This window comes from Geodermatophilus sp. SYSU D00815 (genome assembly GCF_054050035.1).
On the sequence record NZ_JBJGYO010000003.1, the window covers coordinates 224,606 to 280,220 of the forward strand.

At 74.9% G+C, this 55,615-nt stretch carries 59 protein-coding genes (2 of these 59 cut by a window edge); 29 read left to right on the forward strand and 30 right to left on the reverse strand.

Going from position 1 to position 55,615, the window contains the following annotated elements:
* From ACI78S_RS05625 to ACI78S_RS05685, 13 genes are all read left to right on the forward strand, one after another.
* Nucleotides 1-119, forward strand: partial view of an ABC transporter permease gene (locus tag ACI78S_RS05625; RefSeq protein ID WP_456971241.1) — the final stretch only. The gene continues 769 nt to the left of window position 1, outside the view; only the last 119 of its 888 coding nucleotides appear in the window; the start codon falls outside the window, past its left edge; the stop codon is at nt 117-119.
* Nucleotides 116-955, forward strand: coding sequence for an ABC transporter permease (locus ACI78S_RS05630; RefSeq protein ID WP_456971242.1), 840 nt, complete (start codon nt 116-118; stop codon nt 953-955). The genes ACI78S_RS05625 and ACI78S_RS05630 overlap by 4 nt, the downstream gene beginning before the upstream one ends.
* A gap of 18 nt (nt 956-973) precedes the next feature.
* Nucleotides 974-2,062 carry an ABC transporter substrate-binding protein gene (locus ACI78S_RS05635; RefSeq protein ID WP_456971243.1) on the forward strand — a complete coding sequence of 363 codons (1,089 nt, stop codon included), beginning with the start codon at nt 974-976 and terminating at the stop codon, nt 2,060-2,062.
* Nucleotides 2,062-2,841: an ABC transporter ATP-binding protein gene (locus tag ACI78S_RS05640; RefSeq protein WP_456971244.1), complete on the forward strand. Its 780-nt coding sequence runs from the start codon at nt 2,062-2,064 to the stop codon at nt 2,839-2,841. The genes ACI78S_RS05635 and ACI78S_RS05640 overlap by 1 nt, the downstream gene beginning before the upstream one ends.
* Before the next feature lie 19 nt (nt 2,842-2,860).
* Nucleotides 2,861-3,856, forward strand: a complete 996-nt coding sequence (locus ACI78S_RS05645; RefSeq protein ID WP_456971245.1) for an isopenicillin N synthase family dioxygenase — start codon at nt 2,861-2,863, stop codon at nt 3,854-3,856.
* A 15-nt stretch (nt 3,857-3,871) separates the two neighbouring features.
* Nucleotides 3,872-4,963: an adenosine deaminase family protein gene (locus ACI78S_RS05650; protein WP_456971246.1), complete on the forward strand. Its 1,092-nt coding sequence runs from the start codon at nt 3,872-3,874 to the stop codon at nt 4,961-4,963.
* Between the two features lie 61 nt (nt 4,964-5,024).
* Nucleotides 5,025-6,002 (forward strand): Lrp/AsnC family transcriptional regulator, encoded by a 978-nt coding sequence (locus ACI78S_RS05655; protein WP_456971247.1) that lies wholly within the window; start codon nt 5,025-5,027, stop codon nt 6,000-6,002.
* Complete coding sequence (locus ACI78S_RS05660; protein ID WP_456971248.1) at nt 5,999-6,514, forward strand: hypothetical protein; 516 nt, start codon at nt 5,999-6,001, stop codon at nt 6,512-6,514. Before ACI78S_RS05655 ends, ACI78S_RS05660 begins: the two co-directional genes overlap by 4 nt.
* A gap of 133 nt (nt 6,515-6,647) precedes the next feature.
* Nucleotides 6,648-7,622, forward strand: coding sequence for an ABC transporter permease (locus ACI78S_RS05665; protein WP_456971249.1), 975 nt, complete (start codon nt 6,648-6,650; stop codon nt 7,620-7,622).
* Entirely contained in the window at nt 7,619-8,185 is a 567-nt protein-coding gene (locus ACI78S_RS05670; protein WP_456971250.1) for an FtsX-like permease family protein, read from the forward strand. The genes ACI78S_RS05665 and ACI78S_RS05670 overlap by 4 nt, the downstream gene beginning before the upstream one ends.
* Before the next feature lie 2 nt (nt 8,186-8,187).
* Nucleotides 8,188-8,889: an ABC transporter ATP-binding protein gene (locus ACI78S_RS05675; RefSeq protein WP_456971251.1), complete on the forward strand. Its 702-nt coding sequence runs from the start codon at nt 8,188-8,190 to the stop codon at nt 8,887-8,889.
* 86 nt (nt 8,890-8,975) lie between these two features.
* Complete coding sequence (locus ACI78S_RS05680) at nt 8,976-10,439, forward strand: APC family permease (protein ID WP_456971252.1); 1,464 nt, start codon at nt 8,976-8,978, stop codon at nt 10,437-10,439.
* A 26-nt stretch (nt 10,440-10,465) separates the two neighbouring features.
* Entirely contained in the window at nt 10,466-12,493 is a 2,028-nt protein-coding gene (locus ACI78S_RS05685) for a primary-amine oxidase (protein ID WP_456971253.1), read from the forward strand.
* Nucleotides 12,494-12,605: 112 nt separating this feature from the next.
* On the opposite strand, the gene ACI78S_RS05690 is transcribed toward ACI78S_RS05685, so the two are convergent.
* Entirely contained in the window at nt 12,606-12,860 is a 255-nt protein-coding gene (locus ACI78S_RS05690; RefSeq protein WP_456971254.1) for a hypothetical protein, read from the reverse strand.
* Nucleotides 12,861-12,993: 133 nt separating this feature from the next.
* Here ACI78S_RS05690 and ACI78S_RS05695 point away from each other — a divergent pair, with 133 nt between their 5' ends.
* On the forward strand, nt 12,994-13,746 hold the full coding sequence (locus tag ACI78S_RS05695; RefSeq protein WP_456971255.1) for a hypothetical protein: 753 nt from the start codon (nt 12,994-12,996) through the stop codon (nt 13,744-13,746).
* Here ACI78S_RS05695 and ACI78S_RS05700 read toward each other — a convergent pair.
* Together ACI78S_RS05700 and ACI78S_RS05705 are read right to left on the reverse strand one after the other, a co-directional pair.
* Nucleotides 13,739-14,002 (reverse strand): hypothetical protein, encoded by a 264-nt coding sequence (locus tag ACI78S_RS05700; RefSeq protein ID WP_456971256.1) that lies wholly within the window; start codon nt 14,000-14,002, stop codon nt 13,739-13,741. The two genes, ACI78S_RS05695 and ACI78S_RS05700, sit on opposite strands and share 8 nt — an antisense overlap.
* Nucleotides 14,003-14,011: 9 nt before the next feature.
* Nucleotides 14,012-14,212 (reverse strand): hypothetical protein, encoded by a 201-nt coding sequence (locus ACI78S_RS05705; protein WP_456971257.1) that lies wholly within the window; start codon nt 14,210-14,212, stop codon nt 14,012-14,014.
* 55 nt (nt 14,213-14,267) lie between these two features.
* Between ACI78S_RS05705 and ACI78S_RS05710 the strand changes: the two genes are divergently transcribed.
* Nucleotides 14,268-14,537 carry a hypothetical protein gene (locus ACI78S_RS05710; protein ID WP_456971258.1) on the forward strand — a complete coding sequence of 90 codons (270 nt, stop codon included), beginning with the start codon at nt 14,268-14,270 and terminating at the stop codon, nt 14,535-14,537.
* On the opposite strand, the gene ACI78S_RS05715 is transcribed toward ACI78S_RS05710, so the two are convergent.
* A complete protein-coding gene (locus ACI78S_RS05715; protein WP_456971259.1) occupies nt 14,530-14,772 on the reverse strand; it encodes a hypothetical protein in 243 nt (80 codons plus the stop codon). The two genes, ACI78S_RS05710 and ACI78S_RS05715, sit on opposite strands and share 8 nt — an antisense overlap.
* A 72-nt stretch (nt 14,773-14,844) precedes the next feature.
* Here ACI78S_RS05715 and ACI78S_RS05720 point away from each other — a divergent pair, with 72 nt between their 5' ends.
* Nucleotides 14,845-16,155, forward strand: a complete 1,311-nt coding sequence (locus ACI78S_RS05720) for an amidase family protein (protein ID WP_456971260.1) — start codon at nt 14,845-14,847, stop codon at nt 16,153-16,155.
* 7 nt (nt 16,156-16,162) lie between these two features.
* Here the strand turns inward: ACI78S_RS05720 and ACI78S_RS05725 are convergent, their stop codons facing one another.
* The gene (locus ACI78S_RS05725) at nt 16,163-17,374 is read right to left on the reverse strand and encodes an RNA polymerase sigma factor (protein WP_456971261.1); all 1,212 of its coding nucleotides are present in this window, start codon (nt 17,372-17,374) and stop codon (nt 16,163-16,165) included.
* The gene (locus ACI78S_RS05730; protein WP_456971262.1) at nt 17,371-17,724 is read right to left on the reverse strand and encodes a YciI family protein; all 354 of its coding nucleotides are present in this window, start codon (nt 17,722-17,724) and stop codon (nt 17,371-17,373) included. Before ACI78S_RS05730 ends, ACI78S_RS05725 begins: the two co-directional genes overlap by 4 nt.
* A 75-nt stretch (nt 17,725-17,799) precedes the next feature.
* Between ACI78S_RS05730 and ACI78S_RS05735 the strand changes: the two genes are divergently transcribed.
* Nucleotides 17,800-18,216, forward strand: a complete 417-nt coding sequence (locus ACI78S_RS05735; protein ID WP_456971263.1) for a DUF1810 domain-containing protein — start codon at nt 17,800-17,802, stop codon at nt 18,214-18,216.
* A 70-nt stretch (nt 18,217-18,286) separates the two neighbouring features.
* Here ACI78S_RS05735 and ACI78S_RS05740 read toward each other — a convergent pair whose 3' ends face one another.
* Nucleotides 18,287-19,165, reverse strand: a complete 879-nt coding sequence (locus ACI78S_RS05740; RefSeq protein WP_456971264.1) for a DUF559 domain-containing protein — start codon at nt 19,163-19,165, stop codon at nt 18,287-18,289.
* Between the two features lie 160 nt (nt 19,166-19,325).
* Between ACI78S_RS05740 and ACI78S_RS05745 the strand changes: the two genes are divergently transcribed.
* From ACI78S_RS05745 to ACI78S_RS05760, 4 genes are all read left to right on the forward strand, one after another.
* Complete coding sequence (locus tag ACI78S_RS05745) at nt 19,326-19,964, forward strand: TetR family transcriptional regulator (protein ID WP_456971265.1); 639 nt, start codon at nt 19,326-19,328, stop codon at nt 19,962-19,964.
* The gene (locus ACI78S_RS05750) at nt 19,961-20,887 is read left to right on the forward strand and encodes an ATP-binding cassette domain-containing protein (protein WP_456971266.1); all 927 of its coding nucleotides are present in this window, start codon (nt 19,961-19,963) and stop codon (nt 20,885-20,887) included. Before ACI78S_RS05745 ends, ACI78S_RS05750 begins: the two co-directional genes overlap by 4 nt.
* Nucleotides 20,884-22,485: an ABC transporter permease gene (locus tag ACI78S_RS05755; RefSeq protein ID WP_456971267.1), complete on the forward strand. Its 1,602-nt coding sequence runs from the start codon at nt 20,884-20,886 to the stop codon at nt 22,483-22,485. Before ACI78S_RS05750 ends, ACI78S_RS05755 begins: the two co-directional genes overlap by 4 nt.
* A gap of 69 nt (nt 22,486-22,554) precedes the next feature.
* Nucleotides 22,555-23,598 (forward strand): glutathione S-transferase family protein, encoded by a 1,044-nt coding sequence (locus tag ACI78S_RS05760; RefSeq protein ID WP_456971268.1) that lies wholly within the window; start codon nt 22,555-22,557, stop codon nt 23,596-23,598.
* 25 nt (nt 23,599-23,623) lie between these two features.
* Here ACI78S_RS05760 and ACI78S_RS05765 read toward each other — a convergent pair whose 3' ends face one another.
* Both ACI78S_RS05765 and ACI78S_RS05770 read right to left on the reverse strand, forming a co-directional pair.
* On the reverse strand, nt 23,624-24,706 hold the full coding sequence (locus ACI78S_RS05765; RefSeq protein ID WP_456971269.1) for an NADP-dependent oxidoreductase: 1,083 nt from the start codon (nt 24,704-24,706) through the stop codon (nt 23,624-23,626).
* A gap of 160 nt (nt 24,707-24,866) precedes the next feature.
* Entirely contained in the window at nt 24,867-25,595 is a 729-nt protein-coding gene (locus ACI78S_RS05770; protein WP_456971270.1) for an alanyl-tRNA editing protein, read from the reverse strand.
* A 92-nt stretch (nt 25,596-25,687) separates the two neighbouring features.
* Here ACI78S_RS05770 and ACI78S_RS05775 point away from each other — a divergent pair, with 92 nt between their 5' ends.
* Together ACI78S_RS05775 and ACI78S_RS05780 are read left to right on the forward strand one after the other, a co-directional pair.
* Nucleotides 25,688-26,311, forward strand: coding sequence for a hypothetical protein (locus ACI78S_RS05775; protein WP_456971271.1), 624 nt, complete (start codon nt 25,688-25,690; stop codon nt 26,309-26,311).
* A gap of 133 nt (nt 26,312-26,444) precedes the next feature.
* Entirely contained in the window at nt 26,445-27,023 is a 579-nt protein-coding gene (locus tag ACI78S_RS05780) for a hypothetical protein (protein WP_456971272.1), read from the forward strand.
* A gap of 48 nt (nt 27,024-27,071) precedes the next feature.
* Here the strand turns inward: ACI78S_RS05780 and ACI78S_RS05785 are convergent, their stop codons facing one another.
* The 5 genes from ACI78S_RS05785 to ACI78S_RS05805 form a co-directional block, all read right to left on the reverse strand.
* Nucleotides 27,072-28,142: an acyl-CoA dehydrogenase family protein gene (locus tag ACI78S_RS05785; RefSeq protein ID WP_456971273.1), complete on the reverse strand. Its 1,071-nt coding sequence runs from the start codon at nt 28,140-28,142 to the stop codon at nt 27,072-27,074.
* 76 nt (nt 28,143-28,218) lie between these two features.
* A complete protein-coding gene (locus ACI78S_RS05790) occupies nt 28,219-29,379 on the reverse strand; it encodes an acyl-CoA dehydrogenase family protein (RefSeq protein ID WP_456971274.1) in 1,161 nt (386 codons plus the stop codon).
* A gap of 43 nt (nt 29,380-29,422) precedes the next feature.
* Nucleotides 29,423-29,728, reverse strand: a complete 306-nt coding sequence (locus ACI78S_RS05795) for a hypothetical protein (RefSeq protein ID WP_456971275.1) — start codon at nt 29,726-29,728, stop codon at nt 29,423-29,425.
* A gap of 55 nt (nt 29,729-29,783) precedes the next feature.
* Nucleotides 29,784-32,051 carry a SpoIIE family protein phosphatase gene (locus ACI78S_RS05800; protein ID WP_456971276.1) on the reverse strand — a complete coding sequence of 756 codons (2,268 nt, stop codon included), beginning with the start codon at nt 32,049-32,051 and terminating at the stop codon, nt 29,784-29,786.
* Nucleotides 32,048-32,845, reverse strand: a complete 798-nt coding sequence (locus ACI78S_RS05805) for an alpha/beta fold hydrolase (RefSeq protein ID WP_456971277.1) — start codon at nt 32,843-32,845, stop codon at nt 32,048-32,050. The genes ACI78S_RS05800 and ACI78S_RS05805 overlap by 4 nt, the downstream gene beginning before the upstream one ends.
* Nucleotides 32,846-33,091: 246 nt before the next feature.
* Here ACI78S_RS05805 and ACI78S_RS05810 point away from each other — a divergent pair, with 246 nt between their 5' ends.
* Entirely contained in the window at nt 33,092-33,817 is a 726-nt protein-coding gene (locus ACI78S_RS05810; RefSeq protein ID WP_456971278.1) for a hemerythrin domain-containing protein, read from the forward strand.
* Nucleotides 33,818-34,128: 311 nt separating this feature from the next.
* On the opposite strand, the gene ACI78S_RS05815 is transcribed toward ACI78S_RS05810, so the two are convergent.
* On the reverse strand, nt 34,129-34,419 hold the full coding sequence (locus ACI78S_RS05815) for a DUF6191 domain-containing protein (RefSeq protein WP_456971279.1): 291 nt from the start codon (nt 34,417-34,419) through the stop codon (nt 34,129-34,131).
* Between the two features lie 209 nt (nt 34,420-34,628).
* On the opposite strand from ACI78S_RS05815, the gene ACI78S_RS05820 reads away from it, so the two are divergent.
* Nucleotides 34,629-36,896 carry a HelD family protein gene (locus ACI78S_RS05820; protein ID WP_456971280.1) on the forward strand — a complete coding sequence of 756 codons (2,268 nt, stop codon included), beginning with the start codon at nt 34,629-34,631 and terminating at the stop codon, nt 36,894-36,896.
* A gap of 68 nt (nt 36,897-36,964) precedes the next feature.
* On the opposite strand, the gene ACI78S_RS05825 is transcribed toward ACI78S_RS05820, so the two are convergent.
* The gene (locus ACI78S_RS05825) at nt 36,965-37,660 is read right to left on the reverse strand and encodes a hypothetical protein (protein ID WP_456971281.1); all 696 of its coding nucleotides are present in this window, start codon (nt 37,658-37,660) and stop codon (nt 36,965-36,967) included.
* Nucleotides 37,661-37,892: 232 nt separating this feature from the next.
* Here ACI78S_RS05825 and ACI78S_RS05830 point away from each other — a divergent pair, with 232 nt between their 5' ends.
* Nucleotides 37,893-40,001 carry a sensor histidine kinase gene (locus tag ACI78S_RS05830; RefSeq protein WP_456971282.1) on the forward strand — a complete coding sequence of 703 codons (2,109 nt, stop codon included), beginning with the start codon at nt 37,893-37,895 and terminating at the stop codon, nt 39,999-40,001.
* 26 nt (nt 40,002-40,027) lie between these two features.
* Nucleotides 40,028-40,672, forward strand: a complete 645-nt coding sequence (locus tag ACI78S_RS05835) for a response regulator (protein WP_456971283.1) — start codon at nt 40,028-40,030, stop codon at nt 40,670-40,672.
* On the opposite strand, the gene ACI78S_RS05840 is transcribed toward ACI78S_RS05835, so the two are convergent.
* From ACI78S_RS05840 to ACI78S_RS05855, 4 genes are all read right to left on the reverse strand, one after another.
* Nucleotides 40,669-40,911, reverse strand: coding sequence for a hypothetical protein (locus ACI78S_RS05840; RefSeq protein ID WP_456971284.1), 243 nt, complete (start codon nt 40,909-40,911; stop codon nt 40,669-40,671). The two genes, ACI78S_RS05835 and ACI78S_RS05840, sit on opposite strands and share 4 nt — an antisense overlap.
* Before the next feature lie 98 nt (nt 40,912-41,009).
* Nucleotides 41,010-42,248: a cytochrome P450 gene (locus ACI78S_RS05845; protein ID WP_456971285.1), complete on the reverse strand. Its 1,239-nt coding sequence runs from the start codon at nt 42,246-42,248 to the stop codon at nt 41,010-41,012.
* Between the two features lie 42 nt (nt 42,249-42,290).
* Nucleotides 42,291-42,809, reverse strand: a complete 519-nt coding sequence (locus tag ACI78S_RS05850) for a hypothetical protein (protein ID WP_456971286.1) — start codon at nt 42,807-42,809, stop codon at nt 42,291-42,293.
* Nucleotides 42,806-44,419, reverse strand: coding sequence for an SIR2 family protein (locus ACI78S_RS05855; protein ID WP_456971287.1), 1,614 nt, complete (start codon nt 44,417-44,419; stop codon nt 42,806-42,808). Before ACI78S_RS05855 ends, ACI78S_RS05850 begins: the two co-directional genes overlap by 4 nt.
* A gap of 160 nt (nt 44,420-44,579) precedes the next feature.
* Here ACI78S_RS05855 and ACI78S_RS05860 point away from each other — a divergent pair, with 160 nt between their 5' ends.
* Nucleotides 44,580-45,752: a hypothetical protein gene (locus tag ACI78S_RS05860; protein ID WP_456971288.1), complete on the forward strand. Its 1,173-nt coding sequence runs from the start codon at nt 44,580-44,582 to the stop codon at nt 45,750-45,752.
* Between the two features lie 4 nt (nt 45,753-45,756).
* Here ACI78S_RS05860 and ACI78S_RS05865 read toward each other — a convergent pair whose 3' ends face one another.
* Entirely contained in the window at nt 45,757-46,404 is a 648-nt protein-coding gene (locus tag ACI78S_RS05865) for a hypothetical protein (protein ID WP_456971289.1), read from the reverse strand.
* 123 nt (nt 46,405-46,527) lie between these two features.
* Between ACI78S_RS05865 and ACI78S_RS05870 the strand changes: the two genes are divergently transcribed.
* Nucleotides 46,528-47,367, forward strand: coding sequence for a DUF1206 domain-containing protein (locus ACI78S_RS05870; RefSeq protein WP_456971290.1), 840 nt, complete (start codon nt 46,528-46,530; stop codon nt 47,365-47,367).
* On the opposite strand, the gene ACI78S_RS05875 is transcribed toward ACI78S_RS05870, so the two are convergent.
* The 9 genes from ACI78S_RS05875 to ACI78S_RS05915 form a co-directional block, all read right to left on the reverse strand.
* Entirely contained in the window at nt 47,349-49,187 is a 1,839-nt protein-coding gene (locus ACI78S_RS05875) for a potassium channel family protein (protein WP_456971291.1), read from the reverse strand. The genes ACI78S_RS05870 and ACI78S_RS05875 overlap by 19 nt on opposite strands.
* A gap of 12 nt (nt 49,188-49,199) precedes the next feature.
* Nucleotides 49,200-49,586 (reverse strand): DUF6394 family protein, encoded by a 387-nt coding sequence (locus ACI78S_RS05880; protein WP_456971292.1) that lies wholly within the window; start codon nt 49,584-49,586, stop codon nt 49,200-49,202.
* A gap of 57 nt (nt 49,587-49,643) precedes the next feature.
* A complete protein-coding gene (fabG, locus tag ACI78S_RS05885) occupies nt 49,644-50,405 on the reverse strand; it encodes a 3-oxoacyl-ACP reductase FabG (RefSeq protein ID WP_456971293.1) in 762 nt (253 codons plus the stop codon).
* A gap of 100 nt (nt 50,406-50,505) precedes the next feature.
* On the reverse strand, nt 50,506-51,717 hold the full coding sequence (locus ACI78S_RS05890) for an acetyl-CoA C-acetyltransferase (protein ID WP_456971294.1): 1,212 nt from the start codon (nt 51,715-51,717) through the stop codon (nt 50,506-50,508).
* Nucleotides 51,718-51,891: 174 nt separating this feature from the next.
* On the reverse strand, nt 51,892-52,155 hold the full coding sequence (locus ACI78S_RS05895) for a hypothetical protein (protein WP_456971295.1): 264 nt from the start codon (nt 52,153-52,155) through the stop codon (nt 51,892-51,894).
* A gap of 5 nt (nt 52,156-52,160) precedes the next feature.
* Nucleotides 52,161-52,562 carry an alpha/beta fold hydrolase gene (locus ACI78S_RS05900; RefSeq protein ID WP_456971320.1) on the reverse strand — a complete coding sequence of 134 codons (402 nt, stop codon included), beginning with the start codon at nt 52,560-52,562 and terminating at the stop codon, nt 52,161-52,163.
* A gap of 313 nt (nt 52,563-52,875) precedes the next feature.
* Nucleotides 52,876-54,204 (reverse strand): ABC transporter substrate-binding protein, encoded by a 1,329-nt coding sequence (locus ACI78S_RS05905; protein ID WP_456971296.1) that lies wholly within the window; start codon nt 54,202-54,204, stop codon nt 52,876-52,878.
* 60 nt (nt 54,205-54,264) lie between these two features.
* A complete protein-coding gene (locus tag ACI78S_RS05910; RefSeq protein ID WP_456971297.1) occupies nt 54,265-55,440 on the reverse strand; it encodes a branched-chain amino acid ABC transporter permease in 1,176 nt (391 codons plus the stop codon).
* Nucleotides 55,437-55,615: the 3' portion of a branched-chain amino acid ABC transporter permease gene (locus tag ACI78S_RS05915; protein WP_456971298.1), read on the reverse strand. Its footprint extends 709 nt past the window's final position; the window shows 179 of its 888 coding nt (coding positions 710-888); its start codon lies beyond the right edge, outside the window — the gene reads right to left on this strand; its stop codon occupies nt 55,437-55,439. Before ACI78S_RS05915 ends, ACI78S_RS05910 begins: the two co-directional genes overlap by 4 nt.

Below are 55,615 nucleotides of genomic sequence, written 5' to 3' on the forward strand. Positions count from 1 at the left end.
ACCTCAACACGGCGCGGGTCTACGCCTGCGTCGTCGTCCTGGTGCTGCTCACCGTGCTCGGCTACGCGCTCGTCGGCCTCGGCAACCGGCTGGTCAACGGCTGGCAGGTGCAGCGGTGACCGCCACCGTCCGCCGCGCCCCCATCCGGACGACGGTCACCCGGCGGGTGCTGACCGACTTCGGCTGGCTGGTCGCCTCGCTGGCCGCGATGGGTCTGCTGTGGCAGCTCGCCGTCACCACCTTCGGGCTGGACTCCTTCGGCACCAAGAGCGTCGCCGACGTCTGGGCCTTCCTCTTCTCCGAGGACGACGCCGCGCTCAACCGGTCGGCGATCGGCACGGCGCTCGGCGAGACCGCGGTGCACGCCGTCACCGGCTTCGTCGTCGGCATGCTGGTCGGCGCCGCGCTGGCGATCGCCTTCGTGCTGCTGCCCGCGCTGGAACGGCCGCTGATGCCGGTGCTGCTCCTCACCCAGGCGCTGCCGGTGCTCGCCGTGCTGCCGCTGTTCGTGCTGCTCTTCGGCCGCGGCATGGTGGTCACGCTGGTCATCACCACGCTGGCGGTCTTCTTCCCGACCTTCGTCATGGCCAGCCAGGGCCTGCGCGCCGTTCCGGCGGACCAGCTCACCTGGTTCCGCAGCCTCGACGCCGGCCGGGTGGCCACGCTGGTGCGGCTGCGGCTGCCCTCGGCGGTGCCGAACCTCTTCGCCGCCGCCCGGGTCGCCGTCCCCTCGGCGATGTTCGGCGCGATCGTCGCCGAGTGGCTCGCCACCGGCGACGGGCTGGGCTACCTGATGATCACCGCCTCGACCGGCGCCGGCGGCTACTCCGAGCTGTGGGCCGCCGTCGCCGTCACCACCGTCTTCACGATGGCCTGGTACGCCGCCGTCGGCGTCCTCGAGGCCGTCTGCCTGGGTCACTTCGCACCGGACCGGCTCCGGCGCTCCCCCCACTGAGAACCAGAAGGAGTCCCCGTGGACCTCGACACCCTCGCCGCCCGCCAGCTGAGCCGGCGCAGCCTGCTGGCGGGCGGCCTGCGCCTGGGCGCGGGCGCCGTGCTGCTCGGCGGCGGCGCCACCCTGCTCAGCGCGTGCGGCTCCGACGGCGGCGGGGCGTCCGGCGGCGCCTCCGGCACCGTCGACTACCAGCTCTCGTGGACCAAGGACTACGAGTGGGGCGGCAGCTACCTCGCCGACGCCCGCGGCTACTGGGAGAGCCGCGACGTCACGGTCAACCTGCAGGCCGGTGGCGGCAACTCCAGCCCGGTGCAGGCGGTGGCCTCCGGCCAGTCGCTGGTGGGCAGCGCGTCGCTCGACGAGGCCGCCCAGCTCGTCGCCGACGGCGGCGCCGACCTGGCGATCATCGGCGCGACGTTCCAGAAGAACGGCCTGAACATCCTCTCCCGCGGCGACGCCCCGATCAGCACCCCGGAGGACCTGCGCGGCAAGCGGATCGGCGTCTTCGCCGCCAACGACCCGCAGTGGTCGCTGTTCCTCAAGCTCAACGGCATCGACAAGTCCGAGCTCACCGAGGTGCCGGTGCAGTACGACGTCACCCCGCTGGTCACCGGGGACGTCGACGGCTTCCAGGGCTACGCCGGCGGCGAGCTGACCACGCTGCAGTCGCAGGGCATCGAGCCGACGGTGATGCTCTTCGCCGACTACGGCTACAACCCGGTGTCGGCCGGTTACATCGTCCGCCGGGAGTCGATCGAGGACGCCGACGTCCGCCGGACCCTCGTCGGGTTCCTCTGGGGCGAGATCCGGGGCTGGGAGGACGTCGTCTACAACGACGGGGTCGCCGAGGCCGCCCGGCTGACCGTCGAGGAGTACGGCCGCGACCTGGGCCTGGACCTGGAGACCCAGCGGGCCTCGCTCGAGGCGCTGATCGGGTACGTCTCCACCGAGTACACCCAGCAGAACGGGCTGCTGCGGATCTCCCCCGACTCGCTCACCTCCTCGCAGGTCGTGCTCGACGACTCCGGCATCGACGTGGCCATCGAGGACCTGGTCACCGCCGAGCTGCTCGACGAGGCCTACGACGGCAAGAGCCGGCTGTCCTGATGACCGGCCTGCTGCTCGACGACGTCGTCAAGACCTTCCCGCTCCGCGGGGAGACGGTGACCGCCCTCGACCACGTCGACCTCGAGGTCGCCGAGGGCTCGCTGGTCGCGCTGGTCGGGCCGTCCGGCTGCGGCAAGTCGACGGCGCTGCGCATCCTCGGCGGGCTGGAGGGCTGCACCTCCGGCCGGGCGCTGGTCGCCGGCGAGCACCCCGACGTCGCCCGCAGGAAGCACGCCATCTCCATCGCCTTCCAGGACTCCGCGCTGCTGCCGTGGCGCACGGTGGAGGAGAACCTGCGCCTGCCGCTGCAGATCACCGGGCTGCGCCGGTCGGCCGCCGAGCTGCGCGACCTGCTCGCGCTGGTGGGCCTGTCGGGGTTCGAGTCGGCCAGGCCGTTCCAGCTCTCGGGCGGGATGCGCCAGCGGGCGGCGATCGCCCGCGCGCTGGTCACCGAGCCGCGCACCCTGCTGCTCGACGAGCCCTTCGGCGCGCTCGACGACCTCACCCGCCGGCGGCTGAACCTGGAGCTGATGCGCATCTGGAGCGAGCGGTCGATCACCTCGCTGCTCGTCACCCACGGCATCGGCGAGGCCGTCTTCCTCGCCGACCGCGTCGTCGTCATGTCCCCCCGCCCCGGCCGGGTGGTCGCCGACGTGCCGATCGACCTGCCCCGCCCGCGCACCCCCGAGCTGCTGCGCAGCCCCGAGTTCCACGCCTACGAGGACACGATCGCCGGCCTGCTCTTCGGTGACCGCGCCCCCGCCACCGCCACCCACTGAACCGAGGAGCGATCCCCCCATGGCCACCGTCAAGAGAGGGACCACCGTCCCGGTCATCGACCTCTCCGACTTCCTCGCCGGCGGCGACCCGGGCCCGGCGGCCGCCGCGGTCCGCGACGCGTGCGAGAACGTCGGCTTCTTCCAGGTGACCGGCCACCGCGTCCCGCAGGAGCTGCTCGACGGCGTCGTCGCGTCGATGAACGAGCTCGTCGCGCTGCCGCAGGAGGTGCGCGACGGCATGTCCTCCCCCACCGGGCACCCGTTCCGCGGCGTGCGCACCGAGCGCGACGACGTCGGCGACATCCGGGTCAGCCGGCTGCAGGTCAACGTCTTCGACGACGGCGACGCCGCGGTGGCCGCCGGGGTGCCCGTCGACTACAGCGACTACTTCCACCCCAACGTCTGGCCGACGCAGGTGCCGGGCCTGCCCGAGACCTGGCGCGCCTGCTTCGCCGCCACCCGCGACCTCGGGCGCTCGATCATGCAGCTGTTCGCGCTCGCCCTGGCCCTGCCCCAGGACCACTTCGACGAGGCGCTCAAGGTCGACGTCTCCACCTTCTCGGCCAACCACTACCCGGCCCAGGAGCAGCTGTCGACGCCGGACGACCCGCGGGTGATCTTCCCGGCGCACACCGACTCCGGCGTGCTCACCGTGCTCTACCAGACCGGCGACTACACCGGCCTGCAGGTCTTCGCCGACGACAGGAGCTGGATCGACATCCCCGTCGTCCCCGACTCCTTCGTCATCAACATCGGCGACCTCATGGCCCGCTGGACCAACGGGCGGTGGAAGTCGACCACCCACCGGGTGATCGCCGCGTACGAGCCGGGCCGCTCGCGCGTCTCGATCCCCACCTTCTACCTGCCGGCGATCGACACGGTCGTCGAGCCGCTGCCCTCCTGCGTGGACGACGGCGGCCCCCGGTACGAGCCCGTCACGCCGTACGAGTGGGAGGCGATCTTCCTCGAGCGCTCCCGCAAGCGGCTGGCCCGGTCCGGCTTCGCCACCTACTGACCAGGAGAGACCACCGTGCCCTCGAGCAAGGACCCGAACGTCACCTACGACCTCCTGCCCATGGAGCCCGACGAGGAGGTCGCGCTGCTGGCCCGCCGGGTGCCGAAGGCGGAGATGCACATGCACCACATGGGCTCGCAGTCGCCGTCGGAGTACGCCCGGCTGGTCAAGGCCACCCGCGGCACCGCCCTCTCCCGGGACGAGGCCAACGCCGCCTACGACAACCGGGGAGTCGGCAAGTTCTTCGACGACCTCGACCGCGCCGTGAAGCTGTGGGGCGACTCGGCCACGGTCACCACGGGCGCGCTGCGCATGATCTGCGACGCCTACGACCGCGGCGTGCGGCACCTGGAGCTGTTCTGCACCCCCGACCTGCACCGCGCCGAGATCGGCATGCCGCCGGCGGTGCTGCTGCCCGCCGTGGCCGACGCCTTCGCCGTCGCCCGCGACGAGCTCGGCCTGACCGGCGGGATCATCGTCGCGATGCACCGCTTCGACGGCCCGGACGCCGCGCTGGCGCTGGTCGAGGAGGTCCTGCCGCTGCGAGACCAGGGCCTGACGATCCTCGGCGTCGGCAACGACGGGGACCACCGCACCGTGCCGTTCGAGGCGCTGGCCCCGGCCTACGAGCGCGCCCGGGCCGAGGGCTTCCGGCTCTGCGGGCACGCCGACGAGCTGGAGGACGTCGTCGCCGCGCTCGACATCGGCCTGGACCGGATCGACCACGGCTGGATGGCGGCCGACGACCCCGCCGTCCTCGCCCGCCTGGTCGAGGCCGGCGTCGGGCTCACCTTCACGCCCAGCGGCTACGCGCTCGGCGGCCTGCACTCCGACAGCCCTTGGCACAAGGCCTGGACCGTGATGACCGACGCCGGGGTGCCGCTGGCGATCGGCACCGACGACCCCGAGCTGCACCACACCGACATCGCCCAGGACTACGCCCTGCTGGCCCGCAAGCTGGGGTGGAACAAGGTGGACGTCGGCGCCGCGGCCAAGACCTCGTTCGACCTGGCCTGGTACGACGACTCGGTCGGGGCGGGCGAGCGGGCCGCGTGGGCGGCCGAGATCGACGCGCTCGTGGCCGATCCGCGGGCGCCCCGGCGGTGACGGCCGGCTGCGCCGTCCTGCTTGCTACGGTTCGGCGGTTCCCGGCCAGGTGAGGACCGCCATGCAGGACAGCGCAGCCCCGGCGGCCGAGGACGACCTGCGCTGGCCGGGGATCGACGCGGTCGACTTCGGGATCATCGACGCCCTCCAGCAGGACGGCCGGGCCTCGCTGCTCGGCATCTCCCGGCAGCTGGGCATCGCGGTCGGAGCCGTGCGGCAGCGCTACGAGCGGCTGGTCGGCAGCGGCTACATCCGCTCGGTCGCCCTGGTCGACCCCGGCACGGTCGGCCGCTCGGTCGTCGCGTTCGTGGAGGCCGAGGTCGACCGCGGGATCGACGAGGTCGAGCAGCGGCTGGCCGCGCTGGACCAGGTGGCGTGGATGGCGCTCGGGCAGGACTACCGCACCCTCTACTTCCAGCTGTCGACGGCGTCGAACGCCGAGCTCGCCGCCGTCCTCAACGCCGGCGTGCGGCCGGTCGAGCAGATCGGCCGGCTGACCACGATGGTGCACCTGCGCAACTGGTCGCCGGTGTTCACCTTCAGCGGCGCCCCGGCACCCCCGCGCGCCGGCGACTCCATGCTGTGGCGCAGCGGCGAGGAGACCCACCGGCCGCTCGACGACGTCGACGGCCAGCTGCTGACCTGCCTCGCCGAGGACGCCCGCATGACCGTCACGGCGATGACCGAGCGGACCGGGCTGTCGGTCCCGGCCACCCGGCAGCGGCTGGTGCGGCTGCTCAAGGACGGCGTCGTGCGCATCCGCACCCGCCCCGACCCGCTGTCCGGGATGGTGCGGACCGTGCGCGTGGTGCTGGAGATCGACCGCGACAGCACCGCCGTCGCCGAGGCCCTCGCCCGGCTGCCCAACACCACCTACGTCACCGAGAGCACCGGCAGCGCCGCGCTGCAGGTGGAGATGACCTGCGCGACCGAGGCCCAGATCGCCGACGGCTACCGCCGGGTGGGCGAGGTGCCCGGCGTGCGCAGCGCCCGGCTGGTCCGCTACCGCAGGGTGCGCATCCACACCGGCCGCTGGTGAGCCAGGTGCGCCGCGTGGTCACCGGGCTCACCGACGACGGCCGCTCCGTCGTCGTCTCCGACGAGGACGTGCCGCCGGTGCGGACCCGGGCCGCGCCCGGTGCCGAGTGGCACCTGCTCTGGGCCGACGACGCCCCGGTGCTGGGCCGGGGCGGCGCCGGCACCGCCTACTTCCCGCCGCCCGGCGGCGTCCGGTTCGGCACGTTCGCCCTGCCGCCCGGCGGGTCCGCGGAAACCCCCGACGACGGGGCGGCCCGGGCCGAGATGGACGCGCTGCTGCCCGGCCTGCGCGCGACGCTCACCGCCGACCCCTCCGGCATGCACGCCACTGCCAGCATCGACCTGGAGGTGGTCCTGGCCGGCGAGGTGGTCCTCGAGCTGCCCGACGGCCCGGCCACCCGGCTGACCGCCGGGGACACCGTCGTGCAGAACGGCGCGGTGCACCGGTGGGTGAACCGCGGCACGGTGCCGGCCGTCATCGCCCTCGTCATGGTCGGCCTCCCACCGCGCTGACCAGGGCTTCCGCGGCGCGCGCCTGCGGAGCGGAGCGGACCGCAACAACCCGTTCACGCTGTGAGCAACCGGTAACCGAGACGGAAGGAATCCGGCAGGACAGGGGCAACAAACGGGGTCGAAAGTCCCCGCCATGGCGACGACGGTCCTGGATCCCTCCCCCTCGGCAGCCGCTCCACCCATCGCCGCCGGCGCCGCGTCGCTGGGGAACAGCACGTTCGTGCGGCTGCTGCGGTTCGCGCTGGCCAACGTGCGGCGCCGGCCCGAGCGGTTCGTCCTGGCCACGTTCGGCATCGCGCTGGCGATCCTGTCGGTGACCGTCGTCCGGACCATCTCCTCCGGCTTCGCCACGACCGGCGACGAGGCGGTCACCCAGGTGCTCGACGGCGCCGCGCTGTGGGTGGTCCCCGCCGAGGGCGTGCACTACGACAGCCAGGCCGGCGCGATCGTCTCCGACGGCCCGCCGCCCGAGCTCGCCGTCCCCGACGGGTGGACGGCGCAGCGGGTCACCGACGCCGCCGGCAACGGCTGGTGGACCGTCGACCCGCCGGCCGCGGACGCCGACCGCAACGACCTCGGGCAGCTGCTCGGCGAGGCCACCGGCTACGCGGCCACGACCAACCCCGCGGTCGAGCCCGACGGCGCCCCGCTCGTCTACGACGCGGTCGGCGGCAGCGGCGCGACCACCTTCGAGCAGAAGTACTCGGCGCTGTTCGCCGGCGAGGTCACCAGCTCCACCCTCGGGCTGATCAGCACGATCGGGCTGGTCCTGGGCTTCGTCATCGCCATCAGCTCGTTCCTCGCCGCGGTGCAGGAGCGGCGCCGCGAGTTCGGGATCATGTCGAGCATCGGCCTGGCCGACGAGGTCCTCTACTTCTTCCTCGTCGAGTCGGCGCTCGTCTTCCTCGCCGCCTACGTCATCGGCATCGGTCTGGCCGCCGGCGCCGTCTGGCTGGTCCTGCCCGGGATCGCCACCCCGGTCGCGTGGCTGCAGGCCGCCGGCACCGTCGCCGCCTACCTGCCGGCCATGGCGATCGTCGGCGCCCTCGTCCCCGTCCACCGGCTGCTGCAGCAGCGGCCGGTCCAGCTGCTGGGAGATGTCGCGTGATCAGGCACGGTCTGGCCTACGGGCTGCTGTCCACCCGGCGCCGCAGGAAGTCGCTGCTGCTGCCGATCGTCACCACCGCCACCGGCGCCTTCCTGCTCGTGGTGGTCCTCGGCACAGCCTCGGGGATCAACGAGGAGGCGGCCTCCCTCGGGCACCCCGCCGAGCTGCGCCGCGCCGTCGTCCTCATCGCCGTCACGGTGCTGCTGGTCGGCGTCGTCGAGGTCGCGGTGGCCACCACGCGCACGGTCGCCAACCGCACCCGGGAGCTCGGCGTCCTGGGCGCGACGGGGGTTCGCCGCCCACCCGTGGTGGCCGCGCTCCTCGTCGAGCCGGTGGTCGCCGCCGTGGTCGGCGCGGTCGCCGGCGCCGGGCTCGCCGTCGTCGCCGCGCTGGTCATGGCCGGCACCGGCCTGGCCGAGTCCGGCGTCTCCGCCGCCGGCACCGCCCTCGGCGTCGGCATCGCCGTGGTGGTCAGCGCGGTCGCCGCCGTCGCCACCAGCTTCGTGCCCACCTGGCGGGCCGCCTCCCGTCCCCCCATCCGATCCCTCACCGCAGGAGCCTGACGATGACGCTCACCGAGGAACCCACGACCACCGCCGTCGTGCAGGTGACCGGCGCCTGGAAGCTGCACAAGCTGGGCGACGAGGTGGTCAAGGCCCTCGTCGAGGCCGACCTCACCGTGATGCCGGGCGAGTTCGTCTGCCTCATGGGCCCGTCGGGCAGCGGCAAGTCGACGCTGCTCAACATGATCGGCGGGCTGGACCGGCCCACCAAGGGCAGCGTCGTGATCAACGGGCAGGACACCGCGGCGCTCACCGAGAGCCAGTTCGCCGCGCTGCGCCACGACACGATCGGCTACATCTTCCAGAGCTACAACCTGATCCCGTTCCTGTCGGCGGTGGAGAACGTCGAGCTCCCGCTCATGTTCGAGCCCTACGACCGCACGGCGCTGCGCAAGCGCGCGGTGGAGCTCCTCGAGCTGGTCGGGCTCGGCCACCGCATCGACCACGTACCGCCCAAGATGTCCGGCGGCGAGCAGCAGCGCACCGCGATCGCCCGCTCGCTGATCGGCAACCCGGCGCTGATCCTCGCCGACGAGCCCACCGCCAACCTCGACCACCGCACCGGCGCCACCGTCGTCCGCCTGCTGCGGGACCTCTGCACCGACCTCGGCGTCACCGTCGTCGCGAGCACGCACGACCCGACGGTCGCCGAGGAGGCCAGCCGCGTCGTCCGCATGAAGGACGGCGAGATCCAAGCCGACTAGGTCCCCCACCTTCCACCAGGAGAGCAAGCATGGCCATCGACGCCGCACCGCCGGAGTCACCCACACCCCGCGCTCGGGACGCGCTCATGACCACCGAGCTGGTGCCCGAGCAGGTGCTGCCCAAGGTGCTCGGCACCTTCGGCCTCACCGCCACCTACGTCTTCATCATCTGCTGGATCACCGGCTCCTCGGTCATGGCGACCGGCGGGTGGACGGCCATCCCGATGTGGGTCCTCGGCATCGTGCTGTTCCTGATCCCGGCCGGCATGGCCGTGGCCGAGCTCGGCAACCTCTGGCCCGGTCAGGGCGGGGTCTACATCTGGGCCTACCGCACGATGAACGAGCCGCTGGCCTTCTTCGGCGGGTTCCTGTCGTGGGTGCCGGTGATCCTCAACGGCGCCGCCTCGCCGGCGATCATCGTGCAGCTGCTGCTGCTGGCGTTCCACGCCGAGATCGGGCTGACCCTGTCGATCATCCTGCAGCTGGTGATCCTCTGGGTCGTCGTCGGCCTGGCGCTGGCCAAGCTCGCCGCCAACCAGAAGATCATGAACATCGCGTTCGTCGTGTACGGCGTGCTGACCGCGGTGATCTTCGTCGTCGGCGTCACCTACGCGGTGAGCAACGGCGGGCCGGCCACCGAGTTCGTCGCCCGCGACGCGCTGGTCCCGAACTTTGCCGTCGGCGGGTTCCTCTTCGGCACCGTGCTGCTCTACCTGGTCGGCGTCGAGACGCCGTTCAACATGGGCGCGGAGTTCCTGTCGGTGAAGCGCAGCGCCACCCGCATGATCGCCTGGGGGTCGGCGGCGCTGATCCTCATCTACCTGCTCACCACGCTCGGCACGATGATGGCGCTGCCCACGGCGGAGATCGACCCGGTGACCGGCGTGATCGGGATGCTCGCCCAGAGCGGGTGGGACGGCCTCATGGAGGTCGCCGCGATCGTGCTGGCGCTCATCGTGTTCGTCGCGCTGGTCACCTACCAGGTGGCCTACTCCCGGCTGATCTTCGTCTCCGGCCTGGAGCGCCACCTGCCGCGGATCTTCACCCACCTCAACCCGCGCACCCGCAACCCGGTGACCGCCGTCCTGGTCCAGGGCGCGATCTCCTCGACGATCATGGTCGCGCTGTTCAGCCAGTCGTCGATGGCCAACGTGACCGTCTACCTGACCGGCGCGCTGAGCGTGATCTGGCTGTTGTCCGGGTTCTTCTTCTTCGTCCCGCTGGTGATCGCGCGGAAGAAGTACGCCGACCGCTACGCGAACGAGGACTTCTGGCGGATCCCCGGCGGCATGCCGGTCGTCTGGCTGGTCGTGGTGATCGGCTGCCTGTCCACCGCGGCCGGCGTCTACTACTCGTTCGCCACGCCGTGGATCGACGTCAGCGCGGGCACCTGGATGACCTGGCTCGGCTCGATCACCGTCGGGTTCCTCGTCGTCGCCCTCCTCGTCTACGTCTTCGGACGGCGGTCGGCGCAGAAGCTGTCCGCCCCCGACGCGCTGGCCCACCTCGCGGTGCTCGAGAAGAGGCCCGCCTCCCCCGAGACCGTCTGACCCACCCCTCGCCGAACAGGAGAACCATGGCAGTCGACACCGCCCTCGCCGACCTCAGCGGCGTGCCGTCCGCGGCGGCCCACCCGCTCGACCCGCTCACCGGCGCCGAGATCGAGCGCGCCGCCGCCGTCGTGCAGGGCAGCGACCACACCAGCGACACCCTGCGCTTCGTGATGATCTCGCTGGCCGAACCGCCGAAGCCGGCGACCCTCGTCTTCGACGAGATCCCGGCGCGCAAGGCGTTCACCGTCGCCTACGACAACGCGCAGAAGATGATCTACGAGGGGGTCGTCGACCTCGACCTCGGGATCGTCGAGTCGTGGACACCGGTGCCCGGCCGCTTCCCCTCCTACCTCGCCGAGCACATGGACGGCGTGGAGAAGGTCGTCCGGGAGGACCCCGGCTGGCAGGAGGCGATGCGCAGGCGCGGGGTCACCGACTTCGACCTGGCGATGGTGGACCCGTGGCCGGCCGGCTACTACGGCGCGCAGGACCACCACGACAACTCGCCGCTGATCTGCCGGCCGCTGACGTTCGTGCGCTCGGCGCCGGGCGAGCACGGTTACGCCCGCCCGGTCGAGGGCCTGATCGTGCACTTCGACCTCGACGCGATGAAGGTGGTCGAGATCGAGGACCACGGCGTCGTCCCGCTGCCGCCCACCGCCGGCAACTACACCGAGCGGTTCATGTTCGACGCGAACAACCGCCCGGCGTTCACGCAGTTCCGCGACGACCTCAAGCCCATCGAGATCACCCAGCCGGAGGGACCGAGCTTCACCGTCGACGGCTGGAACGTGACCTGGCAGAAGTGGTCGCTGCGGGTCGGGTTCAACCCGCGCGAGGGCCTGGTGCTGCACCAGCTCACCTACACCGACCGGGGCGAGGTCCGGCCGGTGATGTACCGGGCGGCGCTGTCGGAGATGGTCGTCCCCTACGGCGACACCTCGCCGACGCACTGGAACAAGAACGTGTTCGACATGGGCGAGGTCGGGATGGGCCTGATGGCCAACCCGCTCACCCTCGGCTGCGACTGCCTCGGCGAGATCTACTACTTCGACGGCGTCGTCAACGACTCGCTCGGCAACGCGGTGACCATCCCGAACGCCGTCTGCATGCACGAGGAGGACTACGGCATCGCCTGGAAGCACACCGACTTCCGCACCGGCGAGGTCGAGGTCCGCCGCTCCCGCCGGCTGGTCATCAGCTTCATCGCCACCGTCGGCAACTACGAGTACGGCTTCTTCTGGTACCTCTACACCGACGGCAACATCGAGCACGAGATCAAGCTGACCGGCGTGCTCACCACCGGCGCGATCCCGGTGGGCGAGAAGCCGCGCTGGGGCAACCTGGTGGCGCCGGGCATCTACGGCCCGCACCACCAGCACTTCTTCAGCGTCCGCATGGACATGACCGTCGACGGTCCGGACAACTCGGTCTACGAGGTCGACTCCATCCCCGAGCCCGACCCGGCGCTCAACCCGCACAGGAACGCCTGGATCACCCGCGACACCCTGGTCGCCTCGGAGGCCGAGGGCGCGCGGGACTGGAAGTACGAGACGGCCCGCTACTGGAAGGTCGTCAACCCGAACAAGGTCAACGAGCTGGGCAGCCCGGTGGGCTACAAGCTCATGCCCAAGGACGTCGTCCCGACGATGGTCCAGGAGGGCTCGTACATCTACGACCGGGCCCGCTTCGTGCAGCACGACCTGTGGGTGACGAGGTACGACCCGCGGGAGCTCTACGCCGCCGGCGACTACCCGTACCAGTCGCCCGACGCGCAAGGTCTGCCGGTCTACCAGGCCGACGACGCGCCGCTGGAGAACACCGACGTCGTGCTCTGGTACACCGTCGGCGCGCACCACGTCGTGCGGCCGGAGGACTGGCCGGTCATGCCGTGCGCCTACGTCGGGTTCATGCTCAAGCCGGTCGGCTTCTTCGACGGCAACCCGGCGCTGGACCTGCCGCCGAGCGCGTCCTGCTCGCACTGCGGGCACGGGGCCTGCACGTGCGGGCACTCGGCGACCGACCGCGGGCTGCCGATGGCCGGGCACTGATCCCTCGCCGGCGGCCGCCGTCCCGGGGTCACCGGGACGGCGGCCGCCGCGCGCTCAGGTGACGACCTCCACCAGAGAGCCCACCAGGCCGCGAGCACGTGCCGCGCCGTTCTCACCGCAGCGCGTCCAGGAACGCGCCGACGGCGTTCGCGGCCTCCGGCGCGGCGGACCCCTTCCCGGCGGGCGGCGGGGCGACCGTCGGCCTCCGCGGCGCCGTGTGGACGAGCACGACGCCCAGCACGCCGAACAGCACGCCCGCGCCGACGAGGGCGAAGCCCAGCGGCGGCGTCGTCTCCAGGAACCAGGCGCCTCCCGCGACGGCGAGCGCGCACACGCCCATCGACAGCCCCACCAGCAGCGCGCTCACGTCCGTTCTCCTCTCGACACCGACGCCGACGCCGACGCCGACGAGCCTGCGGTCCGCCGCTCGGACCCGGCTTGCGGCGCGCTAGCCTCCGGGGACGGCCCGCCTCCCCGCGGGTCGCCGGGGGGTGGTGGCAGTGGCCGACGGCGCGCTCGACCTGCCGAGCGCCGGGCCGGAGCCGATCCCCCTCGACACCGCGCTGGCGGCCCTCCTCGGCTACGCCCGGGGACGCCGGCCGCTGCGCTTCCGCTCGCCCTCGCACCCCGAGGGCCGCTGGGTGCAGGTGCCGGCGTTCGGGTGGTCGCGGTTCGACACCCAGCCGCCGCCCACCGCCGTCCCGGCCGACTTCGACGTGCTCGTCGCCGAGGGCCTGCACGGCCGGCTCGACCGCGCGTCCTGGACGGCGGCGCGGTCGGCGCTCGACGGCTCGTGGCCGCTGTTCCTCGCGGTCTCGGCCCGGGCCGGCGGGCGCGCGTTCTGGGAGCTGCCGGCGGAGGAGTTCTCGGTGCTCGAGGAGCCGGGCACGGTCGGCGCGCTGCTGCGGGAGATCGGGGACCTGCCGCAGGACGCCGTCGTCCTCGCCGCGTTGCACCACCGGGCGCCGACGCTGGTGCCGCACCTGAACTCCACGACGCGCCGGCAGCTCGGGCCGCACCTGCGCGAGGGCGACAGCGGCGTCGAGGCGGTCGTGCACCGGGAGCTGCGCGGGTCGGCCGGGGCGTTCGCCGCGCTCGAGGACGCCGCGGTCCGGCTGCTCGGCACGGCGGTGAGCCGGCTGCGCATCCACGACGTGCTGGTCTGGCTGGCCGGCAGCCTGCGGCTGACCCACGCCGTCGCGCTGGGTCAGGCCACCGCCGAGTGGGCGCGCCGGCCCGTCGGCGTCACCTGAACGCGTCGAACAAGCTCGACCAGCCCGCCCAGTCCCCACCCCCGCGGCCCCGCTTCGGCGCCGCCGGGTCGACCTCGACGTCCCGGGTCAGCGACCAGGACAGCACCATGACGCCGCCGGTGACGACGACGACCCCGCCCACGATCAGACCGGTGAGCAGGCCCACCGGCAGCCGGTCGAGCAGGAACAGCGGGACGACGACGGCGGCCACGCCGGCCAGGAGCAGCGCCAGCCCGGTGGCGGTCAGCTTCTTCACCTCGCCGCCTCAGCCCTCGTGCGGCTGGTAACCGCCGCGCCGGGCGCGCAGGCCGGAGACCGCGAGGGCCACCCCGACCAGGTCGACGACGACGCCGGCGACGAGCAGCCACAGCCCGCCGCCGTCCGACGTCAGCAGCACGGCGCCGCCGACGACCGCGGCGAGCCCCAACGCGCTGACCAGCATCCCGAGCACCAGGTTCTTGGGCACGGCGGGCACCTTGGCACACCGGGTCGCCGCACGGGCGGACCGGCACACTGGGGCGGTGACCGCTCGGGGCGTCGTGCGCCTGCTCAACACCTCGGGCGGGCGCGCGCTCTGCCTGGCCGGCGTGGTCGACGCCGCCGCCGTCGACTCCTTCTGGCGCCGCTACGGCCGCGAGCCCGCCCGCATCGACTGCATCGACGCCGGCTCGGTGGTGGCGCTGTCGCGGCCGGGCGCCGAGCTGCTGCTCGACCACCTCGAGGCCGCCGAGCGCGCCGGCCGCGACGTCGCCGTGCGCCGCTCGCCGGCGGTGGCGCACCTGCTCACCTGAAGAAGTCCCAGATGCTGCCCGAGGTGTCCCAGGGCCGCCCGTTCCCGTTCCCCGCCTCCGGCAGGGCGCGCTTGACCAGGAAGAGGCCGGCCAGGAACGGCAGGATCCCGACGCCGAAGCCGATGCCGCCGAGCAGGGCGCGGTCGGGGTCGGCGATCGCCAGCACCATGCCGCCGACCGACACCACCAGGCCGACCGCGATCCACACCACGCCCCAGATGGTCCGCGCCCTCATCCCCGTCCTCCCTGTGCGCCGGCGAGCGCCGCACTCTCGCACGGCGGGGCGGATCTGGGGGAAGGTGGCGGCATGACGTCGTCGCTGCGCTCGTCCCCGTCGGTGCAGGAGGCGATCGAGCGGGCACGGGCGATCGCCGACCTCGGCGCGTTCCTGCACGTGGCCGACCGGGCCGAGGGCGGTGACGGGCCGCTGGCCGGCGTCCCGCTGGCCGTCAAGGACAACCTCGACACCGCCGACTTCCCCACCTCCGGCGGCACCCCGGCGCTCGCTGGGTCCCGACCGGGCCGCGACCACCTGGCCGTCGAGCGGCTGCGCGCGGCCGGCGCGGCGGTGGTCGGCAAGACCAACCTGCACGAGCTGGCCCTGGGGATCACCAGCAACAACGCCGCGTTCGGGCCGGTGCGCAACCCGCACGACCGCAGCCGGTCGGCCGGCGGGTCCTCGGGCGGGTCGGCGGTCGCGGTGGCCACCGGCGTCGTCCCGATCGCGCTGGGCACCGACACCGGCGGGTCGATGCGGGTGCCGGCGGCCCACTGCGGGGTGGTCGGCTGGCGGCCGACGGTCGGCCGCTGGGGCATCGACCGCGTCGTCCCCATCTCCCGCACCCGCGACACGGCGGGGGTCTTCGCGACGACCGTCGCCGACGTCGCGCTGGTGGACTCCCTGGTGACCGGCACCCCGGTGGCGGGGCCGCCGGACCGGCCGCTCCGGCTGGGGGTGCCCCGCCGCGGCTACTTCGACGCCCTGCACCCCGAGGTGGCCGCCTGCGCCGAGCAGGCGCTCGACCGGCTCGCCGGCGCGGGCGTGCAGCTCGTCGAGGTCGACGTCGCCGGCGCGCACGACCTCGACGCCGAGTGCGGCTTCCCCATCGTCTTCTTCGAGATCGCCGAGGACCTGCCGGCGTACCTCGCCACCCTGCCCGGCCCGGAGCGGGAGCTGACCTTCTCCGACGTCCTCGCGCAGGTGGCCTCGCCCGACGTCCGCGCGGCGCTCGAGCTCGCCGCCGGCGGCTCGTTCACCGACGAGGTCTACCGGGAGGCGGTGGCCACCCGGGAGCGGCTTCGGGCCGCCTACGCCGCGGCGCTGCGGCCGCAGGGCGGGGAGCGGCTCGACGCCCTCGTCTACCCGACCGTGCCGCTGCCGGCTCCGCCGCTCGGCGACGACGAGACCACCGAGCTCGACGGCCGCCAGGTGCCGGTCTTCCTCACCACGATCCGCAACACCGGGCCGGGCTCCACCGCCGGCATGCCGGCCGTCTCGCTGCCCGCGGGCGCCACCGCCGCGGGCCTGCCGATCGGCATGTCGCTGGAGGCGCTGCCCGGCGACGACGCCACGCTGCTGGCCGTGTCCGGGCGGGTCGAGGCCGCGCTGCGCGGCTGACCCGCGGTCACCGCCGGAGGGCGGCCCGGCGGCGGGCCAGCAGGGCGCGCTCGGCCGGGTTGACCACCAGCTCCAGCGCCCGCCCGTAGGCCCGGACGGCGTCGTCGTCCCGCCCGAGGCGGCGCAGCAGGTCGGCGCGGACGGCGTGGAACAGGTGGTAGCCGCCGAGGTCCAGCCGCTCGACCAGCCGCAGCCCCTCGGCCGGACCGCGCAGCTCCGCCACGGCCACCGCTCGGTTGAGCGCCACGACCGGCGTCGGGGTGAGGGCCAGCAGCTGGTCGTAGAGCTGCACGATCTGGCCCCAGTCGGTGTCGGCGGCGGTCGTGGCGTCGGAGTGGACGGCGTTGATCGCCGCCTGCACCTGGTACGGGCCGGGCCGGTTGCGGCGCAGGCAGCGGCGCACGAGCTGCTGCCCCTCGGTGATCAGCGCCCGGTCCCAGCGCGCGCGGTCCTGGTCGGCCAGCAGCACCAGGTCGCCGTCCGGGCCGACCCGCGCCGGCTGCCGCGACTCGACCAGCAGCATGAGCGCGAGCAGGCCGAGCGCCTCGGGCTCGTCGGGCATGAGCCGGGCGAGCAGCCGGCCCAGCCGGATCGCCTCGGCGCGCAGGTCGTCGCGCACCGCCCGGTCGCCGGAGGTCGCGGTGTGCCCCTCGGTGTAGACGAGGTAGACGACGGCGAGCACGGTCCGCAGCCGGTCGGGCAGCTCGGCCTCGTCGGGCACGCGGTACGGGATGCGAGCCGCCCTGATCTTGTTCTTGGCCCGCACCAGGCGCTGCGCCATGGTCGCCTCCGGCACGAGGAAGGCGCGGGCGATCTCCGCCGTCGTCAGGCCGCCGAGCAGCCGCAGGGTGAGCGCGACCCGCGCGGCCGGGGCCAGCGCGGGGTGGCAGCAGGTGAAGATCAGCCGCAGCCGGTCGTCGGGCACCGGTCCCTCCTCCCGCTCCTCCTGGACGTGCAGCAGCGCGGCCTGCGCGTGCCGGTCGTCGCGGCTCGCCTCCCGCCGGAGGCGGTCGATCGCCCGGTTCCGGGCGGTGGTGAGGATCCAGCCGGCCGGGCTGGGCGGCAGGCCCTGCGCGGGCCAGCGCTCGAGGGCCTTCTCGAACGCGTCCTGCACCGCGTCCTCGGCGAGGTCGAGGTCGCCGAGGACGCGGGTCAGGACGGCCACCGCGCGGCCGTGCTCCTCGCGGAACACCCGCGCGACCTCCGCGGCGTCGGTCACTCGAAGCGTTCCCGGAACGGCCGGACCTCCAGGGGCAGGCCGGTGATCTCCGCCTGCCGGCGCGCCCAGTGCAGCGCGCCGTCGAGGTCGGGGGCCTCCACCACGGTGAACCCGCCGAGGTGCTCCTTGCCCTCGGTGTACGGGCCGTCGGTGATCAGCACCTCGCCGTCGTCCTTGGTGAGCAGGACGGTGGCGGTGCTGGCGTCGTGCAGCCCGCCGGCGAACACCCACGCCCCGGCCGCCTCCATCTCCCGCTGCAGCTCGCCGAGCTTCGCCATGACCGGCGCCAGGAACTCCGGCGGCGGGACGACACCGTCGGGCTGGTACATGCTGATCAGGTACTGGGCCATCGCTGGTCTCCTCCTCGAGCGCCGGCTCCCTGCCGGCTCACCTCCTACACGAACGGACGACGGCCGGATCGACAGATGAGCGCAGATCTCTCCAGATTCCTCTCCGCCCAGGACGGCGGCGTGTTCGAGCAGGCGCTGGCCGAGCTGCGCGCCGGCCGCAAGCGCAGCCACTGGATGTGGTTCGTCTTCCCGCAGGTCGCGGGCCTCGGCCGCAGCGAGACCGCGCAGCGCTACGCGATCGCCGACCTCGACGAGGCGCAGGCCTACCTCGCCCACCCGGTGCTCGGGCCGCGGCTGGTCGAGTGCGCGCGGGCGCTGCTGGAGCTGCCCGGTCGCGACGCCGTCGCCGTCCTCGGGTCGGTCGACGCGCAGAAGCTGCGCTCGTCGATGACCCTCTTCGCCGCCGCCGACGGCGACCCGGTGTTCGGCCAGGTGCTCGACGAGTACTTCGGCGGCCACGCCGACGACCTCACCCTCGGCCGCCTCCTCTAGGGCCTCAGGTCCCGGCGACTTCTGCGATCTCGGGCCTTTCACCCTCCCGAAAGGCCCGAGATCGCAGAAGTCACAGGCCGAGGGCCCGACGGACCACGGTGACGACCGCGGCGGGCCGGCCGAGGACGTCGGCCGACGTGAACCGCAGCACCGTCCAGCCCTCGAGGACCAGCCGGTTCTGCCGCCGCAGGTCGCGCACGAAGACGTCGCGTTCGCGGTGCACGTCGCCGTCGAACTCGATCAGCACGCGGCGATCGGGCCACGCCAGGTCGCCGAAACCGATCCGCCGGCCCTCGCCGTCGGTGGCGCGGAACTGGAGCACGGGTCGCGGGAGACCGGCCTCGTGCAGCAGCCAGCGGAGGACGGACTCCATCGGCGAGTCGACCTGCGGATCGGCCACGGGCAGCACCCGGCGCGCGCGGGCGGCGCCGCGACCGCCTGGTCGCCGCGCCAACGCCCGCTCCAGTTCCTCGACGGTGCAGAGGACGTCGAGCAGCTGGTCGGTCACCGCGAGCAGGTGCGCGGACTCCAGCACGCCGGCCAGGTCCCGCCAGGTCCGAGCCGGCGTGGTGACCGCGATCCCCCACCGCCGCTCGACGTCCTCGAGCGGTAGATCGGCCCGGTGCAGCTGCCGGTCACGCCGGTTCCGGGCACCGGAGGCGGGCGGCACCGTGAGGTGGACCGGGCCGTCGGTCGTGACGAGCGGGATCTCGACCTTCCACATGGCCGCGGCCGTGTGGTGGCTCACCACCGCCCCGGGAGGCGCGGTCAGCAGGACTGCGGGCAGCCGGAGGCGCAGGTCGGGGACGTCGCCGGCGGGCAGGTAGGTGTCGCGGGACAGCCGGCGGACGTCGTGGTGGCGCAGGTGGTGGTCGGTCAGACCGGCGGCGACCGCGTCGGCGCGGGTGGCGGGTCCGGCGAGGCGGGACGGGACACGACGTCGAGGCACCGGCGCAGGCTGGCGGCAGCGAGCGGACCGGCGCTGACGTCGTCCACAGGCACGACGCGGCTTCTGCGATCTCGGGCCTTCTGCGGCCCTGAAAGGCCCGAGAGCGCAGAAGTCGCGCGGCCGTTGACGGGCGACTGAACGCGCGTCTAGTCTGCTGAACATGCGTTCAGTCGCCGACGACCTCACCGGCCGGGCACGGATCCGCGACGCGGCCATCCGCCGGTTCGGCGCGGAGGGCTTCGGCGCCTCGGTGCGGGCCATCGCCGCCGACGCCGGCGTGAGCCCCGGCCTGGTCATCCACCACTTCGGCTCGAAGGAGAACCTGCGCGCGGCCTGCGACGAGCACGTGCTGCAGGTGATCCGGGAGACCGAGACCGACGCCTTCACCTCCGGCTCGCCCGCCGAGTGGCTGGGTTACTTCGCCGCCGTCGAGGAGTACGCGCCGATGGTCGGCTACCTGGTGCAGGCGCTGCTGGCCGGCGGCGACCTGGCGGCCACCCTGCTGCGGCGGATGACCGAGGACGCCGAGCAGTACCTGGGCGAGGCGGTGGCGGCCGGCCGCATGAGACCCAGCCGCGACCCCGCCGCCCGGGCCGCCTTCCTGGTCGACGTCGGACTCGGCGCCGTCCTGGTCTTCGCCCTCCGCCACCCGCCGGTCGACGGCGACTACCGCGCCACCCTGCAGGCCTACGCGACGACGCACTCCCTCCCCGCCCTCGAGCTGTTCACCGAGGGCCTGCTCACCGATCCGTCCCTGCTCGACGCCTACGTGCAGCACCTCGAGGAGAACCGCCCATGAACGCCACGTCCCCGAACGCGGTGGAGATCCGCGGCCTGACCAAGAGCTTCGGCGACGTCCGCGCGCTCGACGGCCTGGAGCTGACCGTCGGGCCCGGCCAGGTCGCCGGTTTCCTCGGCCCCAACGGGGCCGGCAAATCGACGACGCTGCGGATCCTGCTGGGCCTGTTCCGGGCCGACGGCGGCACCGCCCGGCTGCTGGGCGCCGACCCCTGGCGCGACGCCGTCGAGCTGCACCGCCGGCTGGCCTACGTGCCCGGCGACGTCCCGCTGTGGCCGAACCTGACCGGCGGGGAGGTCGTCGACCTGCTGCTGCGGCTGCGCGGGCGGCACGACGGCCGGCGCAAGGCCGAGCTGCTCGAGCGCTTCGAGCTCGACCCCACCAAGAGGGCGCGCACGTACTCCAAGGGCAACCGGCAGAAGGTCGCGCTGGTCGCGGCGCTCGCCGCGGACGTCGAGCTGCTGCTGCTCGACGAGCCGACCAGCGGGCTGGACCCGCTGATGGAGGCGGTGTTCACCGAGTGCGTCCGCGAGGCGAAGGCCGAGGGCCGCTCGGTGCTGCTGTCCAGCCACATCCTCGCCGAGGTCGAGAAGCTCTGCGACACCGTGACGATCATCCGTGGCGGCCGCACGGTGGAGAGCGGCACGCTGGCCCAGCTGCGGCACCTGACCCGCAACACCGTCACCGCCGTCACCCGCGCCGACCCGGCGCCGCTGGCCGGGCTGACCGGGGTGCACGACTTCTCCGCCGACGGCCACCGGGTGACGTTCCTGGTCGACAACGACCACCTCGACGCGGTCACCGGCGCGCTGACCGGCCTGGGGCTGTCCAGCCTCACCTGCGCCCCGCCGTCGCTGGAGCAGCTGTTCCTGCAGCACTACGGCGACGAGCTCGCCGAGCTCGAGACGGTGGGACGGCGATGACCGCCCCCGCCTACGCGGGCACCGGGGCGCTGCTGCGGGTGGGGCTGCGCCGCGACCGCCGCCGGCTGCTGATCTGGGTGGTCGCGCTCGGGCTGCTCACCGTCTACGCCGCGGTCGCCCTCACCTCGGTCTACCCCACCGCGGCCGACCGGCAGGCGCGGGCCGCCGCCGTCGACACCCCCGCCGGCATCCTGTTCACCGGGCCGGCGTTCGGCGTCGACGACTACACGACCGGCGCGATGGTCGCCAACGAGCTGGGGCTGTCGGTCATGGTCGCGGTCGCGGTCATGTCGATCCTCCTGGTCGTCCGGCACACCCGCGCCGAGGAGGAGAGCGGCGGCACCGAGCTGCTGCTGTCGGGCGCGGTCGGCCGGCGCACCCCGCTGACCACGGCGCTGGCCCTCATGGCCGCCGCGAACGTCGCGATCGCCGTCGTCGTCGCGGCCGGGCTGCTCGGCGCCGGGCTGGGCACGGCCGGGTCGCTCGCGCTGGCCGCCGGGTTCGCGCTCACCGGGATGGTCTTCGGCGCCGTGGCCGCGGTGACCGCGCAGCTGTTCCAGACCGGCCGGGCGGCGTCCGGGGCGGCCCTGGGGGTGCTGCTGGCCGCCGTCCTGGTCCGCGGGATCGGCGACGTCCTGCAGACCGGCGGCAGCCCGCTGTCGTGGTTCTCGCCGATCGCCTGGGCCCAGCAGACCCGCGCCTTCGTCGACCTGCGGTGGTGGCCGCTGCTGCTGTCGGTCGCGCTGATCGCCGTCCTGCTCGCCGTCGCCGCCCGGCTGACCGCGCGGCGCGACGTCGGGGCCGGCGTGTTCGCCCCCCGCCGCGGGCCGGCCGAGGCCGCGGCGTCGCTCTCCGGACCGGTGGGGCTGGCCGCCCGGCTGCAGCGCGGCGCCGTCGCCGGGTGGGCGGCCGGGCTGCTCGTCCTCGCCCTGTCCTTCGGCTCGCTGACCGACCAGGTGACCGACATGATCGCCGGCAACCCGCAGCTGGCCGAGGTGTTCGCCGCGGGCGGCGCCGACCCGGCCGACTCCTTCTCGGCGGTCGCGGCCCTCTACCACGGGTTGCTCGCCGGCGGCTTCGCCGTGGGTTCGGTGCTGCGGCTGCGCGGCGAGGAGACCGGCGGCCGGGCCGAGCTGCTGCTGTCGACCGCCCTGGACCGGCGGCGCTACGCCGGCGCCACGCTGGGGGTCGCCGGGGGCGCCGCCGCGCTCCTGCTGCTGGTCGCCGGCGCGGCCGGCGGGCTGGCCGCCGCCGGGGTGATCGGCGACGCCGGCCAGTTCGGCCGGCAGCTCGGGGCGGCCCTGGTCCAGCTGCCGGCGGTGCTCGTCCTGGCCGGGCTCACCGCCGCGCTGGTGGGCTGGGCGCCGCGGTGGGCGCCGCTGGCCTGGGCCGTGCTGGTGTGGGCGCTGCTGGCCGGCATGTTCGGCGAGCTGCTCTCGCTGCCGGGGTGGGCGGTGCGGCTCTCCCCCTTCGGCTGGGTGCCGCAGGTGCCGGCCGAGGCCCTGGAGGCCGGCCCGCTGCTCGGGCTGCTCGCCGTGGCGCTCGCGCTGGGCGCCGCGGCGCTGGTCGGGTTCCGCCGCCGGGACGTGCCGGCCTGATCCCGCGATCTCGATTTCGATACCGCGCCGTCCACCGCATGCGCGTCCCGGATGGGTAAGGGTGGGGGCGTGAGCGACGACAACACGGGTTCGGGCTACGTCAGCAGCGGCGGCGGCGAGTACGAGCGGGACTCCAACTACCTGACCGACCGCATCACCGCCGACGGGTCGAGCGGCTGGCCGGTCGAGGCCGGCCGCTACCGGCTCGTGGTCGCGCGGGCCTGCCCGTGGGCGAACCGGGCGGTGATCGTGCGCCGGCTGCTGGGCCTGGAGAAGGTCATCTCCATGGGCATGTGCGGGCCCACGCACGACGAGCGCAGCTGGACCTTCGACCTGGACCCCGGCGGCCGGGACCCCGTGCTCGGCTACGAGCGGCTGCAGGAGGCCTTCCTCGCCCGCGACCCGCACTACGACCGCGGTATCACGGTGCCGGCGATGGTCGACGTCCCCACCAAGGCCGTCGTCACCAACGACTTCGCCCGGATCACCCTCGACCTCTCCACCGAGTGGACGGCGTTCCACCGCGACGGCGCGCCGGACCTCTACCCCGAGCCGCTGCGCGAGGAGATGGCCGAGGTGATGGAGCGCATCTACACCGAGGTCAACAACGGCGTGTACCGCTGCGGCTTCGCCGGCTCGCAGCGGGCCTACGACAAGGCCTACGACCGGCTGTTCACCGCGCTGGACTGGCTGGAGGAGCGCCTCACCACGCGGCGGTTCCTGATGGGCGGCTCGATCACCGAGGCCGACGTCCGGCTGTTCACCACGCTGGCCCGCTTCGACGCCGTCTACCACGGCCACTTCAAGTGCAACCGGCAGAAGCTGACCGAGTTCCCGGTGCTGTGGGCCTACGCCCGCGACCTGTTCCAGACGCCCGGCTTCGGCGACACCATCGACTTCCCGCAGATCAAGGAGCACTACTACGTCGTCCACGCCGACATCAACCCGACGCAGGTCGTCCCGCAGGGCCCCGACACGTCGAACTGGCTGACCCCGCACGGGCGCGAGGAGCTCGGCGGCCGGCCGTTCGGCGACGGCACGCCGCCCGGGCCGCCGCCGGAGGACGAGACGGTCCCCGCCGACCACGGCCCCGGCGGCATCGGCCACCGCTGACGCAGGCCTCCCGGGCGGCTCCCGCTCAGGTGGTCACGGGATCGGCCACGTGCACCACGACCTTGCCGACGTGGCCGGCGTCCATGATCCGCATCAGCGCCTCGGGCGCCCGCTCGAGACCCTCGAGGACGGTCTCGTCGCAGCGGATCCGGCCGACGGCCATCAGGGCGGCCAGGTGGGTGGAGACCTCGGGGTAGCGGTCGAGGTGGTCGAACCCGAGGAACCCGCGCATGCTGGCGCGCTTCATGACGAACTGCATGACGGCGGCCTGCCCCGGGCCCTCCCGGAACGAGCTGTTGTAGCCGGAGATCATCCCGGACAGGGCGATCCGGGCGCCGACGTTCATCCGCATCAGGACGGCGTCCATGATCTCGCCGCCGACGTTCTCCACGGCGACGTCGATCCCGTCGGGCGTGGCCGCCACCAGCCGCTCCCGCCAGTCCGGCGCCAGGCGGTCGACGCACTCGTCGAAGCCGAGGTCCTCGACGACGTGGCGGCACTTCTCCGGCCCTCCCGACACGCCCACCACGCGGGCTCCGTTGATCTTCGCGAGCTGGCCGGCGACGGAGCCCACGGCGCCGGAAGCCGCCGAGACGACGACGGTGTCCCCGGCCAGCGGGCGGGTGTGCTCGATGCACATCCACGCCGTCAGGCCCGTGTGCGCGAGGACGCCGAGGAAGGCCGTCAGCGGCGCGGGCAGCGGGTCGGGCAGCGCGAGGAAGGGGAACTCCGGTGGGATCAGGGTGGACTCGTCGGTGACGCAGTAGTCCTGCCAGCCGGTGAACCCCATCACGAGGGTTCCCGTCGGCAGGTCCTCCCGTCGCGAGGACACCACCTGGCCGACGCCCAGCGCCCGCATCACCTCGCCGAGCGGGACCTCCGGCATGTAGGCCGGGTACTCGCTCATCCAGACCCGGGTCGTCGGATCGACGGACACGTAGAGCGTGCGGACCAGCGCCTGACCGGGCGCGAGGTCCGGGACCGCCTCCTCGACGAGCTCGTAGTCCTCCCCGGACGGGGGCCCCGACGGACGCCGGCGGAGCCGGAACGCCCGGTTCGTCAGCCCGGTGACCTGGGTTGCGCTGGGCTTCTCGGTGGTGGTGGTCATGGTGAGCTCCCGCTGGTCGCACGAGGGTGTACGCGTGCTCGCGCGGGCAGCACGAAGCCAGGCTAGGAGCCTTCCCGACCCGTGGGACCGGGCCGGGCCGGGGCGTTCCGCCGGGCGGCGCGCCGCTACCCACCGCAGCGCGCGGGGAGCCCGCGGGGCCTCAGACGACGCGGATGCGCAGCCGGCGGAAACCGCGGCCCTTGTTCTCCATCTTGACCACCTCGACCCGGCCGACCATCGCCGTGGACGCGACGTGCGTGCCGCCGTCGGCCTGGGTGTCGAGGCCGACGATGTCGACGATCCGCACGACCTCGATGTCGGGCGGCAGCAGGTTGGTCGCCGTCCGGATGATGTCGGGGATCGCGAACGCCTCCTCGCGCGGCAGCGTCTTCACCTCGATCGGCCGGTCGACGGCGATCTCGGCGTTGACCGCCTCGGCGACCCGGTCCTTGAAGTCCGGCGGCACCTCGGCCAGGTCGAAGTCCATCCGCGCGGTCAGCGGCTCCATGTTCCCGCCGGTCACCAGCGCCCCGAAGTCGCGGAAGACGACGCCGGTGAGCACGTGCAGCCCCGAGTGCGTGCGCATCAGCGCGGTCCGCCGCTCGTCGTCGAGCGCGCCGCGGACCGCCGTCCCCGGCGGCGGCACCGGGTCGCCCTCGACCGGCACGAGGTAGAGCTCGTCGCCCTTGCGGGTGCCGGCGATGCGGGTGCGCACCCCGCCCCACAGCAGCACGCCCTCGTCCGGCGGCTGGCCCCCGCCGCCGGGGTAGAAGGCCGACCGGTCGAGCACGATGCCCCGCTCCGGGTCGACGTCGAGCACCGTGGCGTCCCACTCGCGGACGGTGGCGTCGTCGAGGTCGAGGCGGTGGGTGTGCGTGGCTCCGGCCATGCCGTGCATGTTGCCCGCCGCCGTCGGGGACGAGGACAGTGGCCGTCGCGGCGGTGCCGCAGGGGCGTCGCCGGTCCGGGAGGTGACGGAGCATGCACGCCCGATCCACCACACTGCAGGGCGACCCGGCCGCGGTCGACGACCTCGTCGCCTACGTCCGCGACGAGGTGATGCCCCGGGCGCAGGCCGCGGACGGCTTCGTGGGCCTGTCGATGCTCTGCGACCGGGCGGCCGGTCGCTGCATCGTCACGACGGCGTGGGCCACGGAGGCGGCCGTGCGCGCCAGCGGCGAGGCGCTGCGCGACACCCGGACCCGCGGCGCGGAGATCCTGCGGGCGCCGAGACCCGAGGTGGAGCAGTGGGAGGTCGCCGCGATGCACCGGGTCAGGGACACCGGCGACGGCGCCTGCGCCCGGGTGATCTGGTGCCAGGCCCAGCGCGGCGCCCTCGACCGGATCCTCGACGCGTGGCGGACGACGATCCCGCCGCAGCTGGAGCGGATGCCCGGGTTCTGCGCGGTCAGCGTGCTCGTCGACCGGGAGACCGCCCGCGCCGTCGCCGCGGTGAGCTACGAGAGCCGCGAGGCGATGGAGCGCTCCGCCGAGCGCGGACTGGAGCTGCGCAGCCGGTTCGCCGCGAGCCACGGGTTCGACATCACCGACGTCGACGAGTTCGACATCGCGCTGGCCCACCTGCGCGTGCCCGAACTCGTCTGACGGGTCGTTGCCCGCTCCTCCCCCGGCGAGGATCGTGGGTCCCGCGGCGACGCCGCAGGGGCGCCGCCGTTCCGGGGAGAGGAGCTGCGGCATGTACGCCCGATCCACCATCGTGCGAGGCAGCGCCCGAGCGATGGACGACGAGATCGCCTACGTGCGCGACGAGGTGATGCCGGCCCTGCAGGGGATGAGCGGCTGCGTCGGAGTGTCGATGCTCTGCGACCGCGAGGGCGGCCGCTGCATCATCACCTCCGCGTGGGCCGACGAGACGGCCATGCACGCCACGGAGCAGGCCGTCGTCGACTACCGCCGCCGCGCCGCCGAGGTCATGGGCGGCGACTACGAGACCCAGGCGTGGGAGATCGCGGTGATGCACCGCCTCCACGAGGCGCCCGAGGGGGCGTGCACGCGGGTGATCTGGGGACAGCGCAGCCCCGAGCAGATGGACAGCGACCTCGAGGACTTCCGCATGGTGATGCTGCCGCGCATGGAGGAGCTGCCCGGGTTCTGCAGCGTCAGCCTCATGCTGGACCGGGGTACCGGCCGGACGGTGACCTCGGTGACCTACGCGAGCCGGGAGAAGATGCGCGAGGCCGACGCGATGGCCGAGGCGATGCGCGAGGAATTCGCCCGGGCGGTGAGCATGGAGATCACCGGCATGGCCGAGATGGAGCTGGTGCTGCACCACCTGCGGGTGCCGGAGACCGTGTGACGGGTGCTCGTGCTCTGCATGCCCGTGGCATGCAGAGCACGAGCGTGCTCAGACCACCCGGGTGAGGGTGGGCCAGAGGGCGTCGGCGCCGCCGGCGAGCAGCCCGCCGCCGAGCACCCGGGACCAGTGCAGCTCGCTGCCCGCCTCGTCCCGCCACGACCACAGCCGGCGGGTCAGGTGGTGCAGCCTGTGCTCCTGGGTGAAGCCGATCGCGCCGTGCACCTGGTGCGCGAGCCGGGCGACGACCTCCACCGCCGCGCCCGCGCGCACCTTCGCCGCCGCCGCGGCGAGCACCGGGTCCTCGCCGCGGTCGAGCGCCTGCACCGCGGCGTCGACGAGCGCGGCGACCGCGGTGACCTCGCCGGCCATCTCGGCCAGCTCCACCTGCACCGCCTGGAACCGGCCCAGCGGCCGGCCGAACTGGTGCCGCTCCCCGGCGTACTGCACGGTCCAGGCCAGCACCTGCCGCAGCGCGGCCGCGAGCTGCACGGCCCGGGCCAGCGCGAACCGGGCCCGCAGCCCGGCCGCCTGCGCCGGGGTCAGGACGGCGCCGGTGGCCGGGACGCCGTCGAGCACCAGCGAGCCGCGCGGCTCGCCGGCGAGGTTGGCCGCCGTGGTGGCGTCCAGGCCGGTGGCGTCGACCAGGGCCAGCAGCGCGCCGTCGAGCCCGGCCGGGGGCTGCGCCAGCAGGGCGACCCGCCCGGCCACCCCGGCCCACGGCACGTCGGTCGCCGTCCCGGTGAGGAGGAACCGCCCCGGGCCGTCGCCGTCGTCCGACGCCGTGGTGGTCACCGCGTCCGCGAGCGCGAAGGTGAGCGGCTGGTCGAACGCGGTGTGCTCGACCGCGGCCGCCACCAGCGCCGGCCCGGCGACGAGCAGCTGCTCGGCCGCCGGCACGGCCGCCGCCCCGGCGGCCAGGGTGGCGACGACGGCCACGGCGTCGGCGAGCTCGCCGCCGGAGCCACCGGCCTCCTCGGGGACGCCGACGCCGGTCAGGCCCGCCTCGGCCAGCTCCGCCCACAGCGCCTCGTCCCACGGCCGCTGCGGCGTGAGCACGAACGGCTCGTGCCCGTCGAGGATGTCGCGGACGGTCTCGACCACCAGGTCCTGATCGCTCACCGCAGTGCTCCCTCGCTCGACTCCGCGCTCGCTCCGCTCCTCGCTCGTCCCTCGCTGCGATGCTCACTCGCTGTCGTCATCGCAGCCCCAGTCCACGGGCCACGATCCCCTTGAGGATCTCGTTCGTCCCGCCGCGCAGCGTGTAACCCGGCGCGTGCAGCTGCGCCTCGGCCAGCGCCCGGGCCAGCGGGTCCGGCGAGTCCAGCGACGGGGTCAGCTCCACCACCCGGCGGACCTCGTCGACCACGTCCGCCTCGAACGTCGTCCCGACGTCCTTGACCAGCGCGGCGGGGATGTTCGGCAGCTCCCCGCGGTCGAGCGCCGCCGCGATCCGCAGCGACATCTGCCGCAGCGCCAGCAGCCGGGCCGACAGCCGGCCCAGCGTCGCCACCGCCGCCGCGTCGCCCGACCCGGCCACCCACCGGGCGAACTCGGCCAGCAGCGGGTACGTCGAGAGGAAGCGCTCGGGCCCGGACCGCTCGAACGCCAGCTCCGCGGTCACCTGGTGCCAGCCCTCCCCCTCGACCCCGAGCAGCATGTCGCCGGGGACGACGACGTCGTCGAACACCACCTCGTTGAAGTGGTGCCCGCCGTCGAGGATCCGGATCGGGTTGATGCCGATGCCGGGCAGCGACAGGTCGACCAGCAGCTGCGACAGGCCGGCGTGCCGGTTCGCCGGATCGGCCGGCGAGGTGCGCACCAGCACGATCGCGTAGTGCGAGTGGTGGGCGTTCGACGTCCAGATCTTCGCGCCGTTGACCACCCAGTCGCCGTCGCCGTTGCGCGTGGCGCGGGTGCGGATCGACGCGAGGTCGGAGCCGGAGTCGGGCTCGGACATGCCGATGACGAAGAAGCACTCCCCCGCCGCGATGCGCGGGAGGATCCCCGCCTTCTGCGCCTCGGTGCCGTAGCGCAGCAGGTTCGGCCCGGACTGCCGGTCGGCGATCCAGTGCGCCGCGACCGGCGCGCCGACGGCCAGCAGCTCCTCGGTGACGGCGTAGCGCTCCATCGCCGAGCGCTCGTGGCCGCCGTAGGCCTTCGGCCAGGTCATGCCCAGCCAGCCGCGGTCACCGAGCTTCTTGGAGAAGGCGGGGTCCACCCCGGACAGCCACGTGTCGACGTGCGTGGCGAAGGAGCCGGCCGCGAGCTCGGCGGCCAGGAACTCGCGCACCTCCTCGCGCACCCGCTCCGCCGCCTCCGACCGCGGCGCCGGCGCCAGCGTCAAGGACGAGCTCATGCCCGCACCCTGCCAGAGGGCGGGGTGGCCGGCTCGTGCGAGGTCAGCCCTCCCGGTCCTCCTCGGCCGACGGCCCGCGGGTCAGCTGCCGCAGCTCGCTGACGACGTCGCTGGCGGCGGCGGTGAGGGAGAACAGCGCGCCCGACACCAGCCGGCGCACGCCGGCGGCGTCCAGGCCGAGCACCGACCCGAGCCCGGCCGCGACGTCGACCCCGGGCAGCCCGCCGCCCAGCGGCGAGCGGTGCGGCTGGTCGGCCAGGTCGGGCGACCAGCGCATGGCGTCGCCGGAGACGGCGTAGTCGCCGGTCGCGCCGTCGAGGGACTGAGCTATCGCGTCGTCGCGTTCCATGGCGCCTCCCCCGGAACCGTCCTGCCCCCACGATCCTCGCCCGGCGCCCCCTTTCTCAACCGGGTAGCCGGGTCAGCGCCAGCAGCGCGATGTCGTCGGCGCGGAACGGGCCGGTCAGCTCGGCGAGCAGCCGGTCGCAGACCTCGTCGGGGTCCCCGGCGCCGGCCCGCGCGGCCACCTGGAGCAGCCGGTCGAGGCCCGCGTCCAGGTCGGCGTCGCGGCTCTCCACCAGCCCGTCGGTGTAGAGCACCAGCGTCGCCCCCGGCGGCAGGACGCCGGCCCACTCCGCGGCCGGGGCCGGCGCCGGCGGCGCGCCCAGCAGCCGGGCGGGCCGCACGGGCAGCAGCTCGGCGTGCCCGTCGGTGACCAGCACCGGGGCGAGGTGGCCGGCGGAGGCGATCCGCAGCCGGCCGGTCGCCGGGTCCAGCGTGCCGAACAGCGCCGTGGCCATCCGCTGCAGCCCGAGCAGCGACCAGCCGGCCTGCAGCCGGTCGATGACCGCGCTCGGGGACGGCCGGTCGGCCAGCAGCGCCCGGTAGACGCTGTGCAGCTGGCCCATCGTGGCGGCGGCGGCGATGTCGTGGCCGACGACGTCGCCGACCGCCAGCGCCACCACGTCGCCGGGCAGGACGACGACGTCGTAGAAGTCGCCCCCGATGTCGACGCCGCGCGTCGCCGGCAGGTAGCGCACCGCCACCGCCAGGCCCTCGACCGCCGGCGGTGGCGGCGGCAGCAGGTTGGCCTGCAGCGTGTGCGAGGTGGCGACGTCGACCTCGTACCGCTGCGCCCGGTCGACGACCAGCGCCACCTGCAGGGCCAGCTGCTCGGCGACCTCGACGTCCGCCGCGGTGAAACCCGACCGGTCGCGGTCCGCGCCGAGCGTGAGCGCGCCGAGCGCGCGCCCCTCGGCGACCAGCGGGACGCTGACGATGCTGCGGATCCCCAACCGGCGCACGACGGCCAGGTGGTGCTCGTCGTCGGTGATCCGGCCCAGGTCCTCGTCGGTGAGCTCGGGGATCCACTGGGTGCGCTGCCGCCGCATGGCCTCGGTGGCGGGGTGCGGCCGCTCGGGCCCCGGCAGGTGCCGCGTGCGCAGCTCCTCGACCAGCGGCTGGCGCCCGGGGTCGCCGTGCCGCGCCGCCACCCGGGTGACCCCGTTGTCGGTGGCGAGGTCGATCAGGCAGAGATCGGCCAGCCGCTGCACGGCCAGCCCGGCCAGCCGGTCGACCACGTCGGTGACGTCGGCCGCCCCGGCCAGCAGCCGCGCCGCCTCCAGCAGGAACGTCGCGCGCTCGGCCGCCCGCGTCGCCTCCTCGCGCAGCCGCGCCCGCTCCAGCGCCTGCCCGGCCTGCCGGCCGAGCGTCCGCAGCAGGTCGACGTCGGCCGCGGGCAGCGGCCGGTGCACGCCGGTCGCCGGCTCGTCGAGGCTGAGCAGCCCGTCGCCGCCGCTGCCCAGCCCGAGCAGCAGCACGCCGAGGCGCCGGCCCTGCGCCGACACCGGGACGACGACCAGGTCGGTCAGGCCGGCGGCCGCCATCTCGGCGGCGACCAGCGGCTGGAGCTCCCGCAGCCGGGCGTCGACCGGCACCGCGCGCACCCCGCCGGCGAGCTCGAGCGCCAGCCGGCCGCGCGCCGCCGCGCGCAGCTCCTCCAGCAGCGACCGGGTCAGCCCGTCGGCCCGGACCAGGCGCAGCGCCGGCTCCTCCCCCGGTTCCGCCGCCGCCTCGTCGAGCAGCAGCAGCGCCGCCCCCGGCGCGTGCAGGGCGTGGCGGCCGTGGTCGACGATCACGGCCGCCACGTCGACGACCGTCGTCGCCGCGGCCAGGTCCGAGACGACCGCCTGCAGGGTCCGCGAGCGGGCCTCGGACTCCTCCGCGGCGCGCTGGGCGGCGAGCAGCTCCCGCTCGTAGCGGCGCCGGGCGGTGGCCTCGAACAGCGTCGCCCGCACGAGCAGCGGGGCGCCGGACGCGTCGCGCACCTCCACCGCGTTGAGCAGGCACGGCAGCGCGGACCCGTCGACCCGGACGACGTCCAGCGCGATCTCGCGCACCGCGCCCTGCATGCGCAGCAGCGGCGCGAGGTGGGTCTCGTGGAAGACCTGCCCGCCGATCGACAGCAGGTCCTGGAACCGGCTGCCGAGCACCTCGCGGGCGGTCCGGCCGGTCCAGGCGCAGAAGGTGCGGTTGACCTTGACGATCGTGCCGTCGGGCAGCGCGGACAGGTAGCCGCAGGGTGCGTTCTCGTAGAGGTCGGCCGGGTCCTCCTCGAGCAGGCGGGACAGCTCGAGCCGCGGGTCGCGGCCGCCGACGTCGACGCCGGTCACGGTCCCAGGAACGCTCTGATCGCGGCGACGGTCTCCTCCGGCGCCGACAGGTGGGGGCAGTGGCCGGTCGCCGCCAGCCGGGTGAGGGTGCTCCCGGGGACGGTCGCGTGCACGTACGCACCGACGGCGTCCGGGGCGATGACGTCCTGGCTGCACTGCAGCACGAGGGTGGGCACGCGCACGCCGGGCAGGTCGGCGCGGTTGTCGGAGAGGAACGTGACCCGGGCGAACTGCCGGGCGATGTCGGGGTCGGTGCGGCAGAAGCTGTTGGACAGCTCCTCGGTGAGCTCCGGCCGGTCGGGATTGCCCATGATCACCGGCGCCAGCTGCCTCGACCAGCCGAGGTGGTTGCTGTCGAGCGCCTCGAGCAGGTCGGCGACGTCCTGCCGGCTGAACCCGCCCACGTAGCCCTCGTCGTCGACGTAGCGCGGGTTCGGCCCGATCATGACCATCGCCCCGAACAGCTCGGGGGCCCGCTGCAGGGCCAGGACGCCGATCATCGCGCTCACCGAGTGCCCGACGAAGACGACGTCGGTCAGGTCCAGCTCGCGGCAGATCTCGACGACGTCCTCGGCGTAGCCGCGCAGCGAGCCGTACTTGCCGAAGTCGTAGGCCGACAGGTCCGAGCCACCCGAACCGACGTGGTCGAACAGGACGACGCGGTGGTCCCCCTCGAACTCCGGGGCGACGAAGCGCCACATCTCCTGGTCGCAGCCGAAGCCGTGGGCGAACAGCATCGGCCGCCCCGCCGGGAGCCCCCGCGCACGGACGCGGTTGCGCGTTCCGACGTCCACCGCCCCATCGTGGTTGCCGACGGCGGCCGGAACAACCCTTGCGGCACGGGAACGTCCGCCTCGGGGCGGAGGCCCGGTCAGCCGCACGGCGGAGCCTGCGGCCGTCCTCCTGCGCCGCCCGGACGATTTCCGGCGTCCCGGGCCGGAACGGGACGGAAATCCCTGTCGGCCGGGACACCGGGCTCCCTACTGTGCTCCCCGTTCCGAGCCAGAGACGAGCAGAACGCGACGCGAACGAGGTGCCCCATGACCGCCACCGCGGTCCTCCCCAGCTCCCCTCCCCGCCCGGCCCCGGCGCCGGGCCCGACCTCCTGCCGTGCCGTCGCCCACCAGCGCGTGCTCCACCAGCTGGTGCGGCGCGAGCTGCGCACGCTGGCCGAGCTGGCCACCTGGGCGCCCGCCGCCGAGCCGGCCCGCACCGCGGCCCTGACCCGGCACGCCGACCTCGTCGCGCGGGTGCTCCTGCACCACCACCGCGTCGAGCGCGAACTGCTGTGGCCGGCGCTGCAGCAGGCCCTGCCGGGCGACGCCGAGCTGCCGGCGCTGGTGGCCGAGTGGACGACCAGCTGCGGGAAGATCGACCACGCGCTGCGCGACCTGTCCACCGCGGCCCGGCAGTGGGCCGTCGCCGAGACCTGCCCGGCCCGCGACAGCTTCGCGATGGCCTGCCTCGACCTCGCCGACGCCGTCGACGCGCAGACCGCCCGGGAGGAGCAGGTGCTGCACCCGCTGCTCGCCGCGCGGCTCGACGCCTCGGTCTGGGCCGGGATCGCCCGCTCCGTGCGCTCCGACCTCTCGCCGCGGGAGCAGACCCTCGTGCTCGGTCTCGCCCTGGAGGACGCCTGCGCCACGGACCGCGCCCGGCTGCTCTCGGGCCTGCCCGCTCCGCGCCGGTGGGCGTGGCGGCTCGTCGGCCGCGGGCGCTACCGGGCCGCCGTCGTCCGGCTGCGGGGTGCTCCCCCGGCGCTCTAGGGAGGAGGTCCGCTGGGAGGCCCCGCTGCAGGGTCCCGCGCCGAGCGTGCGAGGCGTGGGGGCAGCGGGGTCCTTTCAGTAGCGGGACGTGCCGCAGTCGGCGCACCGCTTGCGCGGCGGCCGCGTCTCGCCGCGGCAGTTCGGGCAGACCCAGGTGGCCTGCCGCTCCTCGGTGGTCGTGGTGCTCATCTCATCCCCCTCGGTGGCGGTCGGGAACCACCGTAGGAAGCCGACGTGACGAGCCGGTGACCTCGACGTTGCGCTCGGGTATGCGCTGGTCGACCGGGTTGTGATCGCTCACATGCCGTGCGTCACAGGTAGGCCACGCCGCCGTCGAGGTCGATCCGGTTCGGCGGGGCGCCGTCCTCGACGTCGTCGCGCCGCAGCTCACGCACCCGCTGCTGCTCCAGGTCGGCCGCGCGCCCGGGGGCCAGCGCGGCGGAGAAGACGTCCATCCCGCTCGCGGTGAGCGCCGAGCGCCGCCGGCGCGACAGCGGCCCGCGCCGGGCCCCCCGCGCCGCCAGCTGCTCGAGCACGGCGACCGCGACGAGCAGCAGCACCAGACCCGGCAGGGTCAGCGCGACCAGCAGACCGACGCCCACGGGCGAACGGTAGCGCGACATGCCGCGGCGGGCAGGTGACAAGGCGCGGCGGACGTGCGCACAATGGTCAATTGCTGCGCAGCGCAGAAATGCGCTATTAGCCACGGATTCCGGCATTTTAACGGAGAGAGCAGGAATTGTCGAGGACTCGATCCGACGTCGTCCCCTCGGCCGGGAGCGATCCCGGGCCAGCCGCCGAGCAGGAGGCGGTGACCGTCCGCTACCAGCGGCTCGACGAGGCCCGCGAGCTGGCCGTGCGCCGGCTCAAGGAGGCGCTGGCCACCCGGCCGACCACCCCGCAGTCGGTCGGCGAGCGGGAGGCGGCGGCCAATTTCCAGACCGCCCGGCTGGCCGCGATCGACGCCGCCGAGAGCGGCCTGGTCTTCGGCCGGCTCGACCTGCGCGACGGCGCGGTGGGCGCCCGGTACGTCGGCCGGATGGGCCTGCCGGCCGACGACGGCGACGAGCCGCTGCTGGTCGACTGGCGCGCACCGGCGGCCCAGCCGTTCTACGTGGCCACCGCCCTCAACGACCTCGGCGTCGCCCGCCGCCGGCACATCCGCACGCGCGGGCGCCGGGTGGTGGGTGTCAGCGACGAGGTGCTCGACCCCGACGACCCGGCGGCGGCGACCTCCTCGGGCCTGACCGGCGAGTCGGCCCTGCTGGCCGCGCTCACCGCGCAGCGCACCGGCCGGATGACCGACATCGTGCGGACCATCCAGGCCGAGCAGGACCGCATCATCCGCGCCGACGCCAAGGGCGTGCTCGTCGTCCAGGGCGGGCCGGGCACGGGCAAGACGGCGGTCGCTCTGCACCGGGCGGCCTTCCTGCTCTACACCCACCGCGAGCGGCTGGCCCGCAGCGGCCTGCTCGTCGTCGGGCCGTCGACGACGTTCCTGCGCTACATCGCCGACGTGCTGCCCTCGCTCGGCGAGACGGGCGTGCTGCTGCGCGACCTCGCCTCGCTGCGGCCCGGGCTCACCGCCACCGGCACCGACGCGCCGGAGGTGGCCGAGGTGAAGGGGCGGCTGGCCATGGTCGACGTCCTCAAGGCCGCCGTCCGCGACCGGGAGGAGCTCCCGTCGGGGACCGAGACCGTGGTGGTCGACCGCACCAAGGTCGAGTTCCGGCCGGCCGACGCCAAGGCCGCCCGCACACGGGGCCGCGCGGGCCGGCGGCTGCACAACGAGGGCCGGGCGGTGTTCGCCCGCGAGGTGGTCGACGTCCTCGCCCGGCGCTACGCCGAGCAGCTGGGCGCCGACCCGCTGGGCGGCGCGAACCTGTTCAGCCGGCACGACCTCGACGACCTCCGGGCCGAGGTGGCCGCCGAGCCCTCGGTGCGGGACCTCATCGACCGGCTCTGGCCGCGGCTGACCGCCGAGCGGCTGCTCACCGAGCTGTACGCCTCGCCGCGGCGGATCCGCGCGGCCACCCGCGGCTGGTCCGACGCCGACCGCGCGCTGCTGCACCGCCCGGCGGGCGCGGCGTGGACGCCGGCCGACGTGCCCCTGCTGGAGGAGGCCGAGGAGCTGCTCGGCGCCGACCCGACCCGGCGGTCCCGCGCCGACCGGCAGCGGGAAGTGCTGGTGCGCCAGGCCCAGGAGACCCTCGACATCCTGCTCGGCTCCCAGTCGACCGACGTCGACGTCGACGAGGAGGCGGAGTTCCTCTCGGCCGGCGACCTGCTCGACGCGGAGCTGCTCGCCGAGCGCCAGGCCGTCGTCGACACCCGCACCGCCGCCGAGCGGGCGGCCGACGACCGGACGTGGACCTTCGGCCACGTCGTCGTCGACGAGGCCCAGGAGCTCTCGGCGATGGCCTGGCGGACGGTGCTGCGGCGGGTGCCCACCCGCTCGATGACCGTCGTCGGCGACGTGGCGCAGACCGGGTCGGCGGCCGGCGCGACGTCGTGGGAGGAGATGCTGCGCCCGCACCTGGGCACCGACTGGCGCATCGAGCGGCTGACCGTCAACTACCGGACGCCGGCGGAGATCATGGCGGTCGCCGCCGACGTCCTCGCCGCGAGCGGTGCCGGGACCGAGCCGCCCCGGTCGGTGCGGTCGACGGGGGTGCACCCGACGGCGGAGCGGGCCGACGAGGCGGAGCTGCCCGCGCGGGCGGCGGAGGCGGCGGCCCGGCTGGCGGCCGAGGGCGGCACGCTCGCCGTCCTCGCCCCGCCGAGCCGGCTGGCCGCCGTCGCCGGGGCGGTGGCCGCGCGGCTGCCGGGGACCTCGGCCGACGCGTCCGCCGACCTCACCGCCGGCCCCGTCGTCCTCCCGCCGGAGGCGGCGAAGGGGCTGGAGTTCGACGCCGTCCTGGTGGTCGACCCCGCGGGGATCGTGGCCGAGGGCGTGCGCGGTCTCAGCGACCTGTACGTGTCGCTCACCCGCGCCACCCGGGCGCTGGCGGTCGTGCACCCCGGCGAGCTCCCGCCCTACCTCTCCCGCCTGGCGCCCGGACAGCCCGCGACGCGATAGGCGAAGGAGGCCATGCACGCGGTTCGGGGACCGGAACCGTGTGCATGGCCTCCTGCGCCTCTGCCAGATCAGGCGCGGTCCCAGGCCTCGTCGCGCATCCGCAGGACGATGACGCCGCACCAGGCCAGCGAGATCGCGACCAGCGCGGTGCTCAGGGTGGGCAGCCAGGCGTCGTTGGCGAAGAAGAAGAACACCAGCCAGCCGACGACGCTCAGCGCCACCGGCACGAACGGGATCGCCTTGGCCTTCCACGCGGCGAACACCGCCAGGTTCGTGCCGATCAGCAGGCCGATGATCGCCGGCAGGTTGAACAGCGCACCCTGCGCGTAGCCGCCGGCCGCCTCGTAGACCTGCAGCGCCTGGTCGGCGGGCAGCGTGGTGGCCAGCGCGACGTCGTAGAAGTCGACGGCGACGATGCCCGACAGCCCCGCGCCCAGGCCGGCGAAGAGCATCGCGGCGATGGCGGTCCGGGCGGCGCGGCGACGGGCCAGGTGCACCAGCGTGAGCGCGGCGGGCAGGAGCAGCAGGTAGCCGTAGTGCAGGACGACGGCGGCCCACAGGACGCTCGCGGTGTGGTCGGCGCCGACCTGCAGGTACTCGGCGTCGGTGTTGTTCTCGTACGGGATCATCGCCAGGCTGACGCAGACGGTCGTGCCGGAGGCGATGAGCGAGAGCCCACCGCCGATCCGGCGGAACCGGCTGCCGGGCGTGACCTCGGTGCGCGGGGCGGCCGCCGCGGCGGTCGGCTCGGTGGACGCGGTCATCGGATGTCCTTCCAGGGGGTCGTTCAGGGCACCGACAAGGTCTCCCGCCCCGCGTCCCCGGCCCCAGGGCTCGCTGTCCCGAAGTCCCGGGCGGAGGTGTCCCCGGCGCCGTCCTCCCACGCCGCGACGGCTCCTCCCCCGCCGCGCACCGCCGGGGAGGACGGGTCACGATCAGGTGAGCTGATCGTGGCGGCGAGCCGCCGCGGGCGATCCGGCAGGCAGGATGTCCGCCGTGCCGGGCGCGACCGCAGAGCCGTCCCGGGTGCCCCGCTGGGTGCCCGGGCTGCTCGCGCTGGTCGGCGTCGTCTGCACGACGGTGGCGATCGGGCTGGCGGTCTTCGGCGACGGCATCCCCGTCGACCCCGGCGACGCCATGCTGGGCCTGCTGTACCCGCCGGTGGCCGCCCTGGTCCTGCGCCGGCAGCCCGGCAACAAGGTCGGCTGGCTGCTGATGACGACGGTCATCACCGGCCCGTACCTGCTCTCGGCCGACTACGCGGTCGGCACCGCCCTCGAGCACGGCACGAACGGCCCGCTCGGCGGCTTCGCCGTCTGGCTCACCGCCTGGGGCTTCGCCCCGTACTACGCGATCATCGCGCTGGTCCCGCTGTACTTCCCGACCGGGCAGCTGCCCTCGCCCCGCTGGCGGCCGGTCGCCCGGGTGCTGGTCACCCTGGCCGCCACCGCCACGGTGGCGGCGATGCTGCGCCGGTCGTCGGACTTCTCCGAGGAGCTGGCCAACCCCCTCTCCTTCACGACCACGCTGGTGCCCGAGTACGCGCTGCGCATCGGCGCCATGGGCACCTTCCTGCTCGGGGCGCCGCTCGGCGTGGCCGCCCTCGTCGTGCGCATGCGCCGCTCGACCGGCACCGAGCGCACCCAGCTGCAGTGGCTGGTCCTCGGCGCGTCGGTGCTGCTCGTGTGCGTGCTCGGCACCTTCGTGCTCGCCGTGCCCCGGGCGGTCGAGATCGCGCTGTTCGCGGTGGGGTTCGCCGCGGTGCCGGTCGCGATCGCGATCGCCGTCCTCCGGCACGGCCTGTTCGACGTCGGCCTGGTCGCCAGCCGCGCCGTCGTCTTCACCGTGCTGTCGGCCCTGCTCGTCGTCGCCTACGCCGTGGTCATCGCGATCGCCGGCGAGCTGTCGACGGGCGAGCGGCGGATCGCCGTCGCGGTCGTCGCCCTCGCCGCGCTGGCCGCCGCCGCGCTGTGGGAGCGGGCGCAGCGCGCCGTCGAGCGGCTGCTCTACGGCGAGCGGCGCGACCCGCTGGCCGTGGCGCACCGGGTCGGCACGTCGCTGGACCTCGCCGGCGGCCCGGCCGAGGCGCTGCAGTCGCTGGCCGAGGAGGTCCGCCGAGCGCTGCGGCTGCCGCGCGTGGCGATCGTCCCGGCCGACCCGCGGCTGCCGAGCGCGGCGTCGGAGGGGCCGGGCCGCGACGACGGCGACGTCAGCGACCTGCCGCTGAACGCACTGGGCACCGACGTCGGCCGGCTGCACGTCACGCACCGCTACCCCGGCGAGCGGTGGCGGCGCACCGAGCGAGCGGCGTTCGCCGACGTCGCCCGCCGCGCGGCGATCCTCGTCTGGGCGGCCGGCCTCGTCGCCGACCTCACCGCCAGCCGCGAGCGGATCGTCGCCGGCCGGGAGGAGGAGCGCCGCCGGCTGCGCCACGACCTGCACGACGGCGTCGGCCCCGAGCTGGCCGGCATGGCGCTGCAGCTGGAGCGGCTGGCCGGCAAGCTCGCCGGCGACGAGCAGCTGGCCGGCCTGGCCGGGCGGCTGCGCGACCAGATGCGGCGCACCGTGGCCGCCGTCCGCCGGGTGGTCGACGACCTGCGCCCGCCCGCCCTCGACGAGCTGGGCCTGGTCGGCGCGCTGCGCGAGCACGTCGCCGCCTACCGCATGCCGGTGGCGGCCGGGGCGACCGGCGCCGATCCCGAGCCGGACCGGGTGACCGTCGTGGCCGGCGAGCTGCCCGAACTGCGCGCCGCGGTCGAGGTCGCCGCCTACCGGATCGCCACCGAGGCGGTCACCAACGCCGTCCGGCACGCCGAGGCCTCGACCTGCCGGGTGACCCTGACCGCCGAGGACGGCGACCTGGTCGTCGAGGTCACCGACGACGGCCGCGGCGTCCCCGACGACGCGGTGCCCGGGGTCGGCACCACCAGCATGCGCGAGCGGGCCGCCGAGCTCGGCGGCACGCTCGAGGTCGTCACCGCCGCCGGGGAGGGCACGACCGTCCGCGCCCGGCTCCCCTTGCACGCGATGGAGAGCCCGACGGACGACCGCCGGACGGACGACCGCCCGACGGACGACCGCCTGATGGACAGGGAGGCACGCTGAACACCGAGCTGGACACCCGGATCCGGGTGGTCGTCGTCGACGACCACCCCGTCTACCGCGACGGCGTCTCCGACGCGCTGGAGGACGAGCCCGACATCGAGGTGGTCGGCCGGGCCGCCGACGGCGAGGCGGCCGTCGCCGTGGTCGACGCGCAGCAGCCCGACGTCGTCCTCATGGACCTGCGCATGCCCGGCACCGGCGGGCTGCCGGCCACGGCCCGGATCGCCGCCACCCACCCCGGCACCTCGGTGGTCGTGCTGACGATGAGCGACGACGACGACTCGGTGTTCGCGGCGCTGCGGGCCGGCGCCCGCGGCTACCTGCTGAAGGAGTCGGAGGGCGCCGACATCGCCCGGGCGGTGCGCGCAGCCGCGCGGTCGGAGGCGGTGTTCGGCCCGCGGATCGCCGACCGGGTGCTGGCCTTCTTCGCCTCGTCGCGGGCCCGGTCGAGCGCGGTGCCGTTCCCCGAGCTGACCGACCGGGAGCGGGAGGTGCTCGACCTGGTGGCGCACGGGCTGTCCAACGGGGCGATCGCGCAGCGGCTGTTCCTGTCGGAGAAGACCGTGCGCAACCGGGTCTCCGACGTCCTCACCAAGCTGCACGCGGCCAGCCGGGCCGAGGCGGTGGCGCTGGCCCGCGACGCGGGGCTGGGCCCGGCGCCGGGGGCCTAGAGGCCGACCGGGACGTTGCGCGGCTCGTCGTCGGGGACCCGCCTCGACGCGGCGGCGGTCTGCAGGATGACCGTCCACAGCGCCAGGTAGTAGCCGGTGAACGCGCTGAGGAAGACGAACAGCGCCCGGCCCTCGGCGTCCCAGGCCTGCTGGACGCCGGTGACGACGCCGACGACGAGTCCGAGCACGGCCCCGACGGCGGTGCGGGCGCGGGCGGCTCGGCGGGACGGGGCTGCCATGGCGGTTCTCTCCTCGAGGACGGAACGGTTCGCTACGTCGTCGAGGCTGCCGGGCACCGCTTGCGCGGCACTGGGGAACGGCTTGACCGGCCGGCGGCTCAGTCGGAGCCGTGCACCTGCAGGACCACGCCGCTGGCCGGCTTGGCCGGGATCCGCCGCAGCGAGATCGACAGGTCCTGGTCGGGGACGTCGAAGCGCAGCCGCGCCAGCCGGACGGCGAGCGCCGACAGCACCGCGACGGTGATCTGCTCGCCGGGGCAGCGGTGCCCGGACCGCGGGTCGCCGGCGCCCTGGGGCACGAGCTCGAACGCGCCGATGTCCTCGCCGAGGAAGCGCTCCGGCCGGAAGGCGTAGGGGTCGCCCCAGACCTCGGGATCGTGGTTCTGCCCGTACAGGTCGAGCAGCACCAGCGCGCCCCGGGGGACGCGCTGGCCGTCCCACTCGACCTCGCGCGGGGCCCTGCCGCCGATGAACGGCGCGAACGGGTAGAACCGGCGGACCTCGTGCGCGAACGCCTCGGCGAACGCCGGGTCGCCGGAGGCCAGCCGCTGCCGGTGCTGCGGCCAGCGGATCAGCGCGTGCGCGGAGAAGGCGACGAACCAGGAGATGGCCACCGTCGGGCGGACGACGTTGAGCACCTCCACCGCGGCCACCCGCGGCTCCAGCAGCTCGCCGTCGGCGTCGCGGTGGTGGGCGACCACGTTGAGGACGGACCCCTCGGGCACCGCCGTCCGCCCCTCCCGGACGTCGCGCACGAGCTGGGCCAGCCACGCCTCGCGCCGGCCCCGGGCGCGCCGCGCCCGCCAGTGCCGCGGCCCGCCGGTGGCGAAGCCGTCGACCAGGGCGAGCAGGTCACGGGCGACGGCGGGCACCTCGTCGTCGGTCACCGGGACGCCGGCCCAGCGGCAGACCGAGCCCGCGAGCACCTTCGCGGCCTCCTCGAACAGCACGATCGACCGGCGCTGCGCCCACCCCCTGACCGCGTCGTCCCAGGCGGCCGTGGTGCGCTCGACGAGCGGGCCGGTCCCGTCCCCCATGAGCAGGGCGACGAACATCGACTTGCGCACCCGGTGCGGGTGGCCGTCGAGGGTGTGCACGGCGCCCTTGCCGAACAGCGTGCCGACCACCGGCTCCGGCAGCGCCCCCGAGGCGGTGGGCCCGCCGCGCCGGACGTGGTCCTCGTCGTAGAAGAAGCGGGCGGCGTCCGGCCCCTCCAGGGCCACGGCCCGCACGCCCATCAGCCGCGCGCGCAGCGTCCGCCGGCCGCGCCGCCGGCGCTCGTCGGGCAGCCACGCGTACCCCTTGGCCAGCATGCGGAGGCTGTCGTCGAGCGGCATGCACGACCCGTTCCCCGGCGGCCGGGGCGGCAACCATGATCGTCAGGACCGCAGCCGCCGGTTCCACCACCCGGGACGGCGGCACGCCCGCGCGCGCAACCGCTCGTGCTCGGCGTGCTGCAGCCGCACCAGCCCGGGGACCAGCGCGGGGACGAGCAGCAGCGGCCACCGGCGGCGGTCCTCGGTGAGCGCGGCCACCAGGGACGCCGCCCCGCCGAGGTGGACGACCGGGTTGTACCAGCGCATCAGCTCCGGCCCCAGCCCCTCGCAGTCCAGCAGCCACGGCAGGCCGACGCGGGTCCACCGGCGCGGCCAGCCGGCGAGGTGCGCCAGCGCCGCGGCCAGGCCGGTCGCGTTCACCAGCGCCAGCCCGGCCCCCGCCGACGGCGACCCCGCGGCGCGCTGCACGCCCGCGGTGGCCCCGGCCCAGAGCAGCGCGGCCGGTGCCGGGCCGACGACGGAGGCGAGCGGCAGGCCGACGCCCGCCGCGAGCTCGAAGCCCACGTGCCCGGCCAGGGCGGCCGAGGCCAGCCGGGTCCAGGGGCGGCGCGGCCGCCTCATCCGGGCCGCTGCTCCTGCCGGCGGTCGTCGCGGAGCCGGGTCGCCTCGTCGGCCGGGGCCTCGTCGCCGCCGTCCGCGACCGAGCTGCCGCCCCCCAGCCGCCGCAGCAGCGCCGCCACCTCGGCCCCCGCCCAGGACCGGTCGTCGTCCTCGGGCAGCCGCTCGGCGACCGACTGCAGCGCCTCGGCCAGCGCGGTCTCCTCCTCGCTGAGCAGCCCCCGGTACGCCGGGTCGAGCAGGTAGCCGGTCGGCGGCGTGGACAGGCAGCAGATGAGGTCGAGCAGCACCTCGAGGCGCCGGGCGGCCTCCGCCGGCGGGGTGTCGCCCGACGACATGGCGACGGTGTCGACGTCGCGCTCCCACAGCCGGGCCCGCGCCCGGTCCTCGCGCAGGGCCAGCACGGTGCCGCCGCGCCGCCGCGCGGCCACGCCGTCGACGTCGAGCGCGCTGCGCACCTGGTGCGCGATCCGGATGAGGTCGTCGTCGAGCATCGAGGTCCCCACGAACAGCACGTGCCGGGTGAGCAGCAGCGCGTGCAGCACGCCGGCCAGCGCCGCCCGGGCGTCGCCGAGCTGCAGGTACTCCTCGCGGGTCAGCACGACGCCGGCCGGGTGCGCCGCGTCGCCGTGCAGCTTGAGCAGCCACGGCGCCCCCGGCACGGCCTCGTCGTACGGCAGCACGGTGAGCTCCCGGCCGATGCCCCGGGCGGCGAGCTCGACGAGCGGGTCGTAGTTCGTGGTGACGAACTCCTGCACCGGCAGGTCGGCGACCAGCGCGTGGGCCAGGGCGTAGCAGCCCGGCCCGAAGCGCTCCTTCACGTACGCCTCGAGGTTGTCGCGGCCCAGCTCGCGGGCCAGCAGTGCGGCGGCGTCCTGGGCGGGCAGACGGGACAGGCCCGCGCGCAGGTCCTCGTCCAGCCCCGAGCGCTCGGCGAGCTCGGCGAGCAGCTGCTCCCACGTGGGCAGGCCGGCCGCCGCGCTCACCCCGGCGCCCACGAACACCGCCAGCCGGCCCAGCCGCGCGTCCTCGCCCAGCCGCTCGGCCACCGCGCGCAGCTCGTCGGGCAGGTCCCAGCCCTCGTCGGCGCCGCGGCGCAGCCGCTGGGCCGCGGCCAGGTCGCTGGGGCCCTTGAGCACCAGGGCGACGTCGAAGCCGTGCTCGCGCGCGGCCTCGCGCAGCACCGGGAGCAGCTCGCGCAGCAGGGTGCCGCGCTCGCCGGCGGCGCCGCCCCAGCCCGTGCCCAGCGCCGGCAGGCCCACCAGCCGGCGCGCCCGGCCGTGCACCGGCTCGGGCACCTCCCGGCCGGCCACCGCGGCCAGCGCCTCGCGGGCGCCGTCGAGCAGCCAGGGCAGCCCGCGGCCGCCGTCGTCGACGGTGTCGACCAGCCAGGTCCGGCGTCCGCCGTCGCCGGGCACCTCGAGCACCCGCTCCTCCCCCGCCCACGACAGCCCCAGGCAGGCGCCGTCCGGGCCCTCCTCGGTGACCAGGTCGTCGGGGAGCAGCTCGCGGAACCCGGGGGCCACCCGCAGCCGGCGGTCGGTGGGGACGAGGACGTCGTCGCAGGCGAGCCGGGTCAGGTCCGCCCCGACGACGAAGACGTGGCCGTGCACGCCGGAGCCGTACCCCGCCGCGCCGCCGGGGATTCGGCACGGAGCGGGCCGGGCCGCCGCGGCGGATGGGCGCGGGCAGGTCCTAGCGCGGCCCAGGTTTCCCGCAAGCGCCGTCCGGAGGCTGGACGCCGACGATCCGGACGAGACCCCCGAGGACCCGATGCGCCGCCCGCTCCGCGCCCTGCTGCTGCCCGCCGCCGCCCTTCTCGGCCTGACCGCCTGCGCCGTCGAGGTGCGCGGGACGGCCACCGCGGCCGCCGCCGGCGAGCCGTCGGCCGCCCCGGAGGGGGACCCGACGGGCGCTCCGGCCGACCTGCTCGCGGTCGTGCCGGTCGAGGACCGCCCCTCAGCGCTCACCCCCGACCTCGGCTCCGGCGCCTCCGCGGTGATCACTCCGGACGACGACCCCGAGGGCGGCCCGTCGCTGGTCCGCATCGGCCCGGTCGAGGACGGCGGCGGCCCGGCGTCGATCCAGGTCGTCGAGGACCGGCCGGCGCCCTCGGTGGGCCTGCCGCACGCGGCGCACACGGCCGAGGACGGCACCGTGGTGCTCGTCGGCATCCCGCACCCGGGCGACCCGCTGCGGCTGCGCGTGGTCTCCGTCGACGACGGCGTCGCGTCCGAGCCCGCGACCGTCGACCCCGGCCCGGAGGCCCGGTTCGTGCACACCGCGCTCTCCCCGGACGGGAGAACCCTCTACCTGCTCGTCGACGACGGCGGCACCGCCGAGCTCCTCGCGGCCGATCCCGCCACCGGCCAGGTCACCGCCCGCGCGCCGGTCGACCTGCTCACCACCGAGCCGGTCGAGGCCGCGGGGCTGGTGGCCACCCCGGCCGGCGGCCTGGTGGCGGTGTTCGACGCCGGCGGCGCCCCCGTCGTGGCCGAGTTCGACGCGGCCCTGACCCGCCGCGGCGAGCCGGTGGGCCTCACCACCGACGGCGCCCTGGGCAGCGCCCTGTCGATCACGCTGCTGCCCGACGGCCGGGCGCTGGTCGCCGTCGACGTCGGCACGGAGGACGCGCAGCGGATCCGGCTCGTGGCCGTCGCCGCCGACGTGCTGACCGACGTCGCGGAGCTCGGCGGCGGGTCGGGCACCGCCAGCTGGACCGGCGCCCTCGTCGTCGACACCGACGGCCTGGCCCACCTGCCCGGGCAGGTCGACGGGCGGCTGGTGGTCACCGTGGTCGACGTCGAGGCCGGCGAGGCGGTGGGTGACGTGCCGCTGTGCGACGACGGCGAGGTGACCACCGTCGCCGCGTCCCGGCACGGCTCGGTGGTCTACCTGGGCGGCGGGTGCGCCGCCTCCGGCGACGTCGTGTGGGCGGTGGGCTGAGCCGTCAGCCGAGCGCGCCGCAGCCGCCGGCGCCGCAGGCGCAGCCGGCGCACCCGGCCGGCGCGGGCGGCGGCACCGGGCGGGCGGCGGCGGCCCGCAGGCCGGCGGCGCCGACCAGCACCGGCACGGCCAGCACGGCGACGGCGAGCGCGGAGACGACCGTGCCGACGTCGGCCGCCCGCGACCAGCCCTGCGCCGCGCCGGTGGCGCCGAGCAGGCCGGTGACCAGCACCGCCCACACCAGCAGCGCCCAGCCGCCGCGGCGGGCCGTCCCGCCGCGGCCCAGCAGCGCGACGGAGCCGCCGAGGAGCAGCACCGGGACGGCGGCGAGCAGCACCCAGCCGGTCGCGGCCGCCGAGAGCGCGGCGACCGCGGCGCCGGCCACCCCGAGTCCGGCGGCGGCCGCCCCGAGCCCGCGCGCCCTGCGGTCGAGCTCGCCGGAGCCGGCCGCCCGCAGCACGATCACGCCGCGGACGAGCAGGAACACACCGGCGGCGGCGAGCAGCACCCGCCCCCCGGTCTCCGGCCGGAAGAGGGCTCCGGCCGCCACCGCGAGCATCGCCAGGCCGAGCGCCACCCAGCGGGGCCAGGCCCGCCGGGCCACGTCGGGGTCCGCCTGCGCGGTCAGGATGCCGGGTGCTGCGCTCGCCACGCCGCCCAGTGTCCCTCACCCGACCGGGCGGCCCGCCGGGCCCCGGGCATGACACGCCCGACCTCGGGTATCGCGCCTCCGGCACCGGTCGAGCAGCGGCCGGTCGGCGGGAGGAGCCCGTACATGAGCGCACAGGGAACCGCGGCCGGCCCCACCCGCCGCGTCGACGCCGGCGACGGCCTCGAGCACCTCGCCCGAGTGGGTCTGCTGGCCTACGGCGTGGTGCACCTCCTGGTGGCCTGGCTGGCGCTGCAGCTGGCCTGGGGCGGCGGCGGGCAGTCCGCCGACCAGTCCGGTGCGCTGGCCACGCTCGCGGAGTCACCGGTCGGCACGCCGCTGCTGTGGGTGATCGCCGTCGGGCTGATCGCGCTCGCCGCCTGGCAGGCCCTCGAGGTGCTGCGCTGGCGCACCGGGTGGTCGGCGTCCGGGCAGCTGCGCAAGAAGGCGCTGTGGAAGACGGGCAAGTCGCTGGCCAAGGCGGCCGTGTACGCGGCGCTCGCGGTCCTCGCCATCCGGTTCGCCACGGGCAACGGGCAGTCCAGCGCGCAGAGCCAGCAGGACACCACCGCCGGCGTCTTCGGCTGGCCCGGCGGCCGGTGGCTGGTGGGCGCGGTGGCGCTCGTGCTCGTCGGCATCGGCGTCCACCACGTCGTCAAGGGCGTGAAGAAGTCGTTCCTCAAGGAGATCGACCTCACCGAGGCGCCGCCGAGGGCGGTGCGCCTGATCACCCGGCTCGGCCAGACCGGCTACCCGGCCAAGGGCGTCGCCCTGGCGCTGGTCGGCGGGCTGCTGGGCTACGCGGCGCTCACCTTCGACCCCTCCAAGGCCCGCGGCCTCGACGGTGCGATGCGCACCGTCCTCGACGCGCCCTTCGGCGCCGTCCTGCTCACGCTCGTGGCGGTCGGCATCGCCGCGTTCGGCGCGTTCCTGCTCGCCCGCGCCCGCTACCCCGAGCGGACCTGACCGGCGGGCTCCGGCTCCCGCTCCGGGGTCCGGCTCAGCTTGCGCCAGATCCAGCTGGAGGGCACCCGCCGGCCGGTCACGACGTACTCGAGGACGGCGTCGACCACGAGGACGGTCGACAGCGAGCGGCGGGCCCCCGGCCGGCCGGCGAGCAGGATCTCGTCGTCGCGGGCGAGGACGAAGTCGGCGTCCGGCGCGAGGTGCGCCTCCTGGCCGCGCAGCACCAGCAGGGCGACGGCGTGCAGCGGGTCCTCCCGCGTCTCGGGGTCGCGCAGCAGCTGGCCCAGGGTGACGTCGCCCTCGGCCAGCCGGGCGTGCAGGGCCGGCGCGTCCTGGTGGTTGACCCGGACCTTCCACAGCGCCTGCAGCCGCAGCCCGCACAGCTGGTGCAGCCGGTCGACGATGCCGGCCGCCCACTCGTCACCCTTGGCCGGCATCTCCCGCAGGAACCGCCACAGCAGCGGGGTCGACAGCTGCGCGTAGACCTCGTGCGCGATCACCTCGGTGGGCACCAGCAGCGCGTCGATCCGCATCGCCCCGAACAGCGGCGCGCTGGCCGGCCGGTTCTGGCGGGCGGCCACGAACAGCGACCGGTTCACCCGGCGGGCCGCCGCCACCAGCGACAGGTTCGTCGTGTCGTTGTCGGTGCCGGCCACGAACCCGACGGCGTCGGCCAGCCGGGTCCGTGCGAGCACCTCCGGCTCGACGCCGTCCCCCACCACCAGGTGCTCCTCCCCCGTGCCGCCGTCCGGGTGCGGCTCGACGACGGTGACCTCGATCCCCTCCGCCCGCAGGTCGTCGGTGATCTCGCGGCCCAGCCGGCCGTACCCGCAGACCACCCAGCGCCCGTCGCGCGGCGGCCTCCCGCGCGGGGGCAGCGCGGCGCCGGGGCCGCTCTCCAGCCAGGTGAGCAGCTGGTAGCCGGCCGGTGAGCGCAGGGCCAGGCGCAGGTGGTCGCCGAAGCGGTCGAACGGGTTGACCACGCTGGGCGAGCCGAACGCCTCCATGCGCTCGCGCATGACGTGCGAGGTGGCCCGCGCGACCACCGGCAGGTCGGGGCGCAGCAGCGCGGCGGTCATGACGACGGAGAGGTTGACCTCCTCGTCGTCGGTGAGCGCCACCACCGCCTCGCACCGCGGGTGCCGCAGCCCGGCGACGGCGAGGATCCCGGGGTCGCGCGCGTCGGCGGCCAGCCCCGGCACGTCGCCGTGGAAGGCGTCGAGTTCGATCCCCTCGATCCGCTCGGCGGACAGGTCGACGACGACGAACCGGCGGCCCAGCCGGTCGAGCGCGTGGCCGAGCAGCTCACCGGCCCGGCCGTAGCCCGCGACGAGCACGAACGGCTCGCCGAGGCGGCTGACCTTGCGGCTGAAGTGCTGCAGGGCCAGGGCCTGGCGGAACGACCGGTCCTGCAGCAGGGCGAGCAGCGAGCCGATCGCGTACGCCCAGCCGATCACCGTCAGGTAGATCGAGACGGTGACCCACATCCGCTGGTTGTAGGTGAACGGGTACGGGATCTCCCCGAAGCCGATCGTCGTCGCGGTGTAGCTCATGACGTAGAAGGCGTCGAAGAAGCCCATCCGCCACGGCCGGCCCTCGGCGTCGACGCCGGGGATCAGGGTCAGCCCCAGCACGCTGACGGCGAAGATGACGATGAGCACGATCAGCGGCGCGCGCATCCGCCGCAGCACCAGGAACACGGCCTCCGAGGCCCGCGCGGCCGACGCCGCGGCCGCCCGCACGGGGGCCCGGCGCACCCGCCGCACGTCCTCGTCGCGCCCGAACAGCCGGGCCCAGAAGGTGAGCAGGGGGTTGCCCACGCCGGCCTCCGATCAGCTGCGGTGGAACGACACCGTCTCGACCACCAGCAGCACCACCGAGACGATGTTGGCCAACAGCGCGCCGCCCGACAGCGAGACGACGCTGGCCGTCCAGGACTCGGTGAGCCCGGCGGTGGAGACGTAGATCGCGTAGCCGTAGAGCAGGGAGGCGGCGATCAGCTGCAGGTCGGCGACCAGGCTGGTGGCCAGGTGCACCGCCCCGATCTGCGTGCGGTCGCCGAACTTGAGCACGGTGGCGATGAGGTTGACGACCACCGCGGCGAACAGCTCGTAGGGGTTGTGCAGGTCGGGATCGGAGATGTCACCGATGAAGAACCCGAAGTTCAGCGTGGCGGCGAGCACCACGAAGAAGCCGAAGACGACCTTCTCGAGGTTCACCCGGCCTCCTCTCCGCCCGCCGCGATCATGACGGACGGACGCGGAGGCCGCAGCACCTCAGGCCCTGGGGCCGCCGGCGACGTAGATGACCTGGCCCGAGACGAACCCGGCGCCGTCGCTGACGAGGAAGGAGACGGTGTGCGCGATGTCCTCCGGCTGCCCGGCCCGCTGCACCGGGATCGCCGCGGCCCGCTCGGCCACGTACTCGTCCCAGTCGCGGCCGATGCGGGCGGCCGTCGCCCTCGTCATGTCGGTGGCGATGAAGCCCGGCGCGATCGCGTTGGCGGTGACGCCGAACCTGCCCAGCTCGATGGCGAGGGTCTTGGTGAAGCCCTGCAGGCCGGCCTTGGCCGTGGAGTAGTTGGCCTGGCCGCGGTTGCCCAGCGCCGAGGTGCTCGACAGGTTGACGATGCGGCCCCACCCCGCCTGGGTCATGTGCTCCTGCGCCGCCCGGGTCATGAGGAACGAGCCGCGCAGGTGCACGTGCATGACCGTGTCCCAGTCGTCGTCGCTCATCTTGAACAGCAGGTTGTCCTTGGTGACCCCGGCGTTGTTGACCAGGACGACGGGCGGGCCGAGCTCGGCGGCGATCCGGTCGACCGCGGCCTGCACCTGCTCGGCGTCGCCGACGTCGGCGCCCACGGCGAGCGCGCGGCCGCCGGCCGACTCGATCGCCGCCACCGTGTCGCGGGCGTCGTCCTCCTTCAGGTCGACGACGGCGACGGCGAAGCCGTCGGCGGCCAGCCGCTTCGCCGTGGCCGCGCCGATGCCGCGGGCGCCGCCGGTGACGATCGCGACCCGCTGCGTCGACTCGGTCATGCTGCTCTCCTCGCTGCTCGCTGCGGACGAGATCTGCGCAGTGGTGGCCGTCAGCGGCCGATGGCCACCACTGCGCAGATCTCGCGGGGGAAAGGTCGGGTCAGACCCGCTCGAAGACCGCGGCCAGGCCCTGCCCGCCGCCGATGCACATCGTCTCCAGCCCGTAGCGGGCCTGCCGGCGGTCCATCTCGCGGGTCAGCGTGGCCAGGATCCGCCCGCCGGTGGCGCCCACGGGGTGGCCGAGGGAGATGCCCGAGCCGTTGACGTTCATCCGCTCGAAGTCGGCCTCGCCGAAGCCCCACTCGCGGGTGACGGCGAGGACCTGCGAGGCGAAGGCCTCGTTGAGCTCGATGAGGTCGATGTCGGACAGCTTCAGGCCGGCCAGCTCCAGCGCCTTGGCCGTCGCCGGGACCGGGCCGATGCCCATGGTCTTCGGCGGCACGCCGCCCACACCCCACGAGACCAGCCGGGCCAGCGGGCGCAGGCCGAGCTCGGCGGCCTTCTCCGGCGAGGTGACGACGCAGATCGCGGCGCCGTCGTTCTGCCCGCTGGCGTTGCCCGCGGTGACCGTCGCCTCCGGGTCGTCCTTGCCCATGATCGGGCGCAGCTTGGCCAGCGTCTCCGCGTTCGAGTCGGGGCGGATGTGCTCGTCGCGGTCGACGACCGTGTCGCCCTTCCGGCCGGTGATGGTCACCGGGACGATCTCGTCGGCGAACCGGCCCTCCTCGGTGGCCGCGGCGGCCCGCCGGTGCGAGCGGACGGCGTACTCGTCCTGCTCCTCGCGCGAGATCTTGTAGTCCCGCCGCAGGTTCTCGGCGGTCTCGATCATGCCGCCGGGCACGGGGTGGTTCCTGCCGCCGGCGGTGACCCGGCCGCGGGCCAGCCCGTCGTTGAGCAGCACCCCGGGGCCGGCCTTGACCCCCCAGCGCATGGCCACCGAGTAGAACGGCGCGTTGCTCATCGACTCCGCGCCCCCGGCCAGGACGACGTCGGAGACGCCGTTCTGCACCTGCATCGCCGCGTAGAGCACCGCCTGCAGGCCCGACCCGCAGCGGCGGTCGATCTGCAGCCCGGTGGCGGTCACGGGCAGGCCGGCGTCGAGGGCGGCCACGCGGCCCAGCGCCGGGGCCTCCATCGTCGGGTAGCAGTGGCCGAGGACGACGTCGTCCACCGACTCCGGCGGCAGGCCGGTGCGCTCCATGAGCGCCCTGATCACCGTGGACGCGAGGTCCTGCACCGGCACGTCCCGCAGCGATCCCCCGAAACCCCCCACCGGGGTCCGCAGCGGCTCGCAGATGACCGCATCTCGCACGGTGCTCCTCCTCGTTCGTCGTCGTCCGGCTCGTCGGACTGCCCGCCCCCGAGTCTGCTCCACGGGGCCGTCCCGCGTACCGGCAGGTTCGGCGGACGGCGGCGGGCTCCCGGGCGGTCGCTCCTCGGAGCGGGCCGTGCCGGCCTCCGAGGGCGGGAGCCGGGCAGGGACGGCTCAGGCGAACCGCTCGACGAAGCTGAGCGCCGTCCGGGCGACCTGCCGCCAGCCGGAGTCGATCGTGAGGGCGTGCCCCCGGTTCGGCATCTTCACGATCTCCGTCACCCCGGGGTTGCGCCGCTGCAGCTCGTAGGCGGCGTGCGCGATCGCCCACGGCACCGTGCGGTCCTCCTCGCCCTCGATGATCAGCAGCGGGCCGCGGTCGGGGTTCCGGGTGTCGACCTTCGCCTCGGTCCACGGGTTCAGGTTCGCGGTGCTCATCTGCACTAGCGAGATGCCGGAGCCGGCGACGTGGTGGGTGTCGTAGAGCTGCCGAGCCTCCTGCTCGTCCAGCGCGTTCGCCCAGCCGTACCGGAACTGCTCCCAGGTGAGCGTGATCGCGCGCCCCTCGTGCGCGGGTCGGCCAGGAACGGGCCGACCCCCTTCAGGACGGACACCGGCAGCGGCAGGACGCCGCGGAAGACCCCGGGGTCGATGGCCACCGTCGCCGCCGAGGGGCCCCGGCCGGCGACCACCTGCGCCAGCAGGCCGCCGGTCGAGTGCCCCAGCACCGCCGGCTTCCGGTCCAGGGCCGCGATGACCTCGACGGTGTGGTCGGCGACCTGCCCCAGGGTCCTCCGGGCGAAGACCTCCGGGTTTCGCCCGTGCCGCCGCCACCGTCTCCGGATCGCCCGGCCAGTCCGGCGTCAGCGGCGCGTAGCCGGCCTGCTCGAACAGCTCCGCCCACGGCGCCCAGCTGCTCGGCAGCAGCCACAGGCCGTGGATGAGCACGACCGGGGTGCGACCGGAAGCGTTGGCCGCCTCGACCTCGCGACTCCCCCGCTCCGACAGCGACGACACGGCGAGCTCCCCTGGTCCGGGTGACCTGCCGACGAGGATCCGGCGCGCGGGCGCCCGCGCGTCACCCACCGGGGACGACGTGCCCGGGGCAGGCGCGGCGGCCGGCTCCCGCTCGGGGACCCGGCCGCCGCGGGGGCGGGGTCAGCCCAGGTCGACCTCCTCGTAGCAGGGGCCGGTGAAGTCGTACCCCTCGGCGGTCGGACCGGTGTAGGCCTCGACCACCGGCGCCAGGCCGGTGCTCGCGGCCGGGTCGATCCGGCTGATGTAGGTGGCCCGCGACGCCGCCTCGTTCGCCCCGCCGGCGTAGTTGCCCGAGCCCTCGGGCAGGACGCCCTCGAAGTCGACCTCCTCGAGGTTCGCGGCCGCCTCCCGGAGGCCGGCCCGGGTCAGGTCACCGTTCTCGGCGGCCGCCTCCAGCGCGGCCTTGAGCGGGTAGGACCAGAACCAGCCGGACAGGTAGTACTCGTTCGGCTGGACGTCGCCGAGCGCCTCCCGGGCCGCGACGTGCGCGTCGGTCTCGGCGTCCCACGGACCCCACGGCCCCAGGTGCTGGAACGCCGCCTGGAACGCCGGCGCGGCCGGCGACTGCAGGATCGCCGGGTTCCAGGTGGGCGACGACCCCATGAACTGGCCCTGGTAGCCGCCCGCGACGGCCTGCCCGACGACGGTGGCCACGTCGGTGGGGCCGGCCGAGATGACGACCAGGTCCGGGCTCTGCTCCAGGATCGCGGCGACGGCGGCGGCCTGGTTGTCGGGGCCGGCCGTCGTCTCGACGTCGGTGAACTCGAGGCCGTTGGCGTCCGCGGCCACCTTGGCCCCGGCCGCGGCGTCGCCGCCGAAGTCACCGGCGTAGTGCACCGCCATGACCGACTGGATGTCGCCGTTCTCGACGGCGTAGTCGACGCCGTTCATGGCCTCGGCGCAGTAGGTGGCGCCGCTCTCCACGATCACGTCCTGGAAGAGGTACAGCGAGGTCCACCCGGCCGGTGCGGCGATGATGTCCTCGGCGTCGAGGTCGTCGACGATGGCGGCGGTCGGCGGCGAGCCCAGGGTCTGCGCCAGGGCCAGGATGTCGGGCTTGATCTCCTGGTAGACTTGGTTGGTCACCTGCGGGTTGTACTGGTTGTCCCGGACGTACTCGGTGACGTTGACGTCGTAGCCGCCGATGCCGCCGTCCTCGTTGACCCGGTTCCAGAACGCCTCCTGCCCCTCGATGATCAGGGGGCCGGCCGCGGCGAACGGGCCGACGGTCAGGTCGGACAGGGTGCCCAGGTAGATGCAGCCGTTGTCCTCGTTGACCGCGTCGGGGCAGGGCTCGCTGGTGACGCCGACGTCGGTGGCGATGTCGCCGCCCTCGCCGCCCTCGCCGCCGCCGCCCCCGCCGCCGTCCCCGCCGCGGCAGCCGGCCGCCAGGACGGCGACTCCGGCCAGCGCGGCAGCGGCGACCCTCCGCCGGTGCGTGCTCCTCATGGGGTGCTCCTTCCCTGCCGGCACCGCTGCCGGCTGAACGCGTGCGACGTGGTGGTGCGGCTAGTAGCTGAAGGGCCAGGCCTTCCAGTAGTTGCGGAACCGGATCCAGAGCCCGAACAGCCCGCGCGGCTCGAAGATCAGGAACAGCACGATGAGCACGCCGTAGAGCAGCGTCTCCACCTGGAAGACGTTGGGCGTCTCGGTGGCCGAGGAGGACAGGAAGGGCAGGTACGCCGGCAGCTCGCGGGTCAGCCGCGGCAGCAGCGCGATGAAGAACGCGCCCATGATCGAGCCGGAGATCGTGGCGACGCCGCCGATCAGCACCATCGCGATGAACTGCACCGAGACCAGCAGCCCGAACGACGACGGGTCGATGTAGCCGAGGATCGAGTACCACAACGCCCCGGCGCAGCCGGCGTAGAAGCTCGACACCACGAACGCCCGGCGCTTGGCCCGCCGCACGTCCACGCCGGTGATCTCCGCGGCGATGTCGCGGTCGCGCACGGCGGCGAAGCTGCGGCCCATCGCCGAGCGGGCGATGTTGCGGCCCACCACGGCGAAGACGACCAGCAGCACGAGCATCAGCCAGTACATCTGCTGGTCGCCCGAGAACGACTCCGAGCGCCGCGACAGGTCCGTGCCGAACACCACCGGGTCCGGGCCCTGGCGGCCGACGCCGACGCCGCCGGTGAGCGAGTCCCACTCGCGGAAGAGGTGCTCGCCGATGAAGACCAGGCCGAGGGTGACGATGGCCAGGTAGAGCCCGCGCAGCCGGCTGGCCAGCGGCGAGACCAGCAGCCCGAGCAGCGCCGCGACGACGCCGGCGGCGAGCAGCCACACCGGCAGGAACGTGATGCCCAGGCCCCACACGTCGTCGTCGGTGGGGTCCCCCGAGACGACCGACGCGGTGTAGGCGCCCACCCCGATGAAGAAGGCGTGCCCCAGCGACACCTGCCCCGCGTAGCCGGTGACCAGGTTCAGCCCGATCGCGCCGATCGACAGGACGCAGCCGATGGCCAGCAGCCGCAGCATGTCGTCCGGGAACAGGAAGGGCGCGAGCACGGCGAACACCAGCAGCACGCCGAGGCCGGCCTTCTTGGCGCCGGTGTTGAGCAGCGCCATGTCCTGCGCGTACGCGGTGTACATCGCCGGGCGGCCGCGCGGGCGCCGGGTGCGGCCACGGCCGCGGGCCGGCTCCGGCGTCGACGTCCCGGTGCGGGGCTCGGTGGTCGTCACACCCGTTCGACCTCCCTCGTGCCGAGGAGCCCGTAGGGCTTGACGAGCAGCACGATGAACAGGAGCACGTACGGCGAGACCAGCGCGAAGTTCTGCCCCAGCCAGGGCGCGACGTCGTCCTGGTACGCGGCGACGAAGGACTCGAACACGCCGACGGCGAGCCCGCCGATGACGG

Excerpts from the sequence above, each read along its gene's own strand:
- ACI78S_RS05640 (WP_456971244.1), top strand. The coding sequence starts at position 2,062 with ATGACCGGCCTGCTGCTCGACGACGTCGTCAAGACCTTCCCGCTCCGC.
- ACI78S_RS05645 (WP_456971245.1), top strand. The coding sequence starts at position 2,861 with ATGGCCACCGTCAAGAGAGGGACCACCGTCCCGGTCATCGACCTCTCC.
- ACI78S_RS05655 (WP_456971247.1), top strand. The coding sequence starts at position 5,025 with ATGCAGGACAGCGCAGCCCCGGCGGCCGAGGACGACCTGCGCTGGCCG.
- ACI78S_RS05665 (WP_456971249.1), top strand. The coding sequence starts at position 6,648 with ATGGCGACGACGGTCCTGGATCCCTCCCCCTCGGCAGCCGCTCCACCC.
- ACI78S_RS05675 (WP_456971251.1), top strand. The coding sequence starts at position 8,188 with ATGACGCTCACCGAGGAACCCACGACCACCGCCGTCGTGCAGGTGACC.
- ACI78S_RS05680 (WP_456971252.1), top strand. The coding sequence starts at position 8,976 with ATGACCACCGAGCTGGTGCCCGAGCAGGTGCTGCCCAAGGTGCTCGGC.
- ACI78S_RS05685 (WP_456971253.1), top strand. The coding sequence starts at position 10,466 with ATGGCAGTCGACACCGCCCTCGCCGACCTCAGCGGCGTGCCGTCCGCG.
- ACI78S_RS05715 (WP_456971259.1), bottom strand. The coding sequence starts at position 14,772 with ATGAGGGCGCGGACCATCTGGGGCGTGGTGTGGATCGCGGTCGGCCTG.
- ACI78S_RS05720 (WP_456971260.1), top strand. The coding sequence starts at position 14,845 with ATGACGTCGTCGCTGCGCTCGTCCCCGTCGGTGCAGGAGGCGATCGAG.
- ACI78S_RS05730 (WP_456971262.1), bottom strand. The coding sequence starts at position 17,724 with ATGGCCCAGTACCTGATCAGCATGTACCAGCCCGACGGTGTCGTCCCG.
- ACI78S_RS05735 (WP_456971263.1), top strand. The coding sequence starts at position 17,800 with ATGAGCGCAGATCTCTCCAGATTCCTCTCCGCCCAGGACGGCGGCGTG.
- ACI78S_RS05745 (WP_456971265.1), top strand. The coding sequence starts at position 19,326 with ATGCGTTCAGTCGCCGACGACCTCACCGGCCGGGCACGGATCCGCGAC.
- ACI78S_RS05750 (WP_456971266.1), top strand. The coding sequence starts at position 19,961 with ATGAACGCCACGTCCCCGAACGCGGTGGAGATCCGCGGCCTGACCAAG.
- ACI78S_RS05755 (WP_456971267.1), top strand. The coding sequence starts at position 20,884 with ATGACCGCCCCCGCCTACGCGGGCACCGGGGCGCTGCTGCGGGTGGGG.
- ACI78S_RS05765 (WP_456971269.1), bottom strand. The coding sequence starts at position 24,706 with ATGACCACCACCACCGAGAAGCCCAGCGCAACCCAGGTCACCGGGCTG.
- ACI78S_RS05770 (WP_456971270.1), bottom strand. The coding sequence starts at position 25,595 with ATGGCCGGAGCCACGCACACCCACCGCCTCGACCTCGACGACGCCACC.
- ACI78S_RS05775 (WP_456971271.1), top strand. The coding sequence starts at position 25,688 with ATGCACGCCCGATCCACCACACTGCAGGGCGACCCGGCCGCGGTCGAC.
- ACI78S_RS05780 (WP_456971272.1), top strand. The coding sequence starts at position 26,445 with ATGGACGACGAGATCGCCTACGTGCGCGACGAGGTGATGCCGGCCCTG.
- ACI78S_RS05790 (WP_456971274.1), bottom strand. The coding sequence starts at position 29,379 with ATGAGCTCGTCCTTGACGCTGGCGCCGGCGCCGCGGTCGGAGGCGGCG.
- ACI78S_RS05795 (WP_456971275.1), bottom strand. The coding sequence starts at position 29,728 with ATGGAACGCGACGACGCGATAGCTCAGTCCCTCGACGGCGCGACCGGC.
- ACI78S_RS05810 (WP_456971278.1), top strand. The coding sequence starts at position 33,092 with ATGACCGCCACCGCGGTCCTCCCCAGCTCCCCTCCCCGCCCGGCCCCG.
- ACI78S_RS05825 (WP_456971281.1), bottom strand. The coding sequence starts at position 37,660 with ATGACCGCGTCCACCGAGCCGACCGCCGCGGCGGCCGCCCCGCGCACC.
- ACI78S_RS05840 (WP_456971284.1), bottom strand. The coding sequence starts at position 40,911 with ATGGCAGCCCCGTCCCGCCGAGCCGCCCGCGCCCGCACCGCCGTCGGG.
- ACI78S_RS05845 (WP_456971285.1), bottom strand. The coding sequence starts at position 42,248 with ATGCCGCTCGACGACAGCCTCCGCATGCTGGCCAAGGGGTACGCGTGG.
- ACI78S_RS05850 (WP_456971286.1), bottom strand. The coding sequence starts at position 42,809 with ATGAGGCGGCCGCGCCGCCCCTGGACCCGGCTGGCCTCGGCCGCCCTG.
- ACI78S_RS05860 (WP_456971288.1), top strand. The coding sequence starts at position 44,580 with ATGCGCCGCCCGCTCCGCGCCCTGCTGCTGCCCGCCGCCGCCCTTCTC.
- ACI78S_RS05870 (WP_456971290.1), top strand. The coding sequence starts at position 46,528 with ATGAGCGCACAGGGAACCGCGGCCGGCCCCACCCGCCGCGTCGACGCC.
- fabG (WP_456971293.1), bottom strand. The coding sequence starts at position 50,405 with ATGACCGAGTCGACGCAGCGGGTCGCGATCGTCACCGGCGGCGCCCGC.
- ACI78S_RS05895 (WP_456971295.1), bottom strand. The coding sequence starts at position 52,155 with ATGAGCACCGCGAACCTGAACCCGTGGACCGAGGCGAAGGTCGACACC.
- ACI78S_RS05905 (WP_456971296.1), bottom strand. The coding sequence starts at position 54,204 with ATGAGGAGCACGCACCGGCGGAGGGTCGCCGCTGCCGCGCTGGCCGGA.